Raw genomic sequence first — 57189 nt, forward strand, 5'->3', positions numbered from 1 at the left:
ACACAGAAGCCCGTCAGAATCCTTAAGAGAATGATTAAATTAGCTTCAAGAGAGAATGATATTATACTCACTCCTTTTTCGGGCTCCGGAAGCGAGTGCGTTGCCGCAAAAATGACCGGAAGGAATTTTATTGGTATTGAACTTGATAACTCATATTGTGAGATTGCAAGAATCCGCTTAGCTCACATCGAGGAAAACGAGGATCAATTAGGTCAGCTCAGTTTGAATCTATATCAAGGTGGGATAGCCAAATGAAAAGTATGATTCTCAATGAGAAAGAGCTTCGAAAAAAAATGATTGATTTGGATATCAAAACTATTAATGAGTTGGCCACGAAGTCTGGCGTATCCAAACCTACAATATATGAATACATAAATGGGAAATCTCCGCTTTCTGCGGCATTTATCCGTTTATGCGATTATCTAAATGTTAATCCACATGAAATTTTAGTAGAATCCGAAACAACATCCACGGAGGAATAAAATGCTCAAGCCCGTTATCAAGTGGAGTGGCAGCAAGCGTAGCCAATCCGCAATAATAAAAGAATACTTACCTGCTCAATTTAATAGATACTATGAACCATTTGTTGGTGGCGGATCTATGTTATATGCTATCGATCCCTCGGATGCTGTTTGTGGGGATATTTGCATCCCATTAATCGGCTTGTGGAATGAAATTAAGAACAATCCAATCGAATTGTCTGAATCATATCGACTTCGCTGGACGAGATTACAAACAGAAGGATACCAGGCATATTATTCTATTAGAGATGACTTTAATAGAAGCCGCTCTCCTCAAGACCTGCTGTTTCTATCCAGAACGTGTGTTAATGGCTTAATTCGTTTTAATGCAAATGGCGATTTTAACAATTCGTTACATCATACTCGCCCTGGCATATCTCCTGACAGCTTGAAAAAGATAATTCTGGATTGGTCAAAACATATTCAAGGCACGGAATTTGTTGCTGCCGACTATACTATTACGACTGAAAGTGCCAAAACGGGCGATCTAATATATTTAGACCCTCCGTATTTTCATACGAAGGGTCGTTATTATGGTACTATAAATTTTGACACTTTTCTTACTTACCTGGAACAGTTGAACCGTAAAGGTATTAAATATATGCTCTCTTTTGATGGCATCAGAGGAGAAGATGATTTTACGGTTGAGTTACCAAAAGAATTATATAAACGACATGAGTTTATTCCATCGGGCAATTCCAGTTTCAAAAAAGTTATGGACAAAGAAAGTATCCAAGTTTTAGAATCACTGTATCTCAATTGGTAGCTTAGAAAACAGTTATATCGGGGAATCCACTTTCTTCAATTTTTTCACAAATAAACTCTTTTAAAACTTCTGCCCTATGGGTAGCGGTAACAATTTCGATTTCCCACCCGTGTTCAACAGGCTCCATGATAAACAGCATATCACAATGGCTCCGTTCGAAAACAATGCGGTCTTCCTGTGCAGATCCTCGTAGGTAGGCCGCAGCAGAAACTATTTTAAACGCATCAAAGTCAACGAAACTTTCCGATCGAACCCATTCCTGAGTACGAGGATAAAACCGTCTTTCCACGTTAGGAATATAATCCATCAGATTGCGGATATAGTTTACAAGTCCTTCCCCAACATTTTCTTCCAAATCAAAAGAACGTTCTTTTGATTCAATAGAAAGCAGAACGGGACGTTTAAATACCCCAAACAGTTCCAAAACATGGTCAGGGCGTTTACCCTCAACCTCTTCACTCACACGAGGCAAGGACAACCAGCGCACTTCATAGTCTCCATAAAGAACAGAAAGTCCACTCCAATCGCCACCAGGAGGATTGCACATCCCTTCGAAACAATATCTGCGAAGAAGGTGCGAAAAGAGAAAATGAATTCCTGTATCAACATCATCCTCGTGGAAAGATTGTGGGATGCTTGAAAAAACATTTTGTGTTAAGCCATCTTCATCAGGCCATTGTATATAGCGCTCTTTCAACTCAGAAGTGTCTAAAAGGATTTCCTCATCATAAGGACATCTGGCAAGTACGGGAACATCAAGCGCGACGAAATTACTCAAGGCGAGGATGGATCGCCAAAAGCCACTGGAAGCTGCAAGGCGTCCTGGATTTTCAACAAGTGCATTAAAACTGCGTTCAATAACCGGTCCGTAAATATAAGTCATCACTTCTGTATCAGCAGAAGTGAGCATAGCAGCTAATGGAAGGATTCCTCTATCAGGTCGATTGTCATCACCTCTCGGCTTAAACCCTTTAATCATACATAGGATTAAGTCAGAATGGTTGGAAGCAATTCTATCAAGTACTGCATTATCATAATTTGGGTAGAGACGGTATATCCCATCCGCCAATCTTCGCCTATTTTCAGCGGGAATAATTCCAAAAGGAAGATCTCTGGACGCCAATCCAACACTAAGACTTTCTACCAAATCAAGAAATTCAGCAGAGCAACCGTGGTGCCCTTTTGCGGTAATGGTTTTTCGGAAATTGAAGCCCGAATTCTCCAACGAAAATTGCACTATTCCTTGCTGAGATTCGTACAATTGCCTCCACTGTGCTGGTGTGAAATTTGTAGCTGGACGAGAGCTGCTTGCGAGAAATAGAACCACATTTAAATTTTTTTGAAGAATTGTTTCTTCCTCATTCTGGGTATCGAAGCCACACATCCGCTTAACAATGTAGCGGGAAAGTTCTTTGTCCGCAAAATTATTCTCATCGAAATTTCTTAAGGAACGATCAAAGTGTTTGTCAAATTCTTCTGAACGGACATAAACTTGGGCAACAAAATTGTTAGTTTCTCGTGAAAAGCTGATATAACTGTATGGAACAGCAGGATTTGGAAAACGAAGAGCCTTCCTTTCTCGAGTGCGACTGTTCAATTCATATTTTACAAAGTCTACAATGTACAAATACGGACATCCTGTACGACCTGTAGAGAAAGCACGTCCACTTCGCTGCCATGCTTGATTGCCAGCTTGTAGCGCACTGCAAAATTCAATCGCATAAAGAATAGTTTCCAGTCCATCTTCTACATAAGTGACAACCGCATCCGGCGTTTCATCAAGAAAGCTACCGCTTTTTTTGAGACCTGCAAAAATATTGCCTTCCCATCTTCTACGACCTGCTTTGTTAAAACCCGGAAGCAATTCCAACTGCCATTCGAAATGTCGACCCAAATAATCAAATCTTATGTTGTAAACAATGGTAGACGGTGATTTCAAGGAAATTTCAATTGATGTCGGGTTCGTTTCATCTAAAATCAGATTGGTGATTCGCTCACACTCTACAATGTTATCTCCGTGTATTCTAAATATTCTTGGCATAAAGCAACCTCCTGCCGAAATATACTTCGTAAGGTTATACAAAGATAATTATAGCATACTTCGACAAGAATTGAGAAAAAATCTTCACTAATAGAAGCAGCCCTCCGTTGTATGGAGGGCTACTTTAGTTATGGAACTATATTTTAAATATCAAATTGCTTTGTGCTTTGAGGATTTTTATCCCGGAGCGTTTCTTTATTCATGGTGAAATACGACCACAAATTATTCCGAGAAATTTCAACTTCATATCTACGGAGTGCACCGCGAAGCTCTCTATTTTCTTTTTCCAGTTCTGCGGTGCGAAGCTGACCACGAACGGACTTATACTCTGCCAGTTCTGTGGTCAGTGCGGCGACCTTTGCTTTCAACTCGGTTATCATTTTCATCGCTGCATCCAGAGCCTTTTGCAGCTTGGATTCCTTGCGCTCCCGGACATAAAACTTCTTTGCCGCAGCTGCCAGGTTTTCATATTCAGAACGATCCAGCATGACTTTAGAGGAAAATGGAACCGTATGGGGTTCTATTTGCTCCACTTCCTGAACAGCAACCTGCTGCTTTTGAATCTTCTCAATCTTCTTTTCCAGAGAAGCTGCCTGTTGCTCTTTTTGCTGCGTCTGTGCTGTAAGTTGTTCCAATCGCTCCTGTTCCCGTTCTACCTTGAACTGCGTCACGGTCAAATGCTCTTCGGAACTGCCCCGTTCTCCACGCTCCACATCAGAATATCCGGCGTTGCGCATGGCTTGGAAGAAATCATCCTGGAGGACACTGTAAGACTTCCGCAGTACCGGCTTGCCATTCTTCTGGAGAATAGGGACTCCCTGTTCGTCCAATGCCGGTTTAGACAGCCATTTTTTACTACTGCTCACCTGCATAATCGTTTCCTTGACAGTTCCCACAAGTGACTTGTCTTTGCACCTCTTGGACCAGAGGATCTGCTTCTCCACAACCGGAACATAGACCACATGGAGATGATAATGGAATACATTCTGCCCCAGTGCTTCGGACATGGCCCGGTTACGCTCATCGGCGTGCATGACAGCGGAGAGAATATACTGTTCGCCGCCCACGATCTCTACGGCAGCCCTGTAAGCGTCCTCATAAAATCGCTTGGCAAACTCATACCCACCATGGTTATAGAAGTAGGCGGAGTTGACATCAAAAATCAGTTCCCCGTAAAGGTTGGCATCCGTTTTCAGGCCACGAGTGGAGATTACACCATCCTTTTCCATCTGTGCAAACATCTCTGCATATCCGGCAGTAGGCTTCTTAAAATGGATGTTCTGAGGGGTGCGTTCTGGTATAATATCTGGGTTGGTATAGGATTCTTTTTCTCGTTCATTGTGTCGCTGGGCATTTCCAATTTTAGCGGCAGTCAGATTTACATTTCTTGCGCTGGTACGGTCAATCCCGTCGTTTCTCGCCATAGATCTCCTTTCACGTTTGTACGGCCTGCGGGCCGGGGCGCACTTCCTGCGGAAGTGTAATAACCCACTATGATACTTTCATCCTGCGGCTGCAAAGTATCGTGGGCTCTCCGAGGGGGATGCGGCTTCTGCGGGAGCCTCCCTGGCTTGCGTGTGCTATCCACACAGCAAACCAGGTGTGTCCGGCATCCTTGCTTCTGCAAGCAATCCTGCCGCCCACAGTTCGGGAAAATCCACCGGATTCTCCCGAACTTATCCATCTCCAAATCTGCGGATTTTTCGATGGGGACGGTGGTGCGATACCAGAGTGCAACTCTGTGCAGGAAATGCAATAAATGCAGAAAATTCCGGTTTCATGCTGCGGGGTTCACGATGATTTTCACATCGGCTGGTCTGCCTACCGACTGGCGTTCCGGTTCTTCCAGCCGGATGTATCCATGCCCCTCCAGTAATTCCAAAGTCGGAAAAATCTCCTCCGTTTTCTTGAAAAACTTTCCCCGGCACATCTGAAAAAGCTCAGAACGCTTGATCACCGATATGTTCTTCTTTTTCAGCTTTGCCAAGACAAATTTGGCTTTCTGGATGCTCAAGTCAGTACCCATCATAGAATAGGCGTAGGTGGAATGAGCCAGAAAATATTTGCCGATCTGAATTGCCCTGCTCATCGTAGAAGCTGTCACTTCTGTTTTGTCATCTTCCATATCAGCACAGTGCAACAATCCCGCAATCCGGAGTACGGCACCGATATATTTGCTTGCCCAATCGGAAATTGCCTGTCCCTCGCCAACCAGAAACTTCTCATGTTCCTGAAAGTAATCGGCCATCAGGTCAAAGGCTTTTTCGGAAACGTGTACTGTCTGGGCATCCCCACCAATCGGCAGAGCCATCAGGCGAAAAATCAAGCTACGGTAAGCGGCGGTTGCTTCGGGCGGAATCGGCTGGGCACGAAAGACTCGGCTGCCAATTCTGGACGGTGGGGACGCATACAGGAAGCGGGCAATCAAGCCCCGCCCGGTCATGGTGGTATTGGACATGATTTCGTCCAGCACACTGGGCTGAATTGAGAGGATAGCCGACAGTGCCGGGTGCATGATGCACTCTGCTTCACGGGTCATTCGATCCACATAAATGGCATCTCCACAATGACCTTTCAGCCAGACATCAATGTTGGATTTGTTAGAATACCGTCCTGCCATGATGTCAAAGATGCCGCCCTCAGTGGAGATCACGGAGAACACTCCGTTGTTGGCTGCCATTAAGCTGGTCAGCGCTTCACTGGAACAATCGTCCGCAAAAAAGCGAACCGGCTTTAGTTCTGGAGTTTCTTCCAGCTGCTCCTGAAGCTGCCGCAGCTCCAACTCCATTTCCCGGCTTTCCTTGCGCTCCAGCTTCTTTTGCAGACCAGAGATCTGGCGCTCCAGAGATTCCCGATGCAAATGGTTTTCCCGTATTTCCATGCTGTGCGCCTTGTTATATTCCTGCTCATACTCATAGAGGAATGTGGTCATATCCCGCATGACGCTGGACTTTCGCTCCCCCGGTGCGGCGATTACCACTGTGTACAAGCTCAAAGGCTCACAGTATCCTGGCGTTCCCTCTATCTTGTATTTCCCTTGTAAGCAGGTAGCCAGCACACCCAGGCTGATCACCGCTGCCATGTCCGGGGCAGTCTGACTGTGTTCGGCCACCGCACTCACATAATTCCGAATCACATCCGGGAGAGCGTCTACCGGAAATGCAGGCAGATCACTCCACTGTGGCGTCAGCGGAACAATAGGTTGAAAAACCGGTGACGGCTCCGCTTTTGGAGTGTAAATCTCCCGGCAATGCTCGATTGCCTTCTGAATGGTGATTGCACCATACGTTGTGCCGGATTGCTGCCGGTCCCATTTATCCCGCATCAATCCCGACTGCCGGAACATAGTGTCCATCTTGGCAGCATCCCGTCCTGTCCAAAAGGCGAGATGACTGCACAGTGCCAGATCCGCCTCTGATGGGGACGAATATCCCTCCAACGAACCGTTCCAAAGGGCTGTGAACGCTGCCCCATTCTTACTGCTTTTTGCCAGTTGCAGAAGCTGCTCCATGCTTAAATCAGAGTTTTTTGCATTTATTGCATTTTCTGCACCTACCTCTGTCCTGCGCATGAACTTATCCAGTAGCGTTTGCAGTTCTTGGGTCCGGTCCCCATACTCATAATCCTCGCAGCGGTTGCCGGTCACTGTGACATATTTGTTGGTTGCTCCTGCCACATACACCTCAATTCCAGCCCGATGGTTCATAATGTAGAATCGCTTAGTATCATACTGAAAGCCTTTTGCCGAAAATAGGATGTGCAGACCGTTGCCGCTGGGACTGTACTCGGTATAGCTGTGCATTAAGGCCACAATTTCTGCGGCGGTCTGGGTGTAATAGCCGCTGTCCGAAACGCAGTTGTCCAGGTCAATCGCACAGATGCCGTTGAAAATGCCAATTCCGATGCCATCATATCCGCTGGCCTGCACTGCTGTTTTATAAGGTGCAAAGCTGGAAGGATCGTTGCTTTTCGCTCCCAGGCCGGTTTCTGGCTGGTATGGCACCTTCGTTTTCCTTCCATTCCGTTCCTCGTACTTCCAGCAGCAGAACAGACCATTTTGTATGATGCTGTCTGGTAAAGCTGTCAAATTCTGTTCCTCCTTAAATAATTGTTGAATTTGGCAGCTGTCGTGTTATAATATCCTTGCTGAGTGATAGTCACACGGTAGCTGCCGTTTGTACTGTCCGCCAAGAGTTCTCATCTGCCAGGATGAGGGCTCTTTTTTTATGCGGTTTCCGGCTGGAAGTATCCAATTTCCTCCCACACCTTTCTGTCGGGACAGTAGTAGTTGTACTCGTTGGAGTTCTCCAACTTGATCGCATAGCCGAATTTCAGGATTCCCTGCTGCAATCCAATGCGCACATACTGGGCATCCTTGTGCATGGCGGCTGCAATCTCGGTGATGGGGACATTGCGTCCAGTGAAGGGCGGCAGTTCGACATAAACTTTCTTCTCCATGTGAATGACCTCCTTGTTGCCGATATGCGAATTATTAGTTCGTATTTTGATTATAAGCCATTCAAGCCTGCTTGTCAACACTAAATACGAAAAAATTATTCGTATTACGACCTTGTAATTCGCACGACTTCGTGTTACAATACAAGCGAGGTGATGACAATGCACAGCAACCCAGCCGAAATTGGCGAGAGAATCAAGGCAGCCCGCAAGGCCGCTCACTTGAGCCAAACAGAGCTGGCACAGCGTCTGGACAAGACGATGCGCACAGTTCAAAAATACGAAAGCGGTGAAATTGAGCCATCCATAGCGATGATCAATGCTATCGCCAAAATCTTAAACATATCTCCGGCAGACCTGATTGGCTACCAGAAACCTGAAATCCAGTTGGACAGCCTGGCTGATGTGATTGCGGTTCTTTACCAGTTAAACAAGAAGGCCGGTATCCGGTTCGAGATTGACGTCCAGCGCCCGCCCCACAGCGAAGAATGGTCCTGCTCCCTGAAATTCAAAGGGAATGACCGGTCCGCAGAGATGAATGATTCCCTGTGCCTGATTTTGGAAGAGTTCCGGGACGAGCGTGAAAAGCTGGAAACCTATTGGACCGATCAGGAATCCTTTGACCGCTGGATTGAAAAGGAACTGGCCTACTACGCAGATGCCAAGTTGCAGGACAAGGAAGTGGAAGTCCTCTCCGATTTGGAGCGCATTCAGCGGCGCAACGAACTGGATCGGCAGATGCTGGAGAAAATGAAAAAGGCCGCCGAGGAAAACGGCGACCAGGAGTAACAGAGGGTGTTGCATACCCTTTATCAAATTTAATTCAAACGCTGGGAGAAAGGAAGTTTGAGATTTTTTGAGATTACCCAACGGATATGGAAGCGTCAAGAAAATGTCCGGAAAGCGAAGAAGGCCCTATGCAGTGAGGAAAACGGTAGGGTGGCACGTCAATCCTGAAACAGGGAAAACCGTTCAGGAACAAATCACCATCGGCTATGCGGCAACCAGAGCAGAGGGGCTGCAAATGCTGGCAGAGTACAACAGCAATCCCTTTGACATCAAGGCATCCAAGGCCACCTTCCAGGAGGTCTATGAACGCTGGTCAAAGGAGAAGTTTCCCACGATCTCCAAGTCAAATGTAAAAGGCTATGAGGCGTCCTATCGGGTATGCGGAACACTTTACAACAAGGTATTTCGGGATATTCGGCTGATGGACCTTCAATTTGTGGTGGACACCTGCGGGAAGAATTACCCTACTCTGAAAAAACTCAAGGGTCTGTTCAACCAACTGTACGCCTATGCCATGAAAAACGACATCTGCAACAAGGATTACTCTGAGTTTGTGGATTTGAGCCGGTACAAGGATAAGAACCCCAACAAGCGTGACCGGAACAAGTTCACGAAGGAGCAGATCGCCCGCCTGTGGGAGCTTGCAGAGGACCCGTACTATCAGATCGTGCTAATGCTGATCTACAACGGCTGCCGCATCTCGGAGTTCCTCGACTTGAAGAAGGAAAACGTACATCTGGAAGAACAGTACTTTGATGTGATTGCCAGCAAAACCGAAAACGGCCTACGGAAAGTTCCTATTGCCGACAAGGTGCTGCCATTCTACAAAGCGTGGTACGAAGGTTCTCAGTGTGACTATCTGCTCCACACGCCGGATCAAAAGCACTTTGATTACAGGAACTACTACGACAGTTACTTCACGCCCCTGATGGAGCAGCTTGGATATGACCAGACGCCACACTGTACCCGGCACACCTGTATCTCCATGCTGACAGAAGCCCACGTAGACCAAACCATGATCAAAAAGATTGTGGGACACTCCGGTGCCATGACACTTACCGAACGTGTCTACACCCACCTGGATATTGAAACACTGGTGGAGGCAATCAACAAGATCTAAAAGGAAGAAGGAAAAGCCGTGCAGCACAAAAAAAGCAGGAGATACGCTCCTTGCGGAACGATCTCCTGCTTCATAAGGCTTTTGTTTTCGCTTGCGATTCTTGTTCCTTGTGTGCTCCTTGCTTGCTCCTTACGGAGTAAAACGGAACACTTCTGAGGAACTCTCACAACTCCAAAACCATCCAATTTTCTGCAAAACAGCGTCCAAAGACGTACTGAGAAGCAGTGAAAATTATCTCTTAGGTAAGTGAGATTAGCGCTTGCTGAACTGGGGAGCACGGCGGGCAGCCTTCAGGCCGTACTTCTTGCGCTCCTTCATGCGAGGATCGCGGGTGAGGAAGCCGGCGGCCTTGAGGGCGGCGCGGAACTCGGGGTTGACCTGCAGCAGGGCGCGGGCCACACCATGACGGATGGCGCCGGCCTGGCCAGTGACGCCGCCGCCGGTGACGGTGGCGACGATGTCCACCTTGCCCAGCATGTCGGTGGTGGCCAGGGGCTGGCGAACCAGCAGCTTCAGGGTCTCCAGGCCGAAGTACTCGTCGATGTCACGGCCGTTGATGGTGATGGAGCCGGTGCCGTTGGGGAAGAGATGCACCCGGGCCACGGAGGACTTGCGGCGGCCGGTGCCATACAGATAAGGCTTCTTGCTCTTATACATTTGTCTGTACCTCCTGCTTAGTTGGCGGCCCAGGACTCGGGCTTCTGGGCGGTGTGGGGATGCTCGGCGCCGCGGTAAATATGCAGGCGGGTCAGAGAATCCTTGGTGATGATGTTGCGGGGCATCATGCCGCGAATGGCCAGCTGCATGGCCAACTCGGGCTTCTGCTGCATCAGCAGGCGGTACTTGGTCTCCTTGAGGCCGCCTACCCAGCCGGAGTGGCGGCGGTAGTACTTCTGCTCCAGCTTCTTGCCGGTCAGAACGGCCTTCTCGGCGTTGACGATCACGACATAGTCGCCGCAGTCGGCGTGGGGGGTGTACTCAGGCTTGTGCTTGCCGCGCAGCAGGACGGCCGCGGCGGCAGCGGTCTTGCCCAGGGGCTTGCCCGCCGCGTCGAGGATATACCACTTGCGGACGATGTTCCCCTTGTTGGCCATAAAAGTGGACATGGTGAAACCTCCAATTTTTTTGCGTTCTATGCTTAAAATAGTCTAAACAGAATCAAAACCCCAATCTTTACGACTGGAGCGTTTTGTATTATAATACGATGGTTCCCGGGTGTCAACATGTTTTTTCGTTTTTTTAATTTAGGATCGGAGAATCTCCCGAATTCTCCCTTTAGCTCTCTTAATCTCCCTCATGCTCCATTTCAATTTTCAAATTTTGAGGTGCCTATGAACAAGATTTTAAGCTACGTCCGCCGCTGTGTGGAGGACTACGACATGATCCAGGCCGGCGACCGGGTGGCGGTGGGGGTGTCCGGCGGCAAGGACTCCATCACCCTGCTGGCCGCCCTGGCCAGGCTGCGGGAGTTCTACCCCAAGCCCTTCACTGTGGAGGCCTTCACCCTGGATATGGGCCGCGTGGACGGGGGCGAGGGGATGGATTTCGCCCCGGTGGCGGAGTACTGCCGCTCCATCGACGTGCCCTTCACCCTGCTGACTTCGGAGATCCACCACATCATCTTCGATCTCCGCAAGGAGAAGAACCCCTGCTCCATGTGCGCCAAGATGCGGCGGGGCGCCCTCCACAACGCCCTGAAGGAGCGGGGCATCTCCAAGATCGCCCTGGGCCACCACTTTGACGACGCGGTGGAGACCTTCTTCCTCTCCCTGTTCTACGAGGGGCGGCTCTCCTGCTTCCAGCCGGTGACCTACTTAGACCGCACCGACATCACCCAGATCCGCCCCCTGCTCTACTGCGGGGAAGGCCTGCTGCGCAACGCGGCGGAGCGCAACCACCTGCCGGTGATCTTCAACCCCTGCCCGGCGGACGGGAACACCAAGCGGCAGGAGGTCAAGGAGCTCATCCGCACCCTGGACAAGCAGTACCCCGGCCTGAAGAGCCGGGTGTTCGGGGCCATGCAGGGCCTCCCCCTCCCCGCCTGGGGGCCGGTGGAGCACCGCCGGGTGCCCCTGCCCGATGGGGAGTAGCCCTCACACCGGGCTGGGCACCACCTGGCAGGCCCCGTCCAGCTCCGCGGGGAAGTGGTTGGGCAGGTAGAGGGAGGGGGCCTTCCGCAGAGGAAGGGCCCCGGAGGCGGAGAGAAGCTCCGCCACGAACTGGGAGCAGAAGTAGCGGCCCTTCCGGCGGAAGGGGAGGTGCAGCAGGCAGAGCGCCACCCCCACATAGCTATAGTGGTAGTCGGCCCGGCAGGCGGCCATGGCCCGGAGGCGGGCCTCCACCAGGCGGTAGGCCCTGTCGGCCACCGGAATCCGGTAGCATCGGCTGGCGGTGACGCCGCGGCGGCGGAGCTTGTCGGGGGTCTCCTCCGTGAAGCCCCGGAAGGAGAAGCTGTAAAAGCGGTTCCCGTCCTCCAGGCCGATGGAGGCATGGGTGTACCCTTGGCCGCTGAGGCGGGCCAGCACGCGGGCGAAGCGATCCGGGTATTTGGTGAGCAGTACGCACAGGTATTTCATCGGGCAGGCATCCTTTTTCTGATGTGCCCCGCAAGACATCTGCTACCATACCGCATTGGCATCCGAAACGCAAGCCTTTGGGCCCCGACGGCTGGGAAACCCCTGCAAAACAAGGACTTTCCTAACGGTCGAGTGGGAAAATGCCGCCAAAGGCTTGCAATTTTGTCCCCGGGGCCGTATGGTGAGAGCGGCCCCGCAAGACAAACCCCTGCCGCAAAGGATGATGTTTGAATATGGAAAGCAAAAAGACCTTTGGCGCGTACATCTGCCGCCGCCGGAAGGAGCTGGGACTCACCCAGCGGGAATTTGCCGATAAGCTCTTTGTCACGGAGTCGGCGGTCAGCAAGTGGGAGAGAGGAGTTTCCCATAGTTAAGGATATCACACCACAAACCCACGCTTACATTACTTCCAGAACATCAAATTTTGGAGGTATTCCCATGAAAAAACTGATTTCCTGTGAGTTTAATATCGACACCGCCTGTGTGGAGCTAAAATATTCTAACGGCAGCATGATTTCCATTAACTGTACTGCCGTTGAGGATGAGGTGGCGAATAACCGTTTCCAGCGGTCTGAACTGGACTGGCTCATCTACAACGATCCGCTGTCTTATGCGGAATTGATTTTGAATGGCGATCCGGAAGAATACCTGCGAACCGTAACGGAGGCTCCACAGTTAGATTTCGATTGATAAGCAAAGCCGCCAGAGGCACATCCAAGGAATGATGCCTCTGGCGGCTTTTTCGCATAGAGAATTCGTAGATTTTTATGGATGCTGCTGGCTATTTGTCTGGTATGTGGAATTAAATGCGCTATCAAACAACCACTTTCTGAAAGAAGGATTGTTCTGAACTTCCCTGAAAAGTTCAAGCCCGCTTTGCATACTGTTCAATACAGCTTCATGGGCCGCACGGTCACTTTCGTCACGAGCATTCTGCTTGTCGGAGTATTGCATAGCATTGTTATATCGTTCATCTTTGCGGACGCTTTCAATAATATCGTTGATCTGCTTCTTAACTTTATCTTCGTCTGTCCATTCGATGTTGCCGAAAATATCATGGAATTCCTTTAGGATATTTGTCAGCGAATCGAGTTCTGGGACATCAATGCCGGTACTGGTACTAACTGGAACAGGAGCAATTTCACCATTTTCGTTTTCTAACTGTATACGCATGGTTTCTTGGGCTTCTGCACGATAGCTTTCCAGGTCAACATCTTCCAACAAACCCTCGGTATAATCTTCACCTTCAGGCTTTGGAAGTTTAGGAAGTAAAAGAGTTAGGAAGATAGACAATTTTTCCCACTGAATGCTGCCATACGGGAGGATTGCAGAAAGAAAATTGTAGGTGCGTACAAAAGTTTTGGCACTGCTTTTAAAATCAATCTGATCTTCCATAATTAAATCTTTATAGACCTCAACGCATCGATCAAGTATCGGATCGAGAACTTCACGAGGTTCATTGGCCAGATATCGTTCAACCAATGTATCCACATCTTGATCATTGAACACTTGAATTGACTCCATAGTGTCAATTAAATCATTAAGCTTATTTACGTCCGTTTCTCCAGAAAGTATGGTGGTTTTATAATAACGATCGAAAGCCTGTTTGATAATTCCTGGTTCGTTGACAAAGTCCAGAATGAACGTGTCCTTTTTATCTGGATGACTTCTATTTAGTCGAGAAAGTGTCTGCACTGCTTTAATATCTGACAGGCCCTTATCTACATACATGGTATGCAGCAAAGGCTCATCAAAACCCGTCTGAAATTTGTTGGCAACGATCAGAATTCGGTACGGGTCTGCCTTGAATGTTTTCTCAATTTTCGCACTCGGAAAACCATTCAAATCTGCTTCTGTAACTTGCTTTCCTTCGTACTCCGCAGTCCCAGAAAATGCAACAATCGCCTTAAACGGGCTCTTTCTTTCCTCCAGAAGTTTAGAGATTTCCTTGTAATATTCAATGGCCCTTTTGATAGAACTACTGATTACCATAGCCCTGGCCTTGCCACCGACTTTTCCCTTCGCAATCACTTCTGTATGGAAATGCTCCACGATGATCTTAGACTTTTCGTGAATTGCATATTGGTTCGATTCCACATAGTAGCGCAGTAACCGTTGCGCACGTTTTTTATCAAACTGCGGGTCATCTTCAACGGTTTTTGCCAATTTATAATAGCTTTGCACCGGCGTGAAATACTTTAGCACATCCATGATAAAGCCTTCTTCGATAGCCTGCTTCATGGTATAAACATAATGAGGCTCAGGCTTCGTGGTTCCGTCTGGAAGAGGTACTTTTTTGCCAAACATCTCTAATGTCTTATTCTTTGGTGTAGCAGTAAAGGCAAAATAGCTGGCATTTTTAACCATTTTCCTGCCTTCAATAATGGTATTGATTTTATCTTCCAGCTCATCCTCATCTTCATAGACACTTCCGGAAAGGACCATGTTCATCTTTGCAGACAAGGAACCATTTTGACTGGAATGAGCTTCATCAATCAAAATGGCAAAGTTTTTATCTTTATGTACTTCGCCAATGTCATCCAGAATAAACTGGAACTTATGGACGATAGTAATGATGATTTTCTTGCCCTCTTTTAGAAGCTGTTTTAGGTCACTGGAACTTTTGGCCCAACCAACTGTTGCGGACACCTGCATAAATTGCTTGATAGTATCTTTAATCTGTTTATCCAGATTGATACGATCTGTTACGACGATAACGGTGTCGAAGATTTCTTTTCCACTGTCATTCTTTAGTGTTACAAGTTGGTGTGCCAACCATGCGATAGAATTGGACTTTCCGGAACCAGCACTATGCTGGATCAAATATCGCCCGCCGACACCATCTCGTTTTGCATCTGCCAACAGAGACTTTACCACAGAAAGCTGATGGTAACGTGGGAACACTTGCTTATATGTTATAGCACCAGTATCCTCATCTTTTTCAGCAATGACTTGAGCATAGTTTTCAATAATATTGGACAGCTCATCCTTGGTCAAAATCTCTTTCCAAAGATAATCGGTTTTGATACCGTTTGGATTTGGCGGGTTGCCTGCACCGTCATTAAATCCTTTGTTAAATGGCAGGAACCAAGACTTTTTTCCTTTCAGCTCCGTGCACATTCTTATCTCGTTATCATCGACAGCAAAGTGAACAATACAACGCTTGAAACTAAACAGCACCTTATCTGGAGTACGGTCATTTTTGTACTGTTCTACCGCATCAAACACATTCTGTTTGGTAAGCTGATTTTTCAGCTCCATAGTGATTACTGGCAGACCATTGATAAAAATACATACATCCAGAGCCAGACGAGGATTGAAGCTGGAATATTGCAGCTGCCGAGTAACGCTGAAAATATTCTTTTCGTACAACTCGGCTGCTTCTGGATTATGGATAGAAGGGCGAACATAGAATAAGTCCAAACGCAGATGTTTATAACGTATACCTTTACGAAGCAACTCAATAACGCCATCATTTTTCAGTTTCTTATCCAGCTGCTTTAAAAAACGTTCTTTTTCCAGATCACTATCCAGAATGTGAAGTTCATCCATTGCCTTTTTCTGCGTGGACAACAGGAATCGGAACAATCTACCTTCGTCGATGGCATATTCTTTATGATACTCGCTTGTATCGCCTTGCTCATAGCCATTGTTATTGACCAGTGAGTCTACAATTAAAGTTTCAAAACCATTTTCCTTTGTATTACTCGGCATCCTCTGCCACCTCCTCTGTATCATCCGGTGTATCTGCTACATCGATTTCGGTATCATCCTCCCGTATGTATTTTGGAATTACCACATCACGCACATCAATCTGACCAGTTACAACATCAGAAATCAAACGGGTACGATATTCTCTCAAGAGGTCAATTTCCTTCTGGAATGATGGGAGTACACTATCGATTTTGGCTACCTCTACATTGATATAATCGGCAATAGCTTTTTGCTCTTCCAAGGGGATTAATGGCAAATCTACTTTCACGAAATTAGAATATCTTAAATCCTGCCCATCCCGGATGAATTCTGATGTGCCCTGCAATGCTTTGATGTATGATTTTGATTTTAACAACCACTTGAAGTATTGTGTGCAAACCATTTCCTGGGGAAGTAATACGACATAATGCCATGTTACACATCCAGTAATTTCGCAAAGCTCAATACCACCTTGCTACGAAAATAAGTAGCGAGGGCGTGAACCTTGACAAACAGGCTTTCAACGCCTCATGAAAAACCATCGCAGCACAAAAAGCGGCAGGCCAAAACCTGTCGCCGGCCGAAGTATGGTACAGTGGGAATCAGCCTGGTGCCACCACAAAGTACCCCAGCTTTTGCAGTTCGTTCACCATACGGCTGGCCCGTTTGCGCTCACTTTGTTTTCTGCGGATCTCAAAACAGTCTTCGTTGTATGGAGAACCTGTCTTCAACATCGTGTAAATCAGCGCCAGCAGTTTGCGAGCCAAAGCAATCGTTGCACGTTTAGCGCCCTTCCGCTGTTTTATCCTCCAGTACCAACCGGAGAGGTACAAGCTTCGTTTTCCGGAGATGACCCATCCCACCTCACAGAGCATACTCTTCAGATACGGATTACCTTTGTTAATGTGAGCACTCTTGCGTTTTCCGGCACTCTCGTTGTTACCGGGACTCAAACCGGCCCAGGAGCATATATGCTGGGAATCCGGAAAGGCACTCATATCGGTACCAATCTCCGCGATAATGGCTGCTGCCGCAGTTACATCAATACCCGGTATGGAGCACAGGAGGCTCAATGCCTCTTCGTGCTTTATGATCTCTTTCGTAATAGCGTCCTCCACAGTATGCCGGTGCTGTTCAAGTGCTTCCAAGTGCCCAAATATCATGCGAAGAAAGCCGCGCTGGTGCTCCGAGAGCGAACCGTTCAAGGCAATCAGTATTTCGTCGATACGTTTCCGGGTCTGTGTTTTCAGACACCGATCCAGAGCTTCCCGCGAAATATTTCCGTATTCCATGAGATGACGGATGATGTTTCGCCCGGAAGCGCCAAATGCGTCCGACAGAAACGCTGTGAAGCGGAAACCGGAGCTTTGCAGAAATTTATCGATGCGATTCTTTTGGGCGGTAATGTCGCGAACGATGCTCTTACGATACCGGGTCAGATGCCGCAGTTCCCGGAAGGTCTTATCTGGGATAAAACTTCCCTTTAGTAATCCGGCACGGAGCAATGTGGCGATCCATTGCGCGTCCCGCATATCCGTTTTGCGCCCAGGCACATTCTTCATGTGGCGGGCATTCACGACCAGAATGCTGATCTGCCCATCAAAACATGGCTCCAGCATTTCGTAAATAGGCTGCCAGTAGATCCCGGTGCTCTCCATAGCGACATAGCGGCACTCTGCTTCCAACACCCAATCCCGCAGTTTCCGCATTTCCGGGATAAGTGTGCTGAAGGAGCGAATCTCGATTTCCGGATCGGTGCCCAGTTCACCTTTGGCAAGACAGGCAACAATAACGTCACGATGAATATCCAGTCCCATGGCGCAGGTCAATATGTCTTGCATCAAATCCCTCCCTGAATTATGCAGGCTGGGAATTGCCCGGGTGGGTATCCGAACTTTGCTACTCGTGCTCTTCACTTATGTGACGCAACATACTGCTGTTCTCTTGGGCAACTCGTCCACGTTGAACAAACGGGGTGAAAATCCACCAAGGTGCAACCGGACTACGCCTGCTGTATTCAGTTTAGCAAATCCTTCGGTTAACGCACAGACTATATTTTCATTCTCAGCTGTGATGGCATTTCATGAGGCGTTGAAAACTGCGTAAACTAATTACAAAATTACCCAGATCTACATGTTTCCAATTATCCAGCCCCTGATTGGCAACGACAATTCGCCTGCCCTCCCTACGCATGTATTCTTCTTGTGAAATAATCCCATATTTTTGGCTGGCGGTTGCAGACACATCCTCATCTCTACGACGTTCCTTGCCTTCGACAAATACTCTTTTGGAAGGAATCATTTTCCAGTGAGCCGGAATGTTTCCCATCCAGCAGCCCGGAATGTTTTGAACTGGGACAGTTGGATCAATTCCTTTTGTAACGGCATTATTTATAAGGGTGACTTTACGTTCCTCGAGCAGCTTGATTTGCTTTTGAAATCCATGAATCATGTGGTTGATTTTAGATATCTGCCAATCCAGATAACGAACAATCTGATCTTGCTCTTCACGAGGTGGTACAGGAATATAAATATTTCGCATTTCTTCCCATTTTGTAGTCCATAGATCAGAAACAAGTCCCTTTCCATTTCTATAAAACTCTTCAGAGAAGTAATGATTTCTCAAAAGATAGTGGTAAAAGTTTACGTTTAATTCATGATGCGGTTTCAAAACGGTGATAATTAGGGAAGCAGAACCATCATAGTTTGACATACCGCCTGATCCTTTACGATCAGAACGACTATTGATGGCAAAATCACCTTTCCTAATTAGCTTTCTGTTATCCCCATTATCAGTTTTAACAGCAGTGTCCAGCTGAGGAACCACTCCCATTTTCCCAACGGAAAGAGGAGGATAATCTTTATCGGAAACTTTCTCCCTACGCTCGGAAAAAACCTTCCGCATTTTTGTAGATACCCAGTTTACCGGGATGCTATTATACCAAACAGCTTCTTTTGAACTTTTATATTTTTCATATCTTCTCATTGCATCAGCCCCCTAAAATTCCTTCCAGAAGGCCGTCGGTTTCACGCTCGATTGCTCGAATATCCTGAGTAATTTCCTCCAGCGTGCGTAGCTGTACTGGTTGATAGAAATACTTTGTAAAGGACAGCTCATATCCTATTTTTTCAGAACCCGGTTTGATAAACACATCCGGCGCATACGGTCTGACCTCATTTTCAATAAAGGCTTCGATACCACCCTCGTAAGTGAATGGAATAATCTCCTTGTCGCTGTTTGGTTTCACAGGTTTACCTTTCTTATCCAGAATTGGCTTTCCGTTTTCATCATATTTGGGGGTGTACACAGGTACTTCCCAATAACCGAACTCGTAGGTATCAAATACCTTGCTGTAACGTTCATCGGCCTGATCAAACGCCATATACAATTCCAGAATGTGCTCCCTAATAGCTTTGTCAACCTCACAGTTCTTTTCGCCCAGATTCTTACGCAGAGGTTTTTTGAAGGAGGTGGCATCAATCAGCTGTACTTTACCCTTGCGCCGCTCCTCCTTTTTATTAGCAAGAACCCAGATGTATGTACTAATTCCGGTGTTATAGAACATCTTTTCCGGAACAGCAACAATTGCTTCCAACAAATCCTGTTCCAGAATGTACTGACGCAAATTGGACGGCCCTTGACCAGCTTTTCCGGTAAAGAGAGATGAGCCGTTGTGAACCTCAACAATACGGCTGCCTAACACGGTGTCCCTTTTCATTTTGCTGATATTATTGGCAAGGAACAACATCTGTGGATCGCTGATATCCGGAATCAAAGAGAAGTCTTCACCCTTGTAATTCACACGGAAACGAGTATCTGTGATATCGTCTTTTTTGATGTCACCCCATGCTTTCAGATCCGTTTTCCAAGGAGTTCCAAAGGGAGGATTGGAGAGCATAAAGTCAAAGGACTCTCCGGCAAAACCATCGTTAGAGATAGTAGAACCAAAGAAAATATTATTTGCCTGCGTACCCTCGCCTTTAACCAGCATATCACTGCGGGCAATTGCATAGGTCTCGTCGGAGTTCTCCTGACCATAAAGATGGATGGATATTTTCTTGTCCGTTTCCTTTGCTATTTCCTGAATACGCTCTTCAGCAACGGTCAACATGCCACCTGTTCCACAGGCCCCATCATAGATGCGGTAGGTTGTACTTTGAATTTTATCCTTTACCGGCACAAACGCCAAATCGGTAATCAATTCTACAATATCACGGGGGGTAAAATGGCGTCCGGCATCAGTAATATTGGTTTCTTCGTTGAATTTACGGATTACCTCTTCAAACACCGTTCCCATGGTATGGTTATCCAGTGCAGGCTGTACAATATTGCCCTGTGCATCGTACACAGGACGGTTTGAGAGGTTAACGGTAGAATCGGTAAACTTACTTATGAGCAAGCCCAAAATATCATGCTCTGAGAGTTTATCAATCTGATTTCTAAACTCAAAGCGTTTGATAATATCCTGCACGTTCTGAGAAAAACCATTCAAATACAAGATAAAGTCAGCTTTTAATTGTTGCTGATTTGTGCGGGATTTCAAGTCGGACAATGTATAAGGGGAGCTATTGCAAAAAGCTTCTCCTGCCACACTGCACAGAGCTTCGTCCTGCTCAGTAATACCAGCAGCATCCAACTGTGCTTTCATTTTCAGAACTTTTTCTTTTGTAGGTTCCAAAACTGCATCAAAACGGCGGATCACCATCATTGGCAGAATAATCTTTCTGTAATCACCCACATCATAAGTATCTACCAGGCAGTCGTTGGCAATGCCGAACAAAAACGATACGATCTGCCCAAAATTCGATTTATCCATTATTCCTTAGTCCTTTCATCTGTAAGTTCCATAATGTCAGAGATGTCACACTTCAAAACACTGCATATTTTCACAAGCACCTCGGTATTAACATTTTCATTTTTCCCGAGCTTTGCAAGGGCTGCTGTGGTAATTCCAGCTTCTTTACGCAACATTGTTTTCGTCATATCTCTGTCAATCAACAGCTTCCAAAGCTTTTTGTAGGATACAGCCATGCCTAACTCCTTCCTTCAATAAACCAAATATCTAAAATTTAGATTTCATATTTAAGTATATAACATTTGGTCAAAAAATCATAGTACCAAATGGACATTAAAAAATTCAGAAAACGCACTTGACTTTCTTTGTGTTGCCGTATATAATGGTGTTAGAAATAAGCGAACACGCTTATTTCTATCAAGGAGGAAGTGCTATGAATGGCAAGTTCGGAGAATTTATCGCTGAAAAGCGAAAATCCCGTGGATTGACACTGCGTGGGCTGGCGGCCGAATTAGGAATTGTACCAGCGTACATGAGTGATATCGAAAAGGGGCATCGTTATCCCCCTGATAAAGATAAACTATACGAATTATCCCGTATTTTGTGCCTGTCCGAAGATGAAACCAACACCATGTTCGATTTGGCCGCAGGTGAAAAGGAAAACACTGTGTCTCCTGATCTGCCGGAATATATCATGGGAAATGAGCAAGTACGTGTTGCACTTCGTATGGCACGTGACAACAACGCCTCCAGTGAAGTATGGCAAAAAGTCATTGAAATGATGGAGGAACAGGAGCGAGGTAAGAAATAAGTGTGATCCATTACAATTATTCTGCACGTCAACTGGAATCCGAAGCTGAGAAACTTCTATTCCGGTTTGATCCTGAGCGCCTAAAAAAGCCGAAGTCTATCGATGTATATGCAGTCATTGAAAAGTGTCTGGGCGTTGAATACGACTGGAAATACATCACCCCGGATCAGTCCATTCTGGGTGCAACAGCATTCAATGCCGGATATATATGGGTGTGGCCGGAACCTTGTTATCGTGAAGGTATGTTACCCTCAAAAGTGTATCTTCCCAAGGGGTGCATTCTCATTGACGCCACCCTTACAGAATCGGAGAATAGAGGACGCGAAAACTTCACTGTGATGCACGAGGTATTTCATCAAGTCCTTCATAAAAATTGCTTTCGACGAGAAAAGCCTGATTACATCCATAGCACAAGCCAAAAAGCATTAAATGGCAAGAAGCAGTTGAAAACCTCATTGGACTTTATAGAATATCAGGCAAACACATGTGCAGCCGCTTTTCTGATGCCTCAGGATGTAGTTCGGGAGGAGTTTAAAAAGCGAAGTAACAATTTGGGCTCTAAGTACCCACTCCCATGCGATTATATGGTAGAAAGCATCATTTGCGACATGGCTGATGTATTCAGCGTATCAAAGCAGGCTATGCGTTATCGATTAAATGCGCTGAACATGATCACCTTTGATGCAACGCCATTCCAATTTAAAATTTCAATTTAAGGGAATCTTGGATTCCCTTAAAAACAGCCCAAATGTTAGGAATCTGCGAACAAGCGAATATGTGAATTTTGAGGAGGTGGTGCTATATGCGCAATTAAAAAGAGCGGCAATCTGCTGGCACAGACTAACCGCTCATTTACGATGTGTACATCATTAAAATATCATGTATAGCTTGTTTGGTCAAGCGGAAAGGAATATATCATGTATAAGCATTACTATATTAACGACAACCAGACCTCAAATCCCGGTCTTCATCACGAGGTTCACACGAAAGAGCACGCTGCACAGCTTGGCATTCGTAGCAAACAGTATGTAGGCTACTATGCAAACGAGGTTGAGGCGGTTGCTCAAGCGAAGAAAATCTATTCCGATGCGGACGGCTGTGCAATCTGCTGTCCCGATGCACATAGGGGGTGATTCTATGGCTCGTTCTTCTCATCATGTCGTTCACAATCCCAATGGCGGCTGGGATGTAAAACGTGGCGGGGCTCAGCGCTCCAGCGGCCACTATTCGACTAAACAAGAAGCCGTAAATGCTGGCAGACAAATCAGCCGCAATCAGGGTACAGAGTTCGTAATTCATGGCATGAATGGACGGATTCAGTCCTCAGACAGTCATGGTGGAGATCCTTATCCGCCAAAAGGATAAGTCGGGGAGGTGAAAAATATGGCTGTACATCATGGTGGCAAGGTAGGTAAAGCCGGGAAAACTCTGGCATCCAAAAGTTCTTCCAAGGCTGCAAAAAGCAAAGCAGGAAAGACTTTGGCAAACCACAAAGCAAAATCCCACTGATGGAAAGGAGCCTGTGCAATTGCACAGGCTCCTATTCACATATCAAAGAGGTTTCTTTATATAATTTATCAGAATCACTGTTCAAAAAGTATTGAATCACTTTTCTTGCAAATTTCTTGCTTACCGTCGTATCCCATTCCGCCAGCCGGATGATCTCCGCTGTTTCGACCTCAAAATCAAACGAAATCTCGCCCCATTCGCCGTCGTTGTCCACCTGATACAGGTAGACAGCGGCGGCGATTTTCTTTTTGTGTTTGATCTGGGATTTACGTTTCAGGCGAATCATGTGAAGCACCCCGGCTTCTGTCAGCAGACAAGCCAAATGCTCCACGGCTTTACGATAGGCCCGTTCTGCACCGCTGGCTGTGCTGCCCTCAAAGAGGATTGCCAGTTCTTCAAAGGTCAACCGGGTGCTGAGTGGGCTGACCCGCCCACAAGTCATACAGATGGCGTTTCGTTTTTCCAAAAGGGTCTGTTCCCGGTAATTCAGCTTTTCAAATGCCTCTCGGACAGCTTCCGCCTGGATGCCATTCCATAGAATCTCCGCATAGTCCCAATGGTCATCCCGGCTGACATCCTCGCCGGTTTCTTCGCTGTCCTCGTCCTGTACGGTCTGGTAAAACGGAACACGGCTTTGGTTTTGCTTGGCCAACGCCAAAAACTTTGCTGCGGTTTCACTTGAGCAGCTATGTTTCTGAGCATATTTCTGGATCGCCGCCTGTTCAGACTGACCGGATTGATTATAGAGCCAAGCAATCCCACGCACAGCTTTGTACTCATCCACATTTTCGAAGGAACCGGCCTCCTCCTGCATCCGGCAGGTCAAAAGGGCATTCCCGATAAAATGATGGGCATAGGTCAGAAAATCCGCCCCTTGTGAGGGATCGTATTCCCTGAGACAATCCAGCATGGCAAGTACACAGCCCATTTTGTAGTCCAAAAAGCGTTCCGGGTCATAGCGATCCAGCCCCTCCCGCAGCAGGAAACGGCGAATACGGCCATTGAGCCGATTTTCATAGTGATGCAGAAAAAAGGAAAACCAGCACAGTTCTCGGCTCTGCACGGCCTTAATAATATAATCATTCAGATTTTCACGGACAGGTGGCTCCGGGTCAAGCTGGAAAATGCGCTCCGCCAAGTATTCGGAAAGACCGCTTCCGGATGACTCGATACGGTGTTTGGGAATGTATCCAGTCGTATTCCACGAGAAATCTTTTAGCACAGCGCACCTCCTTTCGCAGATTCTACCCGTTACTATTGAATAGAAATTTAATTTACACTGGTGTTATCAATTTCAGGACTAACTTCGAGGAGTTGATGCAAATTTATGTTTAATTGCTCAAAATATTCAATCATAGAATCAAGGCTATCTAATGCATCACGTACAGTCTGCTCTGAACCGATTATAATTTCTTCATATTTATTCGCAGCTTCAGTCATGGCTTTTTCTGCATAGTAGTCAAAATTTTCATCGAAGGCTTCCATGCCATAATCATTAGCAATTATTCCACAAGCCTCATCAGAAGTATCGTACCGTGCCACTTCTTCCAGGTCTTCAAATAATAATGAAATGGATTCATGAAAGCTGTCGTAAGAGCGCATATAATCTTCATATAGCCCTCTTAAAATTTCTACTTTCTCTGGCAGCTCATCCAGATCAGAATACTCGTCAACTATATCATCAATTACATTTAGTGCATCATCAAATGCAGAAAAATATTCAGTAAATCCCCGTAGAAATTTTAGCGTCAGTCCACTTTCTGTTGTTCGATAGATCCACTTTTCTTCAAAGTTGGTATCGTAATCTGACCACGGCATAAACGCAGCGTCGTGCAGTTCTTCTCTTGCTATTTTGCAAGCAGGAATTAGAGCTTCAATATTAGCAATTGCCATAGCAAAATTGTATTTGAAATACGGAACGGACTTTCTCTGTACCTCGGGAAACAGTGAATCTTTTAAGAAACCAATCAACTCTTTATTTGTAGATATAGTGCCACACTCAAAATTTCTGCTACTCTCATCGGAATAATTACTGGACCCCCAATAAACGATGTTATCCGTCATAACAATTTTTGCGTGATTATGAAAAGAAAAGTATGGACTTAGCCTCATTCCATAATTCTGCGGATTCAGTTGTCGCATATATGAGTCGATCATGTTTCTTGCGGCTAAAGCATATTGGTGACCATAGTAAGATGGGAATCTCTTTGGAATATTGGTAATAACAACAGCATCCGTCCCTTTCAAACAGGCTTCTTGCAAAGATTTGAGGAGTTGACTGTTTGTACTTGGAGAGATGTTAAAAGTTATTATCCCAATGAATTTCGCATTTTTAAAATCGTCAAGTACACATTGATAAATGCATTCGTTTTCTCCGAATACGGCTAAGTTATCGTGAATTTCCATAGTCATCATGTTCTATTACACCTCCCACGATGTAATACCTCTTTTAGTAAAGTATCCTGTTCCATTTCTTTTGGATAATCACTTTGCGCATAGGTAGTATCAGTAATTGCATGTAGCATCTTATCTTTTGCCAGCTTCTTCATAGTTGCTGCCGTTTCGTGATCCAGCTTTCCACGGCGGGTGCTTTGCAAAATGGTGTTCATCCGCCGGGTATAAATAGCCTTTATCGGATGATCATCTGCAAGCTCCCGCTGCTCCCGGCCTCTCAGATTGCCGATTTGTCGGCACGTCCGTCCCCGCTGGTCGCCGGGGGCCAGACCGCCGCAGTATTTGGTATGCCGTGCGTCAATGGTGAGAAACCATCTGCCGCAGATGGGGCATTTCTTGGGTGCATGGCCCACACAAAGTCCCTCAAACAGATCGGAACGGAACATTCCCACAAAGGAGACATAGTGCATCCGCTTGACCAGTTGCGGCTCTGTCTTTCCGGGGCGAATGGCGGATACATACTGCACCGAAGCATTGGTTAGGGTCATCCAGGCCGGGTTATCCAGCGACAGGGTTGGCTCACCTTGGAAGAACTGCCCGAACATTGTCGCATAACCGTCCGAGGTACGGTCATAGTCTGGTTCATTCAACCGCTCTGCAAATTTCGTCAAGGCTTCCTTGTACTGCCCCAGAGAATAACTCAAATGCCCCAGCACCTGCGCGATTCGCACGAGCATGGTCGCCTTGCCATGCTGACCAGTCAAGGCACAGATCAGCTGCTCCTGTTGGGTGAGCTGCAAATAAGCTTTGGCATCCTCCATGTATTCTTCGGAAAAGATGGTTGCAAGTTTTTGCTCGAAATAGCTTCGATTCAGGCGGGAGAAGGGCGATGTGGTCTGTAAAAAAGAGATGATCTCGCCAGCGGCCTGCTGCACCTGCGGTAGCAGCTCCATATCCACGGAACCGGTGTTCATCCCCTGAAGCAGCTGGTTCAGCACATTGCAAGGAGTATCCAGCTTTCCAATGGTGCTGTCCGGGATGTTCAGCACCTCGCAGCCAATAGTTCCTGCGGGCATCGTACACCCCTCATAGGTTACTGTATCCTGCCAGAAATCCAGCGATAAAACCGCATGGTTGATGATTTGATCCATCTTCTCCCTCCTGTCATGTTTTTCTATTTTCATAATAGCACATAATTAAATCCTTGTCATGTTTTTTGAAAACGGCCTGTCATGCCATCAGCCTGTTTTTTTCGATTTTCCCCATAATCTATACAGAGGGGTGAGAAAACTGCCCCATCAAAAAGGAAATGGAGGGAATCTGTATGAATCTGTTTGAAGTGGTGAAAGCCAGTATCAACACACAGGAAGCAGCGCAGGCGTATGGAATTGACGTCAATCATTATGGCATGGCACTGTGTCCGTTCCACAATGACCGTCATCCGAGCTTATATGTATCGGGTGACCACTACTACTGTTTTTCCTGTGGGGAACATGGGGATATGATCGACCTGACCGCCAAACTGTTTGACCTTCGGCTGTATGATGCGGCCCGAAAACTGGCGTCGGACTTTCATCTTGCACCGGACAAGCCCTTGCCGGAACTCATTCGCCGGAAAATGAAACACAAAACCAAAGCACAGCAGCTTCGTGAGAACGAGCGGCTGTGCTTTTCTGTTTTGAACGAGTATCGGCGGCTGCTCCTGGATTGGGAAAAACGGTATGCACCGCAAGCACCGGAAGATGTGCCGGACAAGCGGTTTGTAGAAGCCTGCCACCGGCTACCCTGGGCAGAGTATCAGCTGGACATCCTGCTGCAAGGCGATTCCTATGAACGAGGCGAAGTCGTAAGCGAACTAACGGCAGACGGATACATCCGCAAATTACAGGCCCGCCTGAGAGAGGAGCAATACCATGAACAACCCTGTTTGGATTGATGAGAAAGGGAAAATCATCGAGCCGGAATATTGCCGGGATTTCCTGTCCCGGCATCCAATGCGCTGTATCAACGACCGCTTTTATACTGTGGAGGGACCGTTGCCGGATGAAAGCAAATTAAAGCGAACGATTTATGAGGAAATCTCGCCCTGGCTCCATGCCAAGGTCGCACAGACGGTGGAGCAGATAATCAAAGCGTTGAAGCTGGCGGCATATACAGACCCTTTGCCCCTGCAATGTGACCGCATCCATGTAGCAAACGGCACTTGTTTTCTGGATGGCACGTTTACAGAGGAAAAAGAATACTGCAACAACCGCCTGTCGGTATCCTATCGGGCTGATGCTCCGGCACCGGAACATTGGCTGCGTTTCCTTTCGGAATTGCTGGAGCCGGAGGATATTCCCGCCTTGCAGGAGTATCTGGGCTACTGCCTGATTCCGTCCACCAAAGGTCAGAAAATGCTCATGCTGATTGGCAAGGGCGGCGAGGGCAAAAGCCGGATTGGTGTGGTGATGAACGCCATTTTCGGGCTCAACATGAACACCACTTCCATTCAGAAAGTAGAAACTAATCGTTTCGCCAGAGCCGACCTGGAGGGCAAGCTGCTCATGGTGGACGATGATTTGGACATGAATGCCTTGACCAAGACCAACTATGTAAAATCCATCGTGACAGCAGAACTGCGGATGGATTTGGAACGGAAGAAAGAACAGAGCTATCAGGGACTGCTTTATGTACGCTTCCTCTGCTTCGGTAACGGGGCATTGACTGCACTGCATGACCGCAGCGATGGTTTCTTTCGCCGTCAGATCATTCTGACCACCAAAGATAAGCCTGTGGATCGGTTCGATGACCCGTTTCTTGCTGAGAAATTGATTGCCGAAAAAGAGGGAATTTTCCTCTGGATGCTGGAGGGGCTGCGGCGGCTGATCGCCAATCGCTATCACTTTACCATCAGCCAGAGGGCTAAGGACAATATCTCTTCCGCGGTTCGTGATGCCAATAACATTCTGGACTTTCTCGATTCTGAGGGCTATGTGGCATTCAAGGCGGATTATGAAGCCAGTACCAAAAATCTGTATGCAGCCTATAAACGATGGTGCGAAGACAACGCAGAAAACCCACTGTCCCAAAAGAGCTTCGCAAACCAGCTCAGCCAGAACGCAGAACGCTACCATTTGGAGCCGGTCAATAACCTGCACATCGGCGGTGGGAAGCGATGCCGAGGATATATGGGCATTTATGTTCTGCTCTCACCTGTGGAATTGTAATGAAACTTCAAAACCTTCTGTTCGTGCGTTCATGCGTTCTGGATCGGGCGCAGCCGTTGGAACGAAGGAACGCACGAACGCAAAAAATCCAAGTTCATTTTTTATTGTTCGGCTCAGAGGGCGCTCTAAAATCCGCACTTCCCAATCAATGGTTGTGCAAACAGTGAAAAACACTACCATAAGCAGAACACAAATCATTATTCGGTGATTTACAGAATGGTGATGGTGGTATGCGGGAAGGTGGCTATTTTCGCGGTTTCGTTTGCAAGCCCACCTAATGGCAAAGTCGATGGGGTACTGTTGCGGACAGTTCTTCACAAACGCAGTTCTGAGCGATTTTTGAGAAGTAATTAAGATTAACTGTACCGTGCAGCGTGTGTTCTCCACGGCAAACTAACTTTACGAAAGAATGAGGTATTTTCTATGAAATCCAATTTAAGAAATGAAATCAAGTCGTACATCGTGCGTTCCGGCTACACGATGCAGGAAGTCGTTGACCGGCTTTCTGAGGATTACGGCTGGAGTGACAGCGTTTCCAACCTGTCCAACAAACTCCAGCGGGAGTCTCTGCGGTATGTGGAGGCGGTACAGCTTGCTGACGCCCTTGGTTATGATCTCGTATGGCAGAAGCGGATGGACGAATGATGCCTGTCGTTCTTACCCGCCGTATCTCCCGTCTCCATCGAAAAATCCGCAGATTTGGAGATGGATGGCAGAGTGGATTTGCAAAATCTGCTTTGCCTGTGGGCGGCAGAATTGAAGCAATCAAGATTGCAGAGAGACTGTCGGTCACACCGCCTTTTGAGGATTTGGGTGCCACACACAAGCCTCTAAAGGCGGCAAGGCATCCGCAGATGCCGCATTCCCCCTCGGAGAGCCCACGGCACTTTGCAGCCCTCTGGGATGAAAGTGTCATAGTGGGTTATTACACTTCCCGCAGGAAGTGCATCCCCGTCCCTCAGCCGTCTGCCGTACAACAGAAAGGAGCTGATTTTTATGGCCAGAAACGACGGAATCGATCGCACCTTTGCCCGTAACCAGGACTTGCCCACACTTGATGATGTGGCGAAAGTTCAGGAACATAACGAACGAGAAAAGGACAGCTACTCCAACCAGGATATTGATACCACCCAAACCTACCGGAATATCCACTTCAAAGCTCCCACCGACAGCTATGCTGCCATGTTCGATCAGATGATTGCCGATGGCGTTATCTCCACCCGTGGACTGAAAGCCGATGCGGTGAAATATGGAGAACTGATTTTTGATGTGAACTCCGCTTACTTCCACAATCACGGCGGCTACGAGTATGCCAAGCAATTTTACACCGACGCATACAAAGCTGCCGTGGAGATTGTGGGTGGTGAGCAGTATATTCTCTCTGCTGTCATGCACGCCGATGAACGCAACCGGGCTATGTCGGAAGCTCTGGGGCAGGATGTGTATCACTACCACCTTCACGTGGTCTATATCCCGGTGGTGGAAAAACAGATTCTCTGGTCGAAGCGGTGCAAAGATAAGGCCCTTGTGGGCACAGTCAAGGAGACCATCATGCAGGTCAGCCGCAGTAAAAAGTGGGAATCCAAGGTAGCTTTGGATGAGCAGGGTAATCCGCTTCTGACCTCCAAGGGCAAGAAAGTCCTGCGAACATCGTACAGTGTCCTGCAAGACGATTTCTTCAACTATATGAAAGCTGCCGGATATACCGATGTGGAGCGTGGAGAGCGTGGCAGCACCGAAGAACATCTGACTGTGACCCAGTTCAAAGTGGCACAGGAGCAGCAGCGGCTAGAAGATGTGACCGCTCAAATCGCTCAGACAGAGCAGGCGCTGGACACTGCACAGGCTGCCGTTGAGAAAAAGCAGAAGGAACTGCAATCCCTGCAAAAGCAGACCAAAGAACAGCGCACCACCGCCCTGACCGTACAGGAAATCCGCTCCATGGGGAAAAAGGCGATCACCGGCAATATCACTCTGACCCCATCCGAGTGCAGCACACTCAAGGATTATGCGGTCAACGGGATTCTTGCCAAGGCGGAAAACAGCCGTTTGGAAGAAAAACTGCAAAGCGCACAAAAAAGTGCCGCTGTCTGGAAACAGCGATATGAGTCGCTGAAAGAACAGGCACGGCCCTATCTGGAAGCTGTCAAGCTCGCACCCGAGAAGGTGCGGGCTTTTCTTGATGCCATTTTGACTCTGACTCGGCAAACAAAGCAGCACAATCAACCTTCCCGCCGCAAGTCGCAGGATATGGAACTTTAATTGATGGAGGAAACTGCATGAGAAAACACAAAGATTTTATGAGCGAACCCGACGATGGTTATATCGACATTGAATCCTGCTTTGAACCGATTTTTGAGCCGCCGTTGGAAACTCTGGAAGAATGGCGCAGCTGGAAGGATGAACCCGAACCGACACTGGAGAACACCTCGGTCTATGTCACAGAGCCGGATGGCATCCAATATTTTTACTGCGGCAATACCCGGATTCGGGTATCCGAGCATTTCTCCCAGGCAGGCAAACCCATGGATAAGCTGATTGAAAATGTGATCCAATATGCTGCCCGCAACGCTGGATAAACCCATTCCACAACAAAATGTCGTTGAACCACACCCACGCTTACGATATAATAAAAGCAGAAGTATTGTAAGCGTGGGTTGTTTCGATTAGAAGGAGGATTTTTACCGTGAAACAACCTTACAATACCGCACTCTATATGCGTCTCAGCCGTGACGACGAAAACTATGGCGACAGCGTGAGTATCGAGACCCAGCGCACCATTTTGCAGCAGTACGCAAAGGAACATGGCCTTTCGGTGTATGGCGAATATGTCGATGATGGATGGAGCGGAACAAACTTCGAGCGTCCCAGCTTTCAGCGGATGATGGATGATGTGGAGGCCGGAAAGGTCAACTGCATCATTACCAAAGATCTCAGTCGCTTTGGCCGTGAACACGTGATGATGGACTATTATCTGGAATTTGTGTTCCCGGAAAAGCAGATTCGCTACATTGCTGTGGCCGAAAACGAGGACACCGAAAAAGGACTTTCGGATTTTGTACCGTTCAAGAACCTTTTTAACGAATGGTTTGCAAAGGATACCAGCCGCAAGGTGAAAACGGCGCTCCGTGCCAAATTTGCTGCCGGAGAACGCACTTTTGCCTATGCGCCGCTGGGATACATCCGCCATCCCGAAGTCAAAAACACTTTGGCCATAGACGAAGAAACCCGTTGGATCATCGAGAAAATCTTTGACCTTGCGTTTCATGGAGCAGGTGCGGCGAAGATCACCAAGACCCTGATTGCAGAGAAAGTCCCGACTGCGGGCTGGCTGAATTATCAGAGATATGGAACTTTCGCCAATGTCTATGCCCATGCGCCGGAAGAAAAATCGTATGCCTGGACGATTGCTCAGGTCAAAAGTATCCTGCAAGATGAAACCTATATCGGCAACAGCGTACACAATAAGCAGACCAACATCTCTTATAAAAACAAGAAAAAGGTGCGTAAGCCGAAAGAAGAATGGATTCGGGTGGAAAATACCCATGAGGCCATCATCAGCCGGGATGTGTTTGAGCAGGTGCAAAAGCAGATCGCCAGCCGCAGACGGCAGCAGAAGGATGCCACAACGCAGATTTTCGCCGGGCTTGTAAAATGTGCAGATTGTGGCTGGTCTATGCGCTTCGGCACGAACCGGCAGAACAAAACGCCGTACAGCCATTTCACTTGCAGCCAGTACGGACAGATGGGGACACAATGCTCGGCGCATTATATCCGCTATGACACGCTCTATGTCTATGTGTTGTCCAGAATCCAGTATTGGTCCCATCGGGCGCAGCTGAGCGAAGAAAAACTTTTGCAGCAGATTTTGAAAAATGGTGACCGGGAACGTATGACCGCTGCCAAGCGTCAGGAATCCGAGCTGAAACGGGCAGAAAAGCGCAAGGCAGAAGTGGATGGAAAATTCGTCCGAATGTATGAGGACTGGTCTGCCGGACGCATCACTGAGTATAACTTCAATCTGCTGACTAAAAAGTACCAGACAGAGCAGCTGGAGCTGGAGGAAAAGATCAGCTGCTTGCAAGCGGAGCTGTCCGCAGAGCAGCAAACTGCCCTGGATGCCGAAAAGTGGGTCGCTCTCATCAAGCAGTACGCCAATCCCACGGAACTGACCGCCGAACTTCTCAATACCCTGATTGAAAAAATCGTCATTCACGAGGCCACTAAAGGCGAAGATAGTATGAGAGAGCAAGAGATTGAGATTTACTACCGCTTTATCGGCAAAATTGATTAACCTGTATCCATATCTTTAACTTTGGGAAACCGGCATGTCCTACCCGGACATCACCCTCATCCGGGACATCTGCGCGATCCTCCAGGTGTCGGAGCACGAGCTGCTCACCGCCAGCGAGGACGTGGAGGCCCGCACGGCGGAGACCCTGGCCAAGAAGTATCTGCGCCTCACCCGGCGGGTGCGCATGGTTCAGCTGCTCCTGTACGGCGGCACGGCGGTGCTCTGCCTGGCCTGCAACTGGGCCATGTACCATGCGCTCACCTGGTTCTGGCTGGTGCTGACCGGTGAGCTGGTGGCCGCCTCCCTCACCCTGCTGCCCACCCTGGTGCAGAAGCGGCGGGCCGCGGTCACGCTGGGGGGCTTCACCCTGTCCCTGGAGCTGCTCCTGCTGGCCTCCTGCCTCTACAGCGGCGGCGACTGGTTCCCCATGGCCGCCGCAGCCACCCTCTTCGGCCTGGGGGCGATCTTCCTGCCCGCCGCCCTGCGGGAACTGCCCCGCCCCCTGGGGGAGCATAAGGCGGCGCTCTATCTGGGGGCGGAGACCCTGCTGCTGTGCGCCCTGCTCTGGGCGGGCGCGGCCTATAGCGGCGCGGACTGGTTCCCCCTGCCCGCCCTGCCCGGGACGCTGTTCGGCCTGGCCCTGCCCTGGGCCTGCCTGCTGATCATCCGCTACGCGCCCATCGGCCCCTGGTGGAAGGGGGCCGCCTGCCTGGGCGCGGCCTGCGTCTTCCTCCCCCTGGTCAACCCGGTGCTTGACCGGCTGGTGCTGCTGGGGGGCGGTACGGTGGAGCGGCTCCACAGCTTCTGGTTCCGGCCGGATTTCACCCGCTGGACAGAGGACTGGTATTGCAATGAGAACGTCCTGCTGCTCCTGTGGCTGGCCCTGGCCGCCGCCGCGGTCTTCTGCGCGCTCCGGGCGCTGCTGTGCCGCCGGGACGCCGCCCGGGCATGAGCCTCCTCCCAAGCGAAAAACCGGGCCCCGCTGGAAACAGCGGGGCCCGGTCAGCGTGTCGAAAAAGTCTTTTCGACACGCTGCTGAACTTTTTGAAACTTCAAAAAAGTTTCAAAAAGTTGTTTGATCCAACGCGAAAGGGAACCCTGACGGTTCCCTTTCACACTATCCTTCCCTCCGAATCCTTCGGCAGGAGGGTTTATCGACAGCCTGACCGGGCCCCGCTGGAAACAGCGGGGCCCGGTTTCTGTTCAGATGTCCGTCAGAGGCTCAGAAATACTTCTTGATGCCCTCGGTAGCCAGGGAGGCGTCGGCGCTGATGGTGACGGTGAACTTGATGTTGTTCTTCTCGGAGAAGCTGTTCAGCCAGTCCAGGAACTCCTCCACCGCGTGGTCGGTGGCCTCGGAGGCCACAATCTTGGTCAGGCTGTCGATGAAGATGTGGGTAATATCATAGTTGCCGGCGTACAGGCCGCTGATAAAGCCCTTCAGGAAGTCGTAGCTGCTCATATCATACTGGCTGGCTTCCACCAGGCGGATCTTATAATGGATGTCATAGGTCAGCTTGGGGCCCCGCTCGATGCACACCACGTTGCCGTTCTCGCTGTGGACGGCGGAATTAATGAGCTCGATCATCTGCTTGGTCTTGCCGGTGCCCTTGACCCCCATGATCACTCTCACCATAGTTATCACTCCTTCATTGTCCGCCGGAGCTGTCCTCCGGCCTTGTACCTGTATGTTACCATTTTTGCGGCCCGATTGCAACCGATTTGCGGAAGTTCACCAAAAGTTCATGGCTGAGGGGCCTTTGGCGCGGTTCAGCCCAGACGGGCCTCCAGCTCGGCTTTCCGATCCTCATACCCCGGCTTGCCCAGCAGGGCATACATGTTATTCTTGTACGCCTCCACGCCGGGCTGGTTGAAGGGGTTGACCTCCAGCAGGTAGCCGGACAGGCCGCAGGCGTACTCGAAGAAGTAGATCAGCCAGCCCACGCTCTTCTCGCACCGGCCGGGGACGGTGACCACCAGGTTGGGCACGCCGCCGTCCACGTGGGCCAGCAGGGTGCCCCGCATGGCCTGCTCGGCCACGAAGGAGAGCTCCTTGCCCGCCAGGAAGTTGAGCCCGTCCACGTTGTCCGGGTCGTGGGGGATGGTGATGCTGCCCCGGCTCTTGTCAAAGCGCACCACCGTCTCGAACATGAGCCGCTCGCCCTCCTGGATATACTGGCCCATGGAGTGGAGGTCGGCGGTAAACTCCACGCTGGCGGGGAAGAGTCCCTTGCCCTCCTTGCCCTCGCTCTCGCCGTAGAGCTGCTTCCACCACTCGCCGAAGAAGCGGAAGGAGGGCTCGTAGGCCGCCAGGATCTCCACCTTCTTGCCGCCGGTGTACAGGGCGTGGCGGGCGGCGGCATACTGCCAGGCGGGGTTGTCCGCGCCGGGCCTGGCCAGCTCCTCCATGGCCTGGGCCGCGCCCTCCATCAGGGCGGCGATGTCAATGCCGGCGCAGGCGATGGGCAGCAGGCCCACGGCGGTGAGCACGGAGTACCGGCCGCCCACCGCGTCGGGCACCACGAACTCCTCATAGCCCTCGGCGTCGGCCAGGCCCTTCAGGGCCCCCTTGTGGGCGTCGGTGGTGGCGTAGATGCGCTTCTTCGCCCCCTCCTTGCCGTATTTCTCCTCCAGCAGGGCCTTGAAGATGCGGAAGGCCACGGCGGGCTCGGTGGTGGTGCCCGACTTGGAGATGACGTTGACGGAGAAGTCCTTGTCCTTCACCAGGTCGATGACCTCCAGCATGGCGTCGGAGGACAGGCCGTTGCCGGCAAAATAGATCTCCGGGCCGTCCTTGTGGGTCAGGTTGAAGTTGGGGGAGTGGAGCAGCTCCACCACCGCCCGGGCCCCCAGATAGGAGCCGCCGATGCCGATGACCACCAGGGCCTGGGAGTCGCTGCGGATGCGCTCCGCCGCCGCCTGGATGCGGGCGAACTCCTCCTTGTCATAGTCCCTGGGCAGGTGCACCCAGCCGGTGAAGTCGCCGCCGGCGCCGCTGCCGCTCTCCAGCTTGGCGCGGCCCTCCTCCAGCCCGGCCAGGCGGCTGGTCAGCCAGTCCTCCGGCAGAAAGGATGCCGCGTTGGAAACATTACAGGTAAGCATGATTGCCCCTCCTCTTTGTTAAGGCTTGTCCTGCCCACAGTATACACCAACGGGCGGCAATTTCCTAGGGGGAATTTGGCAATCCGGAGAAAAAAGCGCCGGGCCGCAGCAGCGGCCCGGCCTGTCAAAGCGGTCTCGCAGAGTTCCGTCATCCGCAGATGACGGAATAAAATCAAAATCCGTCATTTCCAGGGACATGCGCCCTGGAAATGACACTCCTCATGGCGGAAGGGGTGACTTTTTCGCAAGAAAACGAACCCCTTCCGCCATGCAGCTCCTCTCGGAAAAGCGGCTTTACCGCTTTTCCGATCATAAGTGATCGCTGTCCACCAGGATATTGTCGGTGCCGTGCTCCTCAAACTCCGCGATATAGGCGTCGATGCGGCTGGACAGCTCCTCGTAGTTGTTCTGGTCGATGGAGGCGTCCTCCATGTCCCGGCGGGCCAGATCCTCCGCCAGGATGTCGAAGAACACGTTGTTCTCGTATTCCATGATCGCCTCGTGGATGCCGCCCTCGGCAAAGGCCCGGGAGGGCACCACCTCCCCCTGCCAGTCCTCGGCCAGCACGCCCATGCCCTCCTCCCGGGCTTTGGCGAACAAAAGGCTCTCCACCTCGTCGTAGTCCTTGAACCGGTCGTCCCCCCGGGTGGAGTTCAAAATCCAGTTGCCGATATAGGCCATATCCAGCAGGCGGCGGAATTGTTTGGTCGTCAGCTCCAGCTTCATCGCTTGAACCCTCCTCGCTGTCATGACGTGGGGCGGCGCGGCGGCCGCCTCTACCCCATATTATAGTCAGCCCCGCCAAAATGTCAAACGCAGAGGCGGTCGGAAACCATGAAAATACCCCTTGCCAGGGAGCCAATTTTCGCCTATGATGGAGAGAACAGACCAGAGGATGCTTTCAGGAGGGATTTGGATTGGATCAGCGGCCCATCGGCGTCTTTGATTCCGGCCTGGGGGGGCTCACCGCTGTGCGGGAGCTGTGCCGCCTGCTGCCGGGGGAGGACGTGGTCTACTTCGGAGATACGGGACGGGTGCCCTACGGCAGCCGCTCCCAGGAGACGATCATCAAATATGCCCGGCAGGATGTGGCCTTCCTGCGCACCTTCGACCTCAAGGCCATCCTCATCGCCTGCGGCACCGTGTCCACCACCGCGCTGGACGTGCTCTCCGCCGAGAACCCCATCCCCGTGATGGGGGTGGTGGAGCCCGCCGCCCGGGCGGCGGCCCGGCTCACCCGCAGCGGGAACATCGGCCTGATCGGCACCCAGACCTCGGTGCGCAGCGGCGCCTATGAGCGGGCCATCCAGGCGGAAAACCCGGCGGCCCGGGTCACCGGGCAGCCCTGCCCCCTGTTCGTGCCCCTGGTGGAGAACGGCCGGTTCCGCCCCGGCGACATTGTAATCGAGACGGTGGCGGCGGAATACCTGGCCCCCCTGAAGGCGGCCGGAGTGGACACCCTGGTGCTGGGGTGCACCCACTACCCCCTGCTGGAGGAGGTCATCGCCGCCTGCATGGGCCCCGGCGTGGCCCTGGTCAGCGCCGGGGCGGAGGGAGCCCGGGCGGCGGCGGACTTCCTGCGCGCCCGCGGCGCCCTGTCCGGCCGGGCGGACGGCGGCGCGTGCCGCTTCTTCGTCAGCGACCGGCAGGAGGATTTTGCCCGGCTGGCCTCCATTTTCCTGGGGCGGGACGTTACCGAGGCGGTGGAGCTCACCGATATCAGCCAATATTGAGGGGATCCCCCTTTACATCCGGCCCGCCGTCGGATATAATAGAATGCAATTTTCATTACAGCAAGCACCGAGGTACCAATCACCATGGAGAACAACGTCATCATTTCCATCCAGGGAAAGCAGTCCTTCCAGGCCCAGGAGGACGACACCATTGAGCTGGTCACCGAGGGCTGCCTGGAGCCCGACGGCGACGAGGGCTATACCCTGACCTATCAGGAGAGCCAGCTCACCGGACTGGAGGGCACCCTGACCACCTTCCAGATCGAGCCCGACCGGGTCACCCTGCTGCGGGTGGGGGAGGTCAACTCCCAGATGGTCTTTGAGGAGGGCCGGCGGCACCTGTCCATGTATGACACGCCCTACGGCGCCCTGTCCATCGGGGTGAACACCCGCCGGATGCGCAGCGATCTGAGCGCCAGCGGCGGCAGCATCGAGATCGACTATGCCATCGAGATTGACCACGCACTGGCAGGCCAGAACCTGTTCCGGATTCAAGTGCGGGAGAAAGGGCCGGTGCTGAAACAGTGACCATCGTGGTCAATCTCGATACCAAGCGTTTCGCCTCCGGCGAAACCTTGACGCCGGGGCGATTTACTCGTCCCGAGCGGATGAAAAGCAGCGGGGCCCCCGCGGCGCCTGCGCCGTGGGGAGATTGACCACGCACTGGCCGGCCAGAACCTGTTCCGGATTCAGGTACGGGAAAAGGGGCCGGTGCTGAAACAGTGACCATCGTGGTCAATCTCGATACCAAGCGTTTCGCCTCCGGCGAAACCTTGACGCCGGGGCGATTGACTCGCCCCGAGCGGATGAAAAGTAGCGGGGCCCCCGCAGCGCCTGCGCCGTGGGGAGATTGACCACGCATCGGCCGGCCAGAACCTGTTCCGGATTCAAGTGCGGGATTAGGGGCCGGTGCTGAAACAGTGACCGTCGTGGTCAATCTCGATACCAAGCGTTTCGCCTCCGGCGAAACCTTGACGCCGGGGCGATTGACTCGCCCCGAGCGGATGAAAAGCAGCGGGGCCCCCGCGGCGCCTGCGCCGTGGGGAGATTGACCACGTATCAGCCGGCCGGAACCTGTTCCGGATTCAAGTGCGGGATTAGGGCATGTTTGAAACATGTCAAAATGCCCAATCGGCGGGCCTTTTGCCCCCTGTACGGCGCAATTTTTCCTTGAAATCCGTCAGGATTCCTGCGAAAAAATTGCTTGCCAGCGGCCCCAAATCCCTCGCCGCTGGACACATCGCCAATTTTCAAACAAGCCCTAGGGGCCGGTGCTCCGTCAGTAGGGGCGGATATCATCCGCCCGGAGCGTATGCACAAGAAATGAGAAAGAGGAGATAACATGTCCAACCTGATTCAGGCGGCCAAGGAGCAGGTCGCCGCGCTGACCCAGGCGGCCTATGAGAAGGCCGCGGCGGAGGGCCTGCTGCCCGGCGGGGCGGAGGTCAAGGCCACCATCGAGATCCCCAAGGATGTGACTCACGGCGACTACGCGTCCTCCTTTGCCATGGCGGGGGCCAAGGCGCTGCACAAGGCCCCCCGGCAGATCGCGGAGATCATTGTGGATCACCTGGAGCTGGCCGGCTCCTTCTTCGACAAGGTGGCCATCGCCGGCCCCGGCTTCCTCAACTTCACCCTGGGCAGCAAGTGGTACGGCCAGGTGCTCACCGACATTCAGGCCGAGGGGAACACCTACGGCGCGGTGGACGAGGGCCGCGGCGAGAAGGTGATGGTGGAGTTCGTCTCCGCCAACCCCACCGGCCCCATGCACATCGGCAACGCCCGGGGCGGCGTGCTGGGCGACGCCCTGGCCAGCGTGCTGGAGCGGGCTGGCTACGACGTGTGGCGGGAGTTCTACGTCAACGACGCGGGCAACCAGATCCACAAGTTCGCCATGTCCATCGACGCCCGCTACCTCCAGCTGGTGCTGGGGGAGGAGAACGTGCCCTTCCCCGAGGACGGCTACCACGGGGACGACATCAAAGAGCTGGCCCGGGCCTTCCTGGAGCAGCACGGCCCGGAGTGGAAGGACAAGAGCGAGGAGGAGCGGCAGGAGGCCATGGCCCAGTTCGGCCTGTCCATCAACATTCCCAAGATGAAGGAGGATCTGCTCCGCTACAAGATCGAGTATGACGAGTGGTTTCTGGAGTCCGCCCTCCATAACAGCGGCTACGTGGCCGAGACCGTGGGTCTGCTGGCCGACAAGGGCTGGACTTATGAGAAGGACGGGGCCCTGTGGCTCAACACCACCGCCCTGCTCAAGCAGAAGTATCTGGGCGAGGGTAAGAGCCAGGAGCAGGTGGACAAGCTGGATCTGAAGGACGACGTGCTCCGCCGGGCCAACGGGTTCTACACTTACTTCGCCGCCGACATCGCCTACCACCGCAACAAGCTGGAGAAGCGGGGCTTCTCCAAGGCCATCAATATCTGGGGCGCCGACCACCACGGCCACGTGGCCCGCCTCCAGGCCGCCCTGGACGGCCTGGGCCTTGACGGCTCCCACCGCCTTGTCATCGTGCTGATGCAGCTGGTCAACCTGCTTCAGGACGGGCAGCCCGTCCGCATGTCCAAGCGCTCCGGCAAGGCCATCGCCCTGCGGGATCTGCTGGACGAGGTGAGCGTGGACGCCGCCCGGTTCTTCTTCAGCTCCCGCTCCTCCACCTCCGCCCTGGACTTCGACCTGGATCTGGCGGTGCGGGAGGACTCCGAGAACCCGGTGTACTACGTCCAGTACGCCCACGCCCGCATCTGCTCCCTCATCGCCCGGCTGGCCGAGGAGGGGGACAAGGTGCCCGACGCGGCGGAGGTGGATCCCGCCGTGTTCTCCACTGAGGAGGAGAAGAGCCTCATCAAGACCCTGTCCCAGCTGCCCGAGACCATCCGGCTCTCCGCCCGGGACTACGACCCCTCCCACGTGAACCGCTATCTCACCACCCTGGCCGGGGAGTTCCACCGGTTCTACAACTCCTGCCGCATCAAGGGGGAGGCGCCGGAGGTTCTGGCCGCCCGGCTCAAGCTGTCCGACACCGTGCGGGCCGTGATCGCCAACTGCCTGGCCCTGCTGGGCGTCTCCGCGCCGGAGAAGATGTAACCTATCATTGGATGCCGGGGGCGCTTCCCCAGGAAGCGCCCACAGTCAGGCTATCGAAAAACCTCCCTCGAAGGAGAGCCTCGCAGAGTTCCTGCGGCCGCAGCCGCAGGAATCAAATCAAAATCCGTCATTTCCGGCGACATGTGCGTCGGAAACAACCCTTCTCATGGTGGAAGGGGCGACTTTTTCGCAAGAAAACGAACCCCTTCCACCATGCAATCTTTCTCGAAAAAGCGGCTTTGCCGCTTTTTCGACGCACTGGCCGCGGGCGCTTCCCCAGGAAGCGCCCACGGTTTCAATTATCTGCACATTTGTATGCAGATCCCTCCCGAGATCAGTTCTTACGTTTTTCTAAAGAAAGAAAAAACTTTCATTTAACAATTTGTTAATTGATATGCAACACTCTTGCAATCTTTTCAGAGCGTGGTATCATAGGCTCTACGCCTGCGGGAAATCCCCGGGGCGGACTCTTTCCAACCACGCTGTGGAGGATTACAGGAATGACACTGCTGGAACTTGTACAACATCTGAATTTTGCCATCGTGGTGCTGTTCACCCTGCTCTACCTCTATCAGGGGTTCTACGTGGTGGTGGGCCTGGTGCGCCGCCGCTGGTCAGACCGGCACCAGCCGGCGAAGCTCCACCGCTTCGCCGCCATCGTCTCCGCCCGCAATGAGGAGGCGGTGATCGGCGAGCTGCTGGAGAGCCTGCGAAAACAGGACTACCCGGCGGAGCTGCTGGATCTGTATGTGGTGGCGGACAACTGCACCGACGGCACCGCCGAGGCCGCCCGCAGGGCGGGGGCCTTCGTCTACGAGCGCTTTGACCAGAGCAAAAAGGGCAAGGGCTACGCCATGGACTACCTCTTCCGCCGCCTGGCGGAGGAGGGGAAGGACGTCTACGACGGCTACTTCGTCTTTGACGCGGATAACCTGGTGGATCCCGGCTTCGTCGCCGAGATGAACCGCACCTTCGACCGGGGCTATGACGCGGTGACCTGCTACCGCAACTCCAAGAACTTCGGCACCAACTGGATCTCCGCCGGCTACTCCATCTGGTTCCTGCGGGAGGCCCGGTTCCTCAACTTCCCCCGCACCCTGCTGGGCACCAACTGCCACGTGTCGGGCACCGGCTTCCTGGTGTCCGCCCAGGTGATCCGGGAAAACGGCGGCTGGCCCTTCCACCTGCTCACCGAGGACATCCAGTTCTCCGTGGACTGCGCCATCCAAGGCCGCCGCATCGGCTACTGCGACAAGGCGGTGGTCTACGATGAGCAGCCCACCACCTTCCGCCAGTCCTGGGATCAGCGGCTGCGCTGGTCTAAGGGCTTCTATCAGGTGGATCGGGCCTACACCCTCCCCCTGCTGAAGGGCTGCCTCCGCTGGGGGCACAAGGGCACCTCCTGCTACGACATGTTTGCCACCGTGGCCCCCGGCATGCTGCTCACGCTGTTCATCATTCTGTTCAACGGCGTGGTGCTGGCCGCCTGCCTCACCCAGCCCACCCACATGGCCGCCCGCATCATCCACGAGTGCCTGGGCTTCATCGGCTCCAACCTGTGGAACTTCTACCTGGGCCTGCTGGCCTACGGCATGCTGACGGTGCTGTCTGAGTGGCGCCACATCAGCGCCGCGCCGATGCAGAAGATCGGGTATGTGTTCACCTTCCCCGTCTTCATGTTCACCTACATCCCCATCTCCATCGCCGCCCTGGTGCGGAAGGTGGAGTGGAAGCCCATCTACCACACCGCCGCCAAAAAGCTCAACGAGCTGGGATAATGCCAGGGGGAGCCGGGGATTTCCCCGGCTCCCTGCTTGTCCGGACAGGCGGGTTTCCGCCTCCCGCCTCTTGCATTTACCGGGCCCTTTGTGCTATACTAGCTTGCAAATGCGCCACGCGCAAATTTTCAGGAGGAACGAACGAACTATGGACACCATCCCCCCCTTATCCGCCCCCATCCTGCTGGACGGCGCCACCGGCACCGAGCTGTACAAGCGGGGCATGCCCCACGGCGTCTGCACCGAGCAGTGGGTGCTGGAGCACCCGGACGCCCTGCTGGAGCTCCAGCGCGCCTACGTGGACGCGGGCAGCCAGGTGCTCATCGCCCCCACCTTCGGGGCCAATCGGGTGACGCTGGCCCGGTACGGCCTGAGCGGCCAGGTATCGGTGTACAACCGGCGTCTGGCGGCCCTGACCCGGAAGGCCGCGGGCGGCAAAGCCAGGGTGGCGGGGGATCTGGCCCCCACGGGGAAGTCCATCGTCCCCTTCGGCGACGCCAGCTTTGAGGAGCTGGTGGACATCTACACCGAGCAGGCCGCCGCCCTGGAGGCGGCGGGGGTTGATCTCTTCCTCCTCGAGACCACCATGACCATGGCGGAGGCCCGGGCGGCGGTGCTGGCCTGCAAGAGCGTTTCCGCCAAGCCCGTGTGGGTCACCTTCACCTGCGACGAAAACGGCCGCACCCTGTCCGGCACCGACGTGCTGGCCGCCCTCATCGTCATGCAGGGCATGGGGGTGGACGCCTTCGGCCTCAACTGCTGCGCCGGCCCGGCGGAGATGCTGGAGCAGCTGCGCCGCCTCACCCCCTACGCCTCGGTGCCGCTGATTGCCAAGCCCAACGCCGGCCTGCCCCAGGTGGTGGACGGGAGGGCCGTATACCGCTGTACGCCGGAGGAGCTGGCCGCCTACGCCGCCCCCTTCGCCGAGGCCGGCGTGCGCATGTTCGGCGGCTGCTGCGGCACCACGCCGGAGCACATCGCCGCCCTGGGGGACGCGGTGGCGGCGGTGGACTTCTCCGCCTTTGTCCCGCCGGAGCGGGATCCCGACGTGATCCCCTGCGCCAGCGAGAAGGAGGCCCGGTTCATCACCCCCGACGTGGACGTGGGCGAGACCATCGAGTGCTCCCCCGATCTGATGGAGGACATCCTGGCCGCGGAGGAGGAGGCCCCCCAGGGGGCCCTGAAGATCGCCATCCTGGAGGAGGACGATCTGGATATCTTCGCCGAGAACCAGTACGTGGTGAAGGACGCCCTGTGCCTGTGGTCGGACGTGCCCGAGCTGCTGGAGCGGGCCCTGCGGCTCTACCAGGGCCGGGCCTTCTGGGACGGCACCGGGGATCTGGACGACGCCTTTCTGGAGGAGATGTCCCGGAAGTACGGTTTGGTGCTCCTATAAACCGAATAAGCCAAAGAGCGGCGGCCCGGCCGGGCCGCCGCTCATCGTCTGGAAAAAGCCTCGCAGAGCTCGCGCCCGCAGGCGCGAAAAAATGGAAATCTGTTTTCTCCGGCGACACAAGGTGAATTGCCCCGAAGGGGCAAGAGAGGGCCCCCTGGGGGGTGTGCGTCGGAAAAAACACTTCTCAGGCCGCAAGTGTGGGATTTGTCCGCTTGAAGCGGACAAATCCTGCGCGCGGCGGACTGCATCCTGCTCGAAAAAGCGGCTCTGCCGCTTTTTCGACTGTCTCAGCGGCGGCCCGGCCGGGCCGCCGCTCTTGTCCGCCTATTTCTTCAGAAGCCGCCGGACGGCGGCCTCGTCCAGCAGGTTCACCGTCTGGAACTGCCCCCGGTAAAACACCGCGAAGTTGTTGAACGGACAGGGCAAGGCCTTGGCCTGGGCCAGGCTGTCCACCCGCACCAGGGACAGCGGGATCCCGCCGGCCTCGCAGAACGCCGCGATTTTTTCCACACACTGGTGGATAAAGGGGCACTGGGCGTCGTAATAGATGGTCAGCTCCTGGCTGTCGATGATCCCCCGTTTGGCGGCAGGGACGAAGCGGGGGAGGGTGCCGTCCAGGGAGAGGGCCAGCAGCTGATAGCCGGTATCGGTGGTGTCCGCCGCAGCAAAGCCGAATTTGCGGGCAAAGGACTGGTCGGAGAGCCACGCCTTCTGCTTCTCCGCCCCCAGCATGCACACGCCGGACTTTCCCTTTGCCCTGGCGTCGGCCAGGCAGGACTCCAGCAGCGCCCGGCCGTATCCCTTCCCCTTGTGGGGGCCGGTGACCCACAGGCAGTAGATGTAGAGGTAGTTGTCCCCCTCCACCGGCACCCAGGCCATCTCCAGGGGGGCGTACTCGATAAAGACCGTGCCCTTCTCGTCCAGCTTGCGGAACACGTGCCCCTCCCGGAGCCGCTCCGCCAGCCACCGCCGCTTTTCCTCCACCCCCGGGTGGGGCTTTTTGCTGCGGATGATGCAGCACAGGTGCTCACCTGCCAGATTCTCCGGCGTCAGATCGATAAAATGTCCGTCCATGGCAGCCTCCCTTCCAGATGGGGCCATGATACCACAGGATCGCCGGGATGTCCACCGGCCCGGAGCCGCCGTCAATCCCCCAGGCGTCTCTTTTGCAAAATCAGCGAAACCGCCAAAAAGGGCCTTCGGTTTTTGGCGGCGGCCTCCGCTTTTTTGCCTTGACGGGGCGTTCAAGATACGGTATCATAGAAAGCGGACAAGCAAAAATAGCCACAAGATGTAGTGCCAAGCTGGGACGGCGGCCCCGCCCTGTTTTGGCTTTTTTGCTGGACAAAAGCCCAGAGAAAGGAACGAAACGCCATGACACTGACCAAGATCCGCAAGCGGGACGGCCGGCTGGCCGACTTCAACGAGGAGAAAATCGCCTCCGCCATCGACAAGGCCTTTGCCGCCACCTACAAGCCGGGGCAGGAGGACGTGGCCCGCAAGCTGGCCGACGAGGTGCTCTCCATCCTGGAGGTGGAGGGGGAGTGTCAGCCCGGCGTGGAGCATATCCAGGATCTGGTGGAACGGGTGCTCATGGACAACGGCTATGTCCAGACCGCCAAGGCCTATATCCTCTACCGGGAGGAGCGCAGCCGCGCCCGGGAGATGAACACCCGGCTGATGAAGACCTATGAGGATATCACCTTCTCCAAGGCCAAGGACTCGGACATCAAGCGGGAGAACGCCAACATCGACGGCGACACCGCCATGGGCTCCATGCTCAAGTTCGGCTCCGAGGGGGCCAAGCAGTTTTACGACATGTTCGTCCTCAACCCCGACCACGCCCGGGCCCACCGGGAAGGGGATATCCACATCCACGACCTGGACTTTTTGACCCTGACCACCACCTGCTGCCAGATCGACATCAAAAAGCTGTTCGCCGGCGGCTTCTCCACCGGCCACGGCACCCTGCGGGAGCCCAACGACATCTCCTCCTACGCCGCCCTGTGCTGCATCGCCATCCAGTCCAACCAGAACGACCAGCACGGCGGCCAGAGCGTGGTCAACTTCGACTACGGCATGGCCGACGGCGTGCGCAAGACCTTCCGCCGGGTATACCGCCAGAACCTGGCCCGGGCCCTCATGCTGCTGGAGAATCGGGAGGATCCCGAGCAGGAACTGAAGGGCATCATGGCGGGCATTCAGGAGGACACCGGCCTGACCCCCACCCTGGAGGAGTGCGGGGACTACTTCGCCGCCGAGCGGGCCGTTCTGGTGCCCTCCTTCGGCACCGGGGAAGAGATTGAGAAGGCCCAGAGGTTCGCCCACCAGCGGGCGGTGAAGGAGACCGACCGGGCCACCTACCAGGCCATGGAGGCCCTGATCCACAACCTGAACACCATGCACTCCCGGGCCGGGGCCCAGACCCCCTTCTCCTCCATCAACTACGGCATGGACACCTCCCCCGAGGGCCGCATGGTGATGAAGAACGTGATGCTGGCCACCGAGGCCGGCCTGGGCGGCGGCGAGACCCCCATCTTCCCCATCCAGATCTTCCGGGTGAAGGAGGGCGTCAACTACAACCCCGGCGAGCCTAACTACGACCTGTTCCAGCTGGCCATGCGGTGCTCCGCCAAGCGGCTGTTCCCCAACTTCTCCTTCATCGACGCGCCCTTTAACCTGCAGTACTACAAGCCCGGCCATCCGGAGACGGAGATCGCCTACATGGGCTGCCGCACCCGGGTCATCGGCAACGTGTACGACCCCAGCCGGGAGATCTGCAACGGCCGGGGCAACCTGAGCTTTACCACCATCAACCTGCCCCGGCTGGCCATCAAGGCCCGGGGGGATCTGGACGCCTTCTTCGAGGGCCTGGATCGGATGCTGGATCTGTGCGTGGATCAGCTGCTGGAGCGGTTTGAGATCCAGTGCCGCAAGCACGTGTACAACTACCCCTTCCTCATGGGCCAGGGGGTGTGGCTGGACAGCGACAAGCTGGACTGGGAGGACGAGGTGCGGGAGGTGCTCAAGCACGGTACCCTGTCCGTGGGCTTCATCGGCCTGGCGGAGACCCTCAAGGCCCTCATCGGCGTCCACCACGGGGAGAGCGAGAAGGCCCAGGTGCTGGGCCTGGAGATCATCTCCCACATGCGGGCGCGGATGGATCAGGAGAGCGAGAAGCGGGGGCTGAACTTCTCCCTGCTGGCCACCCCGGCGGAGGGCCTGTCCGGCCGGTTCGTCAAGCTGGATCGGGCCCGGTACGGCGCCATCGAGGGGATCACCGACCGGGAGTACTACACCAACTCCTTCCACGTGCCGGTGTACTACCCCATCTCCGCCTACGACAAGATCAGGATCGAGGCGCCCTACCACGCCCTCACCAACGCCGGCCATATCAGCTACATCGAGATGGACGGCGACCCCACCGACAACCTGGAGGCCTTTGAGAAGGTGATCCGCTGCATGAAGGAGAGCGGCATCGGCTACGGCTCGGTCAACCACCCGGTGGATCGTGACCCGGTGTGCGGCTTCTCCGGCATCATCGGCGACCAGTGCCCCGGCTGCGGCCGCACCGAGGCCGACGGCGTGCCCTTCGAGCGCATCCGCCGCATCACCGGCTACCTGGTGGGCACCCTGGATCGCTTCAACAACGCCAAGCGGGCCGAGGAGCGGGATCGGGTGAAGCACAGCGTATAAGGAGACACCCCTCATCCGTCACGCTCCGCGTGACAGCTTCCCCCCTGAGGGGGAAGCCAGAGAAAAGCCCGGCCTTCCCCCTTCGGGGGGAAGGTGGCCCGAAGGGCCGGATGAGGGGGAGCTGGATGCTCTGCCCGTTTTGTCCTATTGCAACCCTAAAGGAGAGATATCCATGTCCAACACACCAGCCGTCCGCCTGAAGCGGGGGGAGGGCCGGGCCTTCAAGGCCGGCGGCCCCTGGATCTATGACAACGAAATCGGGGAGATCCTGGGCGGGCCCGCCGACGGGGACATCGTCCGCATCGAGGACTACAACGGCTACCCCCTGGGGGTGGGCTTCCTCAACCGGGCCTCCACCATCGCGGTGCGGGCTCTGTCCCGGAACGCCGACGCGGTGATCGACGAGGCGTTTCTGGAGCGCCGGGTGCGGGCCGCGTGGCAGTACCGGAAGGACACGGTGGACACCTCCTCCTGCCGGGTGATCTTCGGGGAGGCCGACTTCCTCCCCGGCCTGGTGGTGGACAAGTTTGCCGACGTGCTGGTGGTGGAGTCCCTGGCCCTGGGCATCGACAGGCTGAAGCAGAGCATCCTGGATCTGCTGGTCAAGGTGCTGGCCGAGGACGGCATCGCCATCCGGGGCGTGTACGAGCGCAGCGACGCCAAGGTGCGCCTGAAGGAGGGCATGGAGCGGGTGAAGGGCTTTCTGTCCGAGCCCTTCGACCCGGTGGTGGAGATCGTGGAGAACGGCATCCGCTACCAGGTGGACGTGGCCGAGGGGCAGAAGACCGGCTTCTTTTTGGATCAGAAGTACAACCGCCTGGCCATTCAGCCGCTGGCAAAGGGCGGCCGGGCCCTGGACTGCTTCACCCACACCGGGGCCTTCGCCCTCAACGCCGCAAAGGGCGGCGCGGCGGAGGTGATCGGCGTGGACGCCTCCCAGCTGGGGGTGGATCAGGCCGCGAAAAACGCCGCCCTCAACGGCATGTCCGACCGGGTGCGCTTCCTGTGCCGGGATGTGTTCGAGCTGCTGCCCGAGCTGCACCGGCAGGGGGAGCAGTTTGATCTGGTGGTGCTGGATCCGCCGGCCTTCACCAAGTCCCGCGCCTCGGTGAAGAAGGCGGTCACCGGCTACCGGGAGATCAACCTGCGGGGCATCAAGCTGGTGAAAAACGGCGGCTATCTGGCCACCTGCTCCTGCTCCCACTTCATGACGCCGGAGCTGTTTACCAAGACCATCGGGGAGGCCGCCCGGGACGCCCGCCGCCGCCTGCGGCAGGTGGAGTACCGCACCCAGTCCCCCGACCACCCCATCCTGTGGGGGGCCGACCAGTCCTACTACCTGAAGTTCTACATCTTCCAGGTGGTGGATGAACTGTAAGGCGCGGCATCCTTAACGCGCCCCATCCGAGAAATCCAACAGGGCCGCCGCATTGTGCGGCGGCCCTGTTTTTGCAGGGAGGAACCATCATGCGCATCGCCAATACCGTTTCCGACTCCATCGTGGACGGCCCCGGCCTGCGGTTTACCGTGTTCACCCAGGGCTGCCCCCACCGCTGCCCCGGCTGCCACAACCCGGACACCCACGATCCCGCGGGCGGGCATGAGGCGGCGGTGGAGGAGCTGGCGGAGAAGCTGCTGTCCAACCCCCTCACCGACGGCCTCACCCTCTCCGGCGGGGAGCCCTTCTGTCAGGCGGCGGAGTGCGCCCGCCTGGCCGCCATCGCCCGCGAAAAGGGCTTGAACGTGTGGGTGTATACGGGGTATACTTATGAGAGGCTGGTCGCCGGGGAGGTGCCCGGCGCCATGGAGCTGCTGGCGCAGACCGACGTGCTGGTGGACGGGCCCTTTGTGGAGGCGCGGAAGTCCTACGCCGCCCTGTTCCGGGGCAGCACCAACCAGCGGCTCATCGACGTGCCCCGCTCCCTGGCCGCCGGACAGGTCGTGCCGTGGGAGCGGCCCGACCCCCTGGCCCACTTCGTCCGGCCGGAGTCGTAGGGCGCGGCATCCTTGACGCGCCGTCTGCGTCCTTTCGGGGTGAAACGGGCCGCCGAGGGCGGCGGCCCCTGCATCCGGCTTCCCTGGCTTGCCGTAGGGGCGACCTGTGGTCGCCCGCTTGCCCGCGTATCCACCAACCCGTGGGGCGCGACGACCTCGGCGCGCCATCCGCCTGCCGGGATGCCTCCGGGGCGCGCCGCTTTTTTGAAGGTGGCTTCGCTGGATTTTTATCGGAAGCGCCCCCGGCGCCTCCGACGCGGCGGGCGCACCGCTTTTGCTGTCAAAAGCGGTGGGAAAACCACCAGGGCCCGCGTTTTTTGAGGTGGCTTCGCGTGGATTTTCATCGAAGGCGCCCCTGGCGCCTTCGACCCTGGACCCAGGGGCTCATGGCGGCGGTGGGTTGTGTCTGGCTTGCAGAGACCGGGCGTGCATCGCCGCCCGTCGTCGATGCAAGTTTCAGATCATTCGCTTCGCCGCAAGCGGCAAAGCTCACTCCTTCCACAGCATCTCCTCTCCCCACCGAACCCACTTCGCTGGGCTTCGGCGGGGGCCCCGTGTTCGCTTACGTCACAGGCGCTGCCGCGCCTCGGGTGGCACGCATCGGGATTACCCCGCAGGCCCTGACAGCCGCTGCGCTGTACCAGGTGCGCCCGCCGGGCCGCCATCGGTGCCATGCCGCTGAAATACCATGGCGCTTGTGGTAATTGGGGATCATGCGCGGGCATACCTTGGGCCGACAATGTAGGGTCGACCTGTGGTCGCCCGCCGTCCCTGCCGTACCGTGGGGCGCGACGACCCGGCGCGCCGTCTGCCGTGCTTCGGCTTGCCCTCCGGGATGCGGGTCTGCCCAGAGGTGAACGACTGTAGGGCGGGGGCTTGCCCCCGCCGCTCTAGGTCTGCCGGCTGCCCTCCTCCGCCAGCCCCGCGCCGGTGCGCAGCCCCAGCAGGAAGGCGTGGGCCGCCGCAAAGGCCACCACCGCCTCCACATCCTTTCGGGTCTCCTCGGTTTGATTGTTTTCGCACAGGGAGGCCCGGAAGATATCCCCGTCATCCATGGGCCGGGTGTCCAGATAGGGCTTGATGTAATGGGCGTACAGGAAGGTCAGAAAGTCGGACATGTTGGTCACCTCATAACACGAATTTATGTGATGCCTTTATAATATACGAAATTTAATGATGTGTCAAGGGGGATAACGGAAAAGATGGAACTGATTTTGCCCAGCCTGGCAGAACGGCTGAAGCCCCTGCGGAAGGAAAAGAAAAAAACCCAGAAAGATATGGCGGCGCTACTGGGTATCACGGAGCGCCACTATCAGAAAATTGAGTACGGGCATATCAATATTTCCGCCACAATGCTGATCACCCTGGCGGACTACTTCCACGTGACCACCGACTATCTGCTGGGCCGGGAGGGGGAAGCATGACCGTCATTGACAAGGAGACCTGGCCCCGGCGGGGGCACTACGACTTCTTCGCCCCCATGTCCGACCCGTTCTACACCCTCACCTTCCCGGTGGACGTGACCGCCCTGCGCGCCTGGTACAGGGCCAGCCACCAGCCCTTCTACCCGGCCATGGTATACGCCGTCACCAAGGCCATGGAGGAAGTGGACGCTTTCCACTACAAGGATCGGGACGGGGTGATCGTCCGCCACGACACCCTGGTGCCCAGCTTCACCGACTTGAAGCCGGGCAGCGAGCTGTTCCACATCGTCACCCTGGAGGCGGGGGAGGATCCGGCGGACTTCTGCCGCCGGGCCAAGGCGCAGTCGGCGGCCCAGACCGCCTTTATCACCGACGGGCCGTGGGACGGGGATCAGCTGGTCTACTTCACCTGTCTGCCCTGGTTCCCTGTCACGGCGCTGAAAAACGAGAAGGATCTGAACCCCTCCGACTCGGTGCCCCGGGCGGCCTGGGGCCGGTGGGAGGAGCAGGGGGACAAAACCAGCCTTCTGGTCAGCCTGGAGCTGAACCACCGCCTGCTGGACGGGGTGCACGTGGGAAAATGCTATGAGGCTCTGAACGAATGGATGAAGCAGCTATGACACTGGACGATTTCAGGGCCCGCTGGACGGGCCACCCCCCCAAATTGCAGGATATAAACCGGGAGTACGCGGTGCTGGTGCCCCTGGCCCAGCGGCCGGAGGGCCTGTGCCTGCTGTACGAGGTGCGCGCAGATACCCTGGGCCGCCAGCCCGGGGAGGTGTGCTTCCCCGGCGGGAGGATGGAGGCGGGGGAGGATCCGGCGGCCTGCGCCCTGCGGGAGACCTGGGAGGAGCTGTCCATCCCACAGCCGGCGGTGGAGGTGGTGGCCCAGCTGGACTTCCTCACCCACCAGGGCGGCTTTGCCATGTACCCGGTGCTGGGCATTCTGTCACAGGAGGGGGTGGAACAGCTGCGGCCCAGCCCCGCCGAGGTGAAGGAGACCTTCTGGGTGCCGGTGGACTGGCTGCGGGCTCACCCGCCGGCGGTATACACCTACAAGTTGATTCCCGACGTGAAGGACGACTTCCCCTATGACCGCATCGGCTTCTCCCAGGGCTACCGCTGGCGGGGCGGCCATGTGGACGTGCCCATCTACGACTGGCCGGGCCACCCCATCTGGGGTCTGACGGGCCGCATCACCCGCCGCCTGATGGAGCAGATGCCGTGAGGGCCCCGGAGCGGCTGGGGCCCTATGTATACCGGCAGTCGGACGGCTGCTTCCCCCTGGGGGCGGACAGCCTGCGCCTGGCCGCCTTTGCCACGGTGCGGCGGGGGGACAGGGTGTGCGACCTGGGCTGCGGCGCGGGGGCACTGCTTCTGCTGCTGGCGGCCCGGGAATCCACACTGGAGCTGTCCGGTGTGGAAATCTCCCCGGAGGACGGGGCCCTGGCCCGCCAGAACCTGGCGGAAAACGGCCTGACGGGGACGGTTCATACCGGAGAAGTGCAGGCCGTGTGCACAATCCTGCCCGCCGGGGGCTTCTCCCTGGCGGTGTCCAACCCGCCCTACTTCGCCGCGGGGCGCGGCTGCCCCGGCGGGACGGCCCGCACCGAGGGGGAGAGCACCCTGGACGGCTGGTGCGCCGCCGCCGGGCGGCTGCTGAAAAACGGGGGGCGCTTCGCCCTGGTGTACCGGCCGGAGCGCCTGGCGGAGCTGTTCGCCGCCCTCCAGTCCCACGGGCTGGAGCCCAAGCGGCTCCAGCTGGTGCAGCACGGGCCGGACAAGGCCCCCTCCGCCGCCCTGGTGGAGGCGGTGCGGCAGGGCAGGCCGGGGCTGGCGGTGCTGCCCACCCTGCTGAATACCTGAATCGGAGGAGAAAACCATGGCCGGAACCTTATATCTGGTGCCCACACCCATCGGCAACCTGGGGGACATCTCCCGGCGGTGCGCCGAGACGCTGGAGGCGGTGGACTTCATCGCCGCCGAGGACACCCGGGTGACCCTCAAGCTGCTCAACCACCTGGGGCTGAAAAAGCCCCTGCTCTCCTACTACCGGCACAACACCGGCGCCGGCGGGGAGGCGGTGCTGGAGCGCCTGCTCTCCGGGGAGGACGGGGCCCTGGTCACCGACGCGGGCACCCCGGCGGTGTCCGACCCGGGGGAGGAGCTGGTGGCCCAGTGCGCGGAGCGGGACATCCCGGTGGTGGCCATACCCGGCCCCTGCGCCCTGGTCACTGCCCTGGCGGTGTCCGGCCTGCCCACCGACCGGTTCACCTTTGAGGGCTTTCTGGCCATGAACAGGAAAAACCGCCGCGCCCACCTGGCGGAGCTGGCCGGGGAGCGGCGAACCATGATTTTCTACGAGGCCCCCCACAAGCTGCGCGCCACTCTGGAGGATCTGACGGCGGCCTTCGGGCCGGAGCGGCGGATCTCCCTGTGCCGGGAGCTGACCAAGCTCCACGAGGAGGTGCGCCGCACCACCCTGGGGGAGGCGGCGGCGTGGTACGAGGCCAATCCGCCCCGGGGGGAGTTCGTGCTGGTGGTGGAGGGCGCGCCGGAGACAGCGGCGGCCGCCCCCGCCCCGGAGGACGCCCTGGCGCGGGTGGCGGAGCTGCGGGAGCAGGGGCTATCCCTGCGGGATGCCGTCAAGCAGGCGGCCAAGGAGACCGGCCTGCCCAAAAACGAGCTGTATGACCGGGCCGTGGGGAAGCATGTCGAAGCGTAATATCCTATTTTAGAATTATCTGGAATTTTGTATATTACAGATAGTATTAGTCGAAGGAGAAAATACCGGGCCGAATTTGCTCGAAACAGGGGCCCGCGCAAAAAGTAAAACTCCCTTGCTTTTCAAGAAAAGCAAGGGAGTTTTACTCTATGAAACAAAAAATTACTTCATCTGGAGCTCACGGATACAGTTGGGACAGACGTTCTTGCCCTTGAAATTGATCACATCCTTGGCGTCATCGCAGAAAACACAGGCGGGCTGGTACTTTTTCAGCACGATCGAGGCCCCATCCACGTAGATTTCCAAGGAATCCTTCTCTGCAATGTCCAGTGTGCGGCGCAGCTCAATGGGGAGCACGATCCGCCCCAGCTCGTCCACCTTGCGCACAATGCCAGTCGACTTCATAAAACAGTTACTTCCTTTCCCTGCTAATATCCATATATTTCCGCAATTCTCTACAAACTGACATTATTATAACATATCGTATTGGATTGTCAATCGGAATCTGGAAATCTTTCCTGGGCCCGCTAGGCGGAATTTCTCAGGTATGCCGCCCGCATTGACAAGCCCGGCGTTTCCGGGATATACTATACTGATTTGATTTGTGCCTGTTCTTAGGAGGGAGCGCCATGCGCACCGGACTGATCACCTTCCACTTTGCCCACCACTACGGGGCCCAGCTCCAGGCCTACGCCACCATGAGGGCCATTCAGGGCCTGGGCCACGGCTGCGAGATCATCGACTACCGCCTGCCCCACACCACCCGCACCAACCAGCTCTTCAAAAAGGGGGGCGGCGTGCGGGGCATGGCCTCCGACGCCCACACCGCCCTCCACTACGGGGCCTTCCAGCGGCGCTTCCAGCGGTTCGAGGCCTTCGTGGCCGAGCAGATGAAGCTGTCGCCGGAGCGGTACACCGCCTTTGACCAGCTCCGGGCCGCCCCGCCGGAGTACGACGTGTACGTGGCGGGCAGCGACCAGATCTGGAACCCCTACATCTTCCAGGACAAGCAGTTCGACCCCGCCTTCCTGCTGGGCTTTGTGAAGGAGGGCCGCCGCATCGCCTACGCCCCCAGCCTGGGTGTGCCGGAGCTGCCGGCGGACAAGGCGGCGCAGCTGCGGGACTTCCTGGCCCCCTTCTCCGCCCTGTCGGTGCGGGAGAAGCGGGGGCAGGTGCTGCTGCAAGAGGCCGCCGGGCGGGAGGCCCGGGTGGTGCTGGATCCCACCCTGCTGCTCAACGGGGAGGACTGGGGTGAGCTGGCCGCGCCGCCTAGGCACCAGGGGCCCTATATCCTGTGCTACTTCGTCTCCGACCCCGCCGAGGCGGCCCCCTACGCCCTGGCCCTGTCCCGGCGCACCGGCTGGCCCATCGTCCAGCTGGCGGGGGCCCGGCGGAAGATCGAGGGGGCCTCGGAGATCGTCTTTGACGCCGGGCCCCGGGAGTTCCTGGGCCTGTTCCGGCACGCCTCCGCCGTGGTGACCAATTCCTTCCATGGGGCGGCCTTCTCCCTCCAGTTCCGGAAGAACTTCTTCACCTCCATGTCCCCCAGGGAGCGCAGCGAGCCCACCTTCTCCCGCATCTACAGCCTGCTGTCCCGGCTGGGGTGCGCCGACCGGATCATCGGCCTGGACACCACCGCCCCGGTGGAGGCGGCCATGGACTATGACAAGGTGTATCAGCGGCTGGACGAGGCCCGGGCGGACTCCCTGGCCTATCTGAAGGCCGCCATCGAGGGGACGGCCCTCCCGGACGAGCCGCCGGAGGCCCCCGCCGCCCCCCGGCCCGTGCTGTGCAAGGCGGAGGACTGCACCGGATGCGCCGCCTGCGCGTCGGTGTGCCCGGTGAACGCCATCACCATGCAGCCCGACCACGAGGGCTTCCTCCGCCCGGCGGCGGGGGATGCCTGCATCCTGTGCCGCAGGTGCGAGCAGACCTGCCCCATCCTCCACCCGCCGGTGCCCGGCCCCGCCCCGGCGGCGGCACACGCGGTGTGGAACAGTGACGAGGCCGAGCGCCTGGCCAGCTCCTCCGGCGGCTTCTTCTCCCTGCTGGCCCGGCACGTGCTGGAGCAGGGGGGCGCGGTGTTCGGCTCCGTGCTGGACGATGACATGACCGCCCGCCACGTGTGCGCCCGCTCGGAGGAAGGGCTGGCCCCCATGCGGGGCTCCAAGTATGTGCAGAGCGACCTCGGCAGCTCCTTCCGTGAGGTCAAAGAGCTGCTGGAGGCGGGCACCCCCGTCCTCTTCTCCGGCGTGCCCTGCCAGGTGGACGGGCTGAAGCGGTATCTGGGGAAGGACTACCCCAGCCTGCTCACCTGCGACCTGGTGTGCCACGGGGTGCCCTCCCCGACGGTGTTTCGGGCGTACCTGGACAGCCTGGAGGCGGCACACGGCTCTAAGGTGGTGTCGGTGCGCTTCAAGGACAAGTCCCACGGCTGGTCTCACCCCTGGTTCACGGCGGAGTTTGCCGACGGGGGCGTTTACACCGAGGACTTCAACCGCACCGGCTACGGCCGGGGCTTCGGGATGCAGCTCTTCCTGCGGCCCGCCTGCGCCAAGTGCCGGTACACCTCCACCAGCCGCCCCGCCGACTTCACCCTGGCCGACTACTGGGGCCTGGACGAGAAGCTGGCCCTGCCGGTGGAGCGGGACAAAGGCGTGTCCATGGTGCTGGTGAACTCCGCCCGGGGGCAGCAGGTGTTCGACGCCCTGTCCGGCCGGTTCGGCCAGGTGGAGCGCCCCCTGGCCGAGGCGGTGGCGGGCAACCCCCGGCTGGCCACCCCCCTGAAGGCCAATCCCCGCCGGGCCGCCTTCTTCTCCGCCTTTTCCGCCCTGCCCTTTGCCGAGGTGGAGAGGCGCTTCCTGGCCCTACCCTCCCTGCCCTACCGGGCGGCGGCCAGGGTGCTCACCCCGGCCATGAAGGAGAAGCTCCGCAAAATTCTGAAATAACGAGGGCGAAAGGTTTACAGTTTGTTCGTGAATTTTTCCCCCGATGCTGGTACACTATGGAAACAGTATGGCGGCCTGCGGCCCGCCTGTGGGAGGTAAGTTTGTCTTGAGTGCAATCCAACGCTGGCTGGATCGGTTCTGCTACAAGCACCCCCGGTTCGGCATACCCAATCTCATGCTGGTCATCGTGGTGGGCAGCGCCCTGGTGTGGCTGCTGGATCAGTTCAGCTACGGCGTGTCCCTGTCCGGCCTGCTGGCCTTTTCCCCCTACTATATCCTGCACGGGCAGATCTGGCGGCTGATCACCTTTGTCTTTGTCCCCATGGAC

The 57189-nt window shown here is 54.9% G+C and carries 57 protein-coding genes (2 of these 57 running past the window's edge); 35 read left to right on the top strand and 22 right to left on the bottom strand.

Going from position 1 to position 57189, the window contains the following annotated elements:
* The 3 genes in view from B5E42_RS05635 to B5E42_RS05645 are tightly spaced (at most 1 nt apart) and all read left to right on the top strand, a layout consistent with a single transcriptional unit that may run on beyond the window.
* Window positions 1-255, top strand: partial view of a site-specific DNA-methyltransferase gene (locus B5E42_RS05635; RefSeq protein WP_204244380.1) — the final stretch only. It extends 603 nt beyond the left edge of the window; only the last 255 of its 858 coding nucleotides appear in the window; its start codon lies off the left edge, out of view; it ends in the stop codon at window positions 253-255.
* Entirely contained in the window at window positions 252-482 is a 231-nt protein-coding gene (locus B5E42_RS05640) for a helix-turn-helix transcriptional regulator (protein ID WP_087237542.1), read from the top strand. Before B5E42_RS05635 ends, B5E42_RS05640 begins: the two co-directional genes overlap by 4 nt.
* Before the next feature lies 1 nt (window position 483).
* Window positions 484-1287 carry a Dam family site-specific DNA-(adenine-N6)-methyltransferase gene (locus B5E42_RS05645; protein ID WP_087237544.1) on the top strand — a complete coding sequence of 268 codons (804 nt, stop codon included), beginning with the start codon at window positions 484-486 and terminating at the stop codon, window positions 1285-1287.
* A 1-nt stretch (window position 1288) separates the two neighbouring features.
* On the opposite strand, the gene B5E42_RS05650 is transcribed toward B5E42_RS05645, so the two are convergent.
* From B5E42_RS05650 to B5E42_RS05665, 4 genes are all read right to left on the bottom strand, one after another.
* The gene (locus B5E42_RS05650) at window positions 1289-3328 is read right to left on the bottom strand and encodes a hypothetical protein (RefSeq protein WP_087237546.1); all 2040 of its coding nucleotides are present in this window, start codon (window positions 3326-3328) and stop codon (window positions 1289-1291) included.
* A gap of 143 nt (window positions 3329-3471) precedes the next feature.
* Entirely contained in the window at window positions 3472-4752 is a 1281-nt protein-coding gene (locus B5E42_RS05655; protein WP_087237548.1) for a plasmid recombination protein, read from the bottom strand.
* A 353-nt stretch (window positions 4753-5105) separates the two neighbouring features.
* Window positions 5106-7415 (bottom strand): DUF3987 domain-containing protein, encoded by a 2310-nt coding sequence (locus B5E42_RS05660; protein ID WP_087237550.1) that lies wholly within the window; start codon window positions 7413-7415, stop codon window positions 5106-5108.
* A 137-nt stretch (window positions 7416-7552) separates the two neighbouring features.
* On the bottom strand, window positions 7553-7786 hold the full coding sequence (locus B5E42_RS05665; RefSeq protein WP_033121804.1) for a hypothetical protein: 234 nt from the start codon (window positions 7784-7786) through the stop codon (window positions 7553-7555).
* A 159-nt stretch (window positions 7787-7945) separates the two neighbouring features.
* Here B5E42_RS05665 and B5E42_RS05670 point away from each other — a divergent pair, with 159 nt between their 5' ends.
* Window positions 7946-8572: a helix-turn-helix domain-containing protein gene (locus B5E42_RS05670; protein WP_162613916.1), complete on the top strand. Its 627-nt coding sequence runs from the start codon at window positions 7946-7948 to the stop codon at window positions 8570-8572.
* A 133-nt stretch (window positions 8573-8705) separates the two neighbouring features.
* Window positions 8706-9692, top strand: coding sequence for a tyrosine-type recombinase/integrase (locus tag B5E42_RS05675; RefSeq protein WP_343214177.1), 987 nt, complete (start codon window positions 8706-8708; stop codon window positions 9690-9692).
* A gap of 252 nt (window positions 9693-9944) precedes the next feature.
* Here the strand turns inward: B5E42_RS05675 and rpsI are convergent, their stop codons facing one another.
* On the bottom strand, window positions 9945-10349 hold the full coding sequence (gene rpsI / locus B5E42_RS05680) for a 30S ribosomal protein S9 (RefSeq protein WP_087237556.1): 405 nt from the start codon (window positions 10347-10349) through the stop codon (window positions 9945-9947).
* Window positions 10350-10366: 17 nt separating this feature from the next.
* A complete protein-coding gene (gene rplM, locus B5E42_RS05685) occupies window positions 10367-10798 on the bottom strand; it encodes a 50S ribosomal protein L13 (RefSeq protein WP_087237558.1) in 432 nt (143 codons plus the stop codon).
* 225 nt (window positions 10799-11023) lie between these two features.
* Here rplM and B5E42_RS05690 point away from each other — a divergent pair, with 225 nt between their 5' ends.
* Complete coding sequence (locus B5E42_RS05690; RefSeq protein ID WP_087237560.1) at window positions 11024-11782, top strand: ATP-binding protein; 759 nt, start codon at window positions 11024-11026, stop codon at window positions 11780-11782.
* A 3-nt stretch (window positions 11783-11785) separates the two neighbouring features.
* Here the strand turns inward: B5E42_RS05690 and B5E42_RS05695 are convergent, their stop codons facing one another.
* Window positions 11786-12268 (bottom strand): hypothetical protein, encoded by a 483-nt coding sequence (locus B5E42_RS05695; RefSeq protein WP_087237562.1) that lies wholly within the window; start codon window positions 12266-12268, stop codon window positions 11786-11788.
* Window positions 12269-12501: 233 nt separating this feature from the next.
* Here B5E42_RS05695 and B5E42_RS05700 point away from each other — a divergent pair, with 233 nt between their 5' ends.
* Together B5E42_RS05700 and B5E42_RS05705 are read left to right on the top strand one after the other, a co-directional pair.
* Window positions 12502-12642 (top strand): helix-turn-helix domain-containing protein, encoded by a 141-nt coding sequence (locus B5E42_RS05700; RefSeq protein WP_087237564.1) that lies wholly within the window; start codon window positions 12502-12504, stop codon window positions 12640-12642.
* Between the two features lie 64 nt (window positions 12643-12706).
* Window positions 12707-12958 carry a DUF6061 family protein gene (locus B5E42_RS05705; RefSeq protein ID WP_087237566.1) on the top strand — a complete coding sequence of 84 codons (252 nt, stop codon included), beginning with the start codon at window positions 12707-12709 and terminating at the stop codon, window positions 12956-12958.
* A gap of 75 nt (window positions 12959-13033) precedes the next feature.
* Here the strand turns inward: B5E42_RS05705 and B5E42_RS05710 are convergent, their stop codons facing one another.
* From B5E42_RS05710 to B5E42_RS05735, 6 genes are all read right to left on the bottom strand, one after another.
* Window positions 13034-15982 carry a type I restriction endonuclease gene (locus tag B5E42_RS05710; RefSeq protein ID WP_087237568.1) on the bottom strand — a complete coding sequence of 983 codons (2949 nt, stop codon included), beginning with the start codon at window positions 15980-15982 and terminating at the stop codon, window positions 13034-13036.
* A complete protein-coding gene (locus B5E42_RS05715) occupies window positions 15972-16250 on the bottom strand; it encodes a hypothetical protein (protein ID WP_162613917.1) in 279 nt (92 codons plus the stop codon). Before B5E42_RS05715 ends, B5E42_RS05710 begins: the two co-directional genes overlap by 11 nt.
* A gap of 313 nt (window positions 16251-16563) precedes the next feature.
* Window positions 16564-17802: an IS110 family transposase gene (locus B5E42_RS05720; protein WP_087235867.1), complete on the bottom strand. Its 1239-nt coding sequence runs from the start codon at window positions 17800-17802 to the stop codon at window positions 16564-16566.
* Between the two features lie 223 nt (window positions 17803-18025).
* Window positions 18026-18946: a restriction endonuclease subunit S gene (locus B5E42_RS05725; RefSeq protein WP_087237571.1), complete on the bottom strand. Its 921-nt coding sequence runs from the start codon at window positions 18944-18946 to the stop codon at window positions 18026-18028.
* Between the two features lie 4 nt (window positions 18947-18950).
* Complete coding sequence (locus B5E42_RS05730) at window positions 18951-20777, bottom strand: class I SAM-dependent DNA methyltransferase (protein WP_087237572.1); 1827 nt, start codon at window positions 20775-20777, stop codon at window positions 18951-18953.
* A complete protein-coding gene (locus B5E42_RS05735) occupies window positions 20777-20992 on the bottom strand; it encodes a helix-turn-helix transcriptional regulator (protein ID WP_087237574.1) in 216 nt (71 codons plus the stop codon). The genes B5E42_RS05730 and B5E42_RS05735 overlap by 1 nt, the downstream gene beginning before the upstream one ends.
* A 197-nt stretch (window positions 20993-21189) precedes the next feature.
* Between B5E42_RS05735 and B5E42_RS05740 the strand changes: the two genes are divergently transcribed.
* The 5 genes from B5E42_RS05740 (at window position 21190) to B5E42_RS19825 (ending at window position 23076) form a co-directional block, all read left to right on the top strand.
* Complete coding sequence (locus B5E42_RS05740; protein ID WP_087237576.1) at window positions 21190-21567, top strand: helix-turn-helix transcriptional regulator; 378 nt, start codon at window positions 21190-21192, stop codon at window positions 21565-21567.
* A gap of 2 nt (window positions 21568-21569) precedes the next feature.
* Window positions 21570-22283, top strand: coding sequence for an ImmA/IrrE family metallo-endopeptidase (locus B5E42_RS05745; protein ID WP_087237578.1), 714 nt, complete (start codon window positions 21570-21572; stop codon window positions 22281-22283).
* A 201-nt stretch (window positions 22284-22484) separates the two neighbouring features.
* Window positions 22485-22700 carry a hypothetical protein gene (locus tag B5E42_RS05750; RefSeq protein ID WP_087237580.1) on the top strand — a complete coding sequence of 72 codons (216 nt, stop codon included), beginning with the start codon at window positions 22485-22487 and terminating at the stop codon, window positions 22698-22700.
* Between the two features lie 4 nt (window positions 22701-22704).
* On the top strand, window positions 22705-22932 hold the full coding sequence (locus tag B5E42_RS05755; protein WP_087237582.1) for a DUF2188 domain-containing protein: 228 nt from the start codon (window positions 22705-22707) through the stop codon (window positions 22930-22932).
* An 18-nt stretch (window positions 22933-22950) separates the two neighbouring features.
* The gene (locus tag B5E42_RS19825; RefSeq protein WP_255396989.1) at window positions 22951-23076 is read left to right on the top strand and encodes a hypothetical protein; all 126 of its coding nucleotides are present in this window, start codon (window positions 22951-22953) and stop codon (window positions 23074-23076) included.
* 31 nt (window positions 23077-23107) lie between these two features.
* On the opposite strand, the gene B5E42_RS05760 is transcribed toward B5E42_RS19825, so the two are convergent.
* The 3 genes from B5E42_RS05760 to B5E42_RS05770 form a co-directional block, all read right to left on the bottom strand.
* Entirely contained in the window at window positions 23108-24262 is a 1155-nt protein-coding gene (locus B5E42_RS05760) for a hypothetical protein (RefSeq protein WP_087238251.1), read from the bottom strand.
* A gap of 83 nt (window positions 24263-24345) precedes the next feature.
* Window positions 24346-25491, bottom strand: a complete 1146-nt coding sequence (locus B5E42_RS05765; protein WP_087237584.1) for a phospholipase D-like domain-containing protein — start codon at window positions 25489-25491, stop codon at window positions 24346-24348.
* Window positions 25488-26621, bottom strand: a complete 1134-nt coding sequence (locus B5E42_RS05770) for a DUF6076 domain-containing protein (RefSeq protein ID WP_087237586.1) — start codon at window positions 26619-26621, stop codon at window positions 25488-25490. Before B5E42_RS05770 ends, B5E42_RS05765 begins: the two co-directional genes overlap by 4 nt.
* Window positions 26622-26794: 173 nt before the next feature.
* Here B5E42_RS05770 and B5E42_RS05775 point away from each other — a divergent pair, with 173 nt between their 5' ends.
* The 7 genes from B5E42_RS05775 to B5E42_RS05805 all read left to right on the top strand — a co-directional run bounded on the left by B5E42_RS05775 (window position 26795) and on the right by B5E42_RS05805 (window position 33925).
* Window positions 26795-27406 carry a CHC2 zinc finger domain-containing protein gene (locus B5E42_RS05775; RefSeq protein ID WP_087237588.1) on the top strand — a complete coding sequence of 204 codons (612 nt, stop codon included), beginning with the start codon at window positions 26795-26797 and terminating at the stop codon, window positions 27404-27406.
* Window positions 27384-28679 (top strand): phage/plasmid primase, P4 family, encoded by a 1296-nt coding sequence (locus B5E42_RS05780; protein WP_087237590.1) that lies wholly within the window; start codon window positions 27384-27386, stop codon window positions 28677-28679. Before B5E42_RS05775 ends, B5E42_RS05780 begins: the two co-directional genes overlap by 23 nt.
* Before the next feature lie 423 nt (window positions 28680-29102).
* Complete coding sequence (locus B5E42_RS05785; protein WP_087237592.1) at window positions 29103-29324, top strand: LLM class flavin-dependent oxidoreductase; 222 nt, start codon at window positions 29103-29105, stop codon at window positions 29322-29324.
* A 351-nt stretch (window positions 29325-29675) separates the two neighbouring features.
* Entirely contained in the window at window positions 29676-30941 is a 1266-nt protein-coding gene (locus B5E42_RS05790; RefSeq protein WP_087237594.1) for a plasmid recombination protein, read from the top strand.
* Between the two features lie 17 nt (window positions 30942-30958).
* A complete protein-coding gene (locus tag B5E42_RS05795; protein ID WP_087237596.1) occupies window positions 30959-31258 on the top strand; it encodes a hypothetical protein in 300 nt (99 codons plus the stop codon).
* 137 nt (window positions 31259-31395) lie between these two features.
* The gene (locus B5E42_RS05800; protein WP_087238253.1) at window positions 31396-32973 is read left to right on the top strand and encodes a recombinase family protein; all 1578 of its coding nucleotides are present in this window, start codon (window positions 31396-31398) and stop codon (window positions 32971-32973) included.
* A 34-nt stretch (window positions 32974-33007) separates the two neighbouring features.
* Entirely contained in the window at window positions 33008-33925 is a 918-nt protein-coding gene (locus B5E42_RS05805) for a hypothetical protein (RefSeq protein ID WP_087237598.1), read from the top strand.
* 270 nt (window positions 33926-34195) lie between these two features.
* Here the strand turns inward: B5E42_RS05805 and B5E42_RS05810 are convergent, their stop codons facing one another.
* The 3 genes from B5E42_RS05810 to B5E42_RS05820 all read right to left on the bottom strand — a co-directional run bounded on the left by B5E42_RS05810 (window position 34196) and on the right by B5E42_RS05820 (window position 36801).
* The gene (locus B5E42_RS05810) at window positions 34196-34609 is read right to left on the bottom strand and encodes a hypothetical protein (protein ID WP_087237600.1); all 414 of its coding nucleotides are present in this window, start codon (window positions 34607-34609) and stop codon (window positions 34196-34198) included.
* 134 nt (window positions 34610-34743) lie between these two features.
* Window positions 34744-36075 (bottom strand): glucose-6-phosphate isomerase, encoded by a 1332-nt coding sequence (locus tag B5E42_RS05815; protein ID WP_087237602.1) that lies wholly within the window; start codon window positions 36073-36075, stop codon window positions 34744-34746.
* Between the two features lie 309 nt (window positions 36076-36384).
* Window positions 36385-36801: a hypothetical protein gene (locus tag B5E42_RS05820; RefSeq protein ID WP_087237604.1), complete on the bottom strand. Its 417-nt coding sequence runs from the start codon at window positions 36799-36801 to the stop codon at window positions 36385-36387.
* 191 nt (window positions 36802-36992) lie between these two features.
* Here B5E42_RS05820 and murI point away from each other — a divergent pair, with 191 nt between their 5' ends.
* From murI to B5E42_RS05850, 5 genes are all read left to right on the top strand, one after another.
* Entirely contained in the window at window positions 36993-37808 is an 816-nt protein-coding gene (gene murI, locus B5E42_RS05825; protein WP_087237606.1) for a glutamate racemase, read from the top strand.
* A gap of 84 nt (window positions 37809-37892) precedes the next feature.
* Window positions 37893-38336: a DUF1934 domain-containing protein gene (locus tag B5E42_RS05830; protein WP_087237608.1), complete on the top strand. Its 444-nt coding sequence runs from the start codon at window positions 37893-37895 to the stop codon at window positions 38334-38336.
* 814 nt (window positions 38337-39150) lie between these two features.
* Window positions 39151-40899: an arginine--tRNA ligase gene (gene argS / locus B5E42_RS05840; protein WP_087237610.1), complete on the top strand. Its 1749-nt coding sequence runs from the start codon at window positions 39151-39153 to the stop codon at window positions 40897-40899.
* Between the two features lie 500 nt (window positions 40900-41399).
* Window positions 41400-42677, top strand: a complete 1278-nt coding sequence (locus B5E42_RS05845; protein ID WP_087237612.1) for a glycosyltransferase family 2 protein — start codon at window positions 41400-41402, stop codon at window positions 42675-42677.
* Window positions 42678-42825: 148 nt separating this feature from the next.
* Complete coding sequence (locus B5E42_RS05850; RefSeq protein WP_087237614.1) at window positions 42826-44073, top strand: homocysteine S-methyltransferase family protein; 1248 nt, start codon at window positions 42826-42828, stop codon at window positions 44071-44073.
* Window positions 44074-44397: 324 nt separating this feature from the next.
* Here the strand turns inward: B5E42_RS05850 and B5E42_RS05855 are convergent, their stop codons facing one another.
* Window positions 44398-45147 carry a GNAT family N-acetyltransferase gene (locus tag B5E42_RS05855; protein WP_087237616.1) on the bottom strand — a complete coding sequence of 250 codons (750 nt, stop codon included), beginning with the start codon at window positions 45145-45147 and terminating at the stop codon, window positions 44398-44400.
* A 300-nt stretch (window positions 45148-45447) separates the two neighbouring features.
* On the opposite strand from B5E42_RS05855, the gene B5E42_RS05860 reads away from it, so the two are divergent.
* From B5E42_RS05860 to nrdG, 3 genes are all read left to right on the top strand, one after another.
* Entirely contained in the window at window positions 45448-47769 is a 2322-nt protein-coding gene (locus B5E42_RS05860; RefSeq protein ID WP_087237618.1) for an anaerobic ribonucleoside triphosphate reductase, read from the top strand.
* Between the two features lie 172 nt (window positions 47770-47941).
* Window positions 47942-49147 (top strand): class I SAM-dependent rRNA methyltransferase, encoded by a 1206-nt coding sequence (locus B5E42_RS05865; protein WP_087237620.1) that lies wholly within the window; start codon window positions 47942-47944, stop codon window positions 49145-49147.
* An 89-nt stretch (window positions 49148-49236) separates the two neighbouring features.
* Entirely contained in the window at window positions 49237-49764 is a 528-nt protein-coding gene (gene nrdG, locus B5E42_RS05870; RefSeq protein WP_087237622.1) for an anaerobic ribonucleoside-triphosphate reductase activating protein, read from the top strand.
* Window positions 49765-50654: 890 nt separating this feature from the next.
* On the opposite strand, the gene B5E42_RS05875 is transcribed toward nrdG, so the two are convergent.
* Window positions 50655-50882 (bottom strand): hypothetical protein, encoded by a 228-nt coding sequence (locus B5E42_RS05875; RefSeq protein WP_087237624.1) that lies wholly within the window; start codon window positions 50880-50882, stop codon window positions 50655-50657.
* A gap of 84 nt (window positions 50883-50966) precedes the next feature.
* Between B5E42_RS05875 and B5E42_RS05880 the strand changes: the two genes are divergently transcribed.
* From B5E42_RS05880 to rsmI, 5 genes are read left to right on the top strand one after another with little or no spacing between them, the layout of a single operon-like run.
* Complete coding sequence (locus tag B5E42_RS05880) at window positions 50967-51188, top strand: helix-turn-helix transcriptional regulator (RefSeq protein ID WP_087237626.1); 222 nt, start codon at window positions 50967-50969, stop codon at window positions 51186-51188.
* A complete protein-coding gene (locus B5E42_RS05885; RefSeq protein ID WP_087237628.1) occupies window positions 51185-51808 on the top strand; it encodes a CatA-like O-acetyltransferase in 624 nt (207 codons plus the stop codon). Before B5E42_RS05880 ends, B5E42_RS05885 begins: the two co-directional genes overlap by 4 nt.
* Window positions 51790-52416 carry a CoA pyrophosphatase gene (locus tag B5E42_RS05890; RefSeq protein ID WP_242967034.1) on the top strand — a complete coding sequence of 209 codons (627 nt, stop codon included), beginning with the start codon at window positions 51790-51792 and terminating at the stop codon, window positions 52414-52416. Before B5E42_RS05885 ends, B5E42_RS05890 begins: the two co-directional genes overlap by 19 nt.
* Entirely contained in the window at window positions 52413-53054 is a 642-nt protein-coding gene (locus tag B5E42_RS05895; RefSeq protein WP_087237632.1) for a methyltransferase, read from the top strand. The genes B5E42_RS05890 and B5E42_RS05895 overlap by 4 nt, the downstream gene beginning before the upstream one ends.
* A 16-nt stretch (window positions 53055-53070) precedes the next feature.
* Window positions 53071-53913, top strand: a complete 843-nt coding sequence (gene rsmI, locus B5E42_RS05900) for a 16S rRNA (cytidine(1402)-2'-O)-methyltransferase (protein WP_087237634.1) — start codon at window positions 53071-53073, stop codon at window positions 53911-53913.
* Window positions 53914-54075: 162 nt separating this feature from the next.
* On the opposite strand, the gene B5E42_RS05905 is transcribed toward rsmI, so the two are convergent.
* Window positions 54076-54318, bottom strand: coding sequence for an AbrB/MazE/SpoVT family DNA-binding domain-containing protein (locus B5E42_RS05905; RefSeq protein WP_087237636.1), 243 nt, complete (start codon window positions 54316-54318; stop codon window positions 54076-54078).
* Between the two features lie 224 nt (window positions 54319-54542).
* Here B5E42_RS05905 and B5E42_RS05910 point away from each other — a divergent pair, with 224 nt between their 5' ends.
* Window positions 54543-56861 (top strand): polysaccharide pyruvyl transferase family protein, encoded by a 2319-nt coding sequence (locus B5E42_RS05910; protein WP_087237638.1) that lies wholly within the window; start codon window positions 54543-54545, stop codon window positions 56859-56861.
* 106 nt (window positions 56862-56967) lie between these two features.
* On the top strand, window positions 56968-57189 hold the start of the coding sequence (locus B5E42_RS05915; protein ID WP_242967035.1) for a rhomboid family intramembrane serine protease. The gene runs 672 nt beyond the window's last position; the window shows 222 of its 894 coding nt (coding positions 1-222); its start codon is at window positions 56968-56970; the stop codon falls past the right edge of the window.

The organism is Flavonifractor sp. An10, assembly GCF_002161215.1.
GTDB classification, from domain to species: Bacteria; Bacillota; Clostridia; order Oscillospirales; family Oscillospiraceae; genus Flavonifractor; species Flavonifractor avistercoris.

Coding starts and splice junctions, on each gene's coding strand:
- B5E42_RS05910 (WP_087237638.1), top strand. CDS start 54,543: ATGCGCACCGGACTGATCACCTTCCACTTTGCCCACCACTACGGGGCC.
- B5E42_RS05820 (WP_087237604.1), bottom strand. CDS start 36,801: ATGAAGCTGGAGCTGACGACCAAACAATTCCGCCGCCTGCTGGATATG.
- rpsI (WP_087237556.1), bottom strand. CDS start 10,349: ATGTATAAGAGCAAGAAGCCTTATCTGTATGGCACCGGCCGCCGCAAG.
- B5E42_RS05650 (WP_087237546.1), bottom strand. CDS start 3,328: ATGCCAAGAATATTTAGAATACACGGAGATAACATTGTAGAGTGTGAG.
- B5E42_RS05865 (WP_087237620.1), top strand. CDS start 47,942: ATGTCCAACACACCAGCCGTCCGCCTGAAGCGGGGGGAGGGCCGGGCC.
- B5E42_RS19825 (WP_255396989.1), top strand. CDS start 22,951: ATGGCTGTACATCATGGTGGCAAGGTAGGTAAAGCCGGGAAAACTCTG.
- B5E42_RS05815 (WP_087237602.1), bottom strand. CDS start 36,075: ATGCTTACCTGTAATGTTTCCAACGCGGCATCCTTTCTGCCGGAGGAC.
- B5E42_RS05725 (WP_087237571.1), bottom strand. CDS start 18,946: ATGAGAAGATATGAAAAATATAAAAGTTCAAAAGAAGCTGTTTGGTAT.
- rplM (WP_087237558.1), bottom strand. CDS start 10,798: ATGTCCACTTTTATGGCCAACAAGGGGAACATCGTCCGCAAGTGGTAT.
- B5E42_RS05795 (WP_087237596.1), top strand. CDS start 30,959: ATGAGAAAACACAAAGATTTTATGAGCGAACCCGACGATGGTTATATC.
- B5E42_RS05890 (WP_242967034.1), top strand. CDS start 51,790: ATGGATGAAGCAGCTATGACACTGGACGATTTCAGGGCCCGCTGGACG.
- B5E42_RS05655 (WP_087237548.1), bottom strand. CDS start 4,752: ATGGCGAGAAACGACGGGATTGACCGTACCAGCGCAAGAAATGTAAAT.
- B5E42_RS05880 (WP_087237626.1), top strand. CDS start 50,967: ATGGAACTGATTTTGCCCAGCCTGGCAGAACGGCTGAAGCCCCTGCGG.
- B5E42_RS05665 (WP_033121804.1), bottom strand. CDS start 7,786: ATGGAGAAGAAAGTTTATGTCGAACTGCCGCCCTTCACTGGACGCAAT.
- B5E42_RS05735 (WP_087237574.1), bottom strand. CDS start 20,992: ATGGCTGTATCCTACAAAAAGCTTTGGAAGCTGTTGATTGACAGAGAT.
- B5E42_RS05770 (WP_087237586.1), bottom strand. CDS start 26,621: ATGGATCAAATCATCAACCATGCGGTTTTATCGCTGGATTTCTGGCAG.
- B5E42_RS05780 (WP_087237590.1), top strand. CDS start 27,384: ATGAACAACCCTGTTTGGATTGATGAGAAAGGGAAAATCATCGAGCCG.
- B5E42_RS05755 (WP_087237582.1), top strand. CDS start 22,705: ATGGCTCGTTCTTCTCATCATGTCGTTCACAATCCCAATGGCGGCTGG.
- B5E42_RS05710 (WP_087237568.1), bottom strand. CDS start 15,982: ATGCCGAGTAATACAAAGGAAAATGGTTTTGAAACTTTAATTGTAGAC.
- B5E42_RS05785 (WP_087237592.1), top strand. CDS start 29,103: ATGAAATCCAATTTAAGAAATGAAATCAAGTCGTACATCGTGCGTTCC.
- B5E42_RS05850 (WP_087237614.1), top strand. CDS start 42,826: ATGGACACCATCCCCCCCTTATCCGCCCCCATCCTGCTGGACGGCGCC.
- B5E42_RS05695 (WP_087237562.1), bottom strand. CDS start 12,268: ATGAAATACCTGTGCGTACTGCTCACCAAATACCCGGATCGCTTCGCC.
- B5E42_RS05750 (WP_087237580.1), top strand. CDS start 22,485: ATGTATAAGCATTACTATATTAACGACAACCAGACCTCAAATCCCGGT.
- B5E42_RS05855 (WP_087237616.1), bottom strand. CDS start 45,147: ATGGACGGACATTTTATCGATCTGACGCCGGAGAATCTGGCAGGTGAG.
- argS (WP_087237610.1), top strand. CDS start 39,151: ATGTCCAACCTGATTCAGGCGGCCAAGGAGCAGGTCGCCGCGCTGACC.
- B5E42_RS05765 (WP_087237584.1), bottom strand. CDS start 25,491: ATGATGACTATGGAAATTCACGATAACTTAGCCGTATTCGGAGAAAAC.
- B5E42_RS05845 (WP_087237612.1), top strand. CDS start 41,400: ATGACACTGCTGGAACTTGTACAACATCTGAATTTTGCCATCGTGGTG.
- B5E42_RS05810 (WP_087237600.1), bottom strand. CDS start 34,609: ATGGTGAGAGTGATCATGGGGGTCAAGGGCACCGGCAAGACCAAGCAG.
- B5E42_RS05740 (WP_087237576.1), top strand. CDS start 21,190: ATGAATGGCAAGTTCGGAGAATTTATCGCTGAAAAGCGAAAATCCCGT.
- B5E42_RS05875 (WP_087237624.1), bottom strand. CDS start 50,882: ATGTCCGACTTTCTGACCTTCCTGTACGCCCATTACATCAAGCCCTAT.
- B5E42_RS05645 (WP_087237544.1), top strand. CDS start 484: ATGCTCAAGCCCGTTATCAAGTGGAGTGGCAGCAAGCGTAGCCAATCC.
- B5E42_RS05640 (WP_087237542.1), top strand. CDS start 252: ATGAAAAGTATGATTCTCAATGAGAAAGAGCTTCGAAAAAAAATGATT.
- B5E42_RS05800 (WP_087238253.1), top strand. CDS start 31,396: ATGCGTCTCAGCCGTGACGACGAAAACTATGGCGACAGCGTGAGTATC.
- B5E42_RS05690 (WP_087237560.1), top strand. CDS start 11,024: ATGAACAAGATTTTAAGCTACGTCCGCCGCTGTGTGGAGGACTACGAC.
- B5E42_RS05705 (WP_087237566.1), top strand. CDS start 12,707: ATGAAAAAACTGATTTCCTGTGAGTTTAATATCGACACCGCCTGTGTG.
- B5E42_RS05830 (WP_087237608.1), top strand. CDS start 37,893: ATGGAGAACAACGTCATCATTTCCATCCAGGGAAAGCAGTCCTTCCAG.
- B5E42_RS05700 (WP_087237564.1), top strand. CDS start 12,502: ATGGAAAGCAAAAAGACCTTTGGCGCGTACATCTGCCGCCGCCGGAAG.
- B5E42_RS05860 (WP_087237618.1), top strand. CDS start 45,448: ATGACACTGACCAAGATCCGCAAGCGGGACGGCCGGCTGGCCGACTTC.
- B5E42_RS05730 (WP_087237572.1), bottom strand. CDS start 20,777: ATGGATAAATCGAATTTTGGGCAGATCGTATCGTTTTTGTTCGGCATT.
- B5E42_RS05670 (WP_162613916.1), top strand. CDS start 7,946: ATGCACAGCAACCCAGCCGAAATTGGCGAGAGAATCAAGGCAGCCCGC.
- B5E42_RS05775 (WP_087237588.1), top strand. CDS start 26,795: ATGAATCTGTTTGAAGTGGTGAAAGCCAGTATCAACACACAGGAAGCA.
- rsmI (WP_087237634.1), top strand. CDS start 53,071: ATGGCCGGAACCTTATATCTGGTGCCCACACCCATCGGCAACCTGGGG.
- B5E42_RS05790 (WP_087237594.1), top strand. CDS start 29,676: ATGGCCAGAAACGACGGAATCGATCGCACCTTTGCCCGTAACCAGGAC.
- B5E42_RS05805 (WP_087237598.1), top strand. CDS start 33,008: ATGTCCTACCCGGACATCACCCTCATCCGGGACATCTGCGCGATCCTC.
- nrdG (WP_087237622.1), top strand. CDS start 49,237: ATGCGCATCGCCAATACCGTTTCCGACTCCATCGTGGACGGCCCCGGC.
- B5E42_RS05720 (WP_087235867.1), bottom strand. CDS start 17,802: ATGCAAGACATATTGACCTGCGCCATGGGACTGGATATTCATCGTGAC.
- B5E42_RS05905 (WP_087237636.1), bottom strand. CDS start 54,318: ATGAAGTCGACTGGCATTGTGCGCAAGGTGGACGAGCTGGGGCGGATC.
- B5E42_RS05885 (WP_087237628.1), top strand. CDS start 51,185: ATGACCGTCATTGACAAGGAGACCTGGCCCCGGCGGGGGCACTACGAC.